The sequence below is a fragment of the Caulobacter sp. GW456-12-1-14-TSB4 genome, assembly GCF_059424195.1.
The window spans coordinates 1-54,609 of record NZ_JBWKZF010000001.1 but is presented as its reverse complement, the minus strand read 5'-3'; the positions used below and the strand labels follow the sequence as shown (position 1 = coordinate 54,609).

The window sequence follows — 54,609 nt, the reverse complement described above, 5'->3', positions numbered from 1 at the left end:
ATGTGGCTGCAAGGCTCGCTGATGGGCAATGTCGCCACCGCCGTGGCCGTGATGGCCGTGGCCGCCGTCGGCTTCATGATGCTGACGGGCCGCCTGAACTGGCGCTACGGCGCGACGGTCATCCTGGGCTGCTTCATCCTGTTCGGCGCCACGACGATCGTCAGCGGCATCCGCGCCGCCTCGGGCGCGGCCTGAGCCATGGCCGCGCCGCTGGATCGCGACGTGGTGTTCGGCGCCCTGACGCGCCCGCAGATGTTCGCGGGCGTGACCTACAGCTACTTCGTGCTGAACGGGGTGGTGACGGCCGAACTCTTCCTGATCACCAAGTCGTTCTGGGCCATCGCGGCCGCGCTGGTGATCCACGCGATCGGCTACGCGGCCTGCCTGCGTGAACCGCGCATCTTCGACCTGTGGCTGACCAAGGTCAGCCGCTGCCCCCGCGTTCCCAATTTCCGGGCCTGGCGATGCAACAGCTACAGCGCATGAACCCGAAGAAGGAAATCACGGCCGGCAAGCGCCTGCCGTACGCCCGTCACCTGGACGACGTCACGCTGGAGACGCGCGACGGCCTCTTGATGCAGGTCATCCACCTGGCCGGCCTGCCGTTCGAGACGGCCGACAGCGAGGAGCTGAACTATCGCAAGGCCGTGCGCGACGTGATGCTGCGGGGCCTCGCCAGCTCGCGGTTCGCCATCTACCACCACGTGGTCCGCCGCCAGGTCGACGCCCGCACGCAGGGCGCTTTCCCGGACGCCTTCAGCGCCGATCTCGATGCGACCTGGAGCGAGCGCCTGGCCGCGCGGAAGCTCTACGTCAACGACCTGTTCCTCACCATCGTTCGCCGCCCGCTGCAGGGCCATGGCGGGGTGATCGACGGTTTCCTGCGCGCCCTGAAGGGGACCGGCAAGGCCGAGGCCGCCGCCGTCCAGGCCGCCGACCGCCGCGAGCTGGACAGCGCCACGGGCAGCCTGATCTCGGCGCTCGCGCCCTATGGCGCCCGCGTGCTCTCGACCTATGACGGTGTGAGCGGCCGCTGCTCCGAGCCGCTGGAATTCCTGTCCTGCCTCTACAATGGCGAGATGCGCCCGGTGCTCGTGCCGCAGGGCGACGCCGGCGAGTACCTGCCGTACCGCCGCGCCAGCTTCGGCCTGGAAACGCTGGAGCTGTCGCGCGCCGGCGCCCTGGCGCGCGGCTTCGGGGCCATGGTCTCGATCAAGGACTATCCGGCCCAGACCACGCCGGGGATGCTGGACGACCTACTGCGCCTGCCGTGCGAGATGGTCGTCACCCAGAGCTTCGGCTTCGTGGACCGCCAGCCGACCCTGGAGCGGATGAACCTGGCTTTGCGCCGCATGAAGGCCGCCGACGATGACGGCCTGTCGCTGCGCGCCGACCTGACCCGCGCCAAGGACGACGCCGTCTCGGGTCGCGCCGCCTTCGGCGAGCATCACCTGACCGTGCTGGTGCGCGGCGAAAGCCTGGAGGGCCTCGACCGCTCGGCCGCCGAGGTGATGTCGGCCTTCACCGAGATGGGCGCCATCGCCGTGCGCGAGGACATCAATCTGGAGCCGGCCTTCTGGGCGCAGTTCCCCGGCAACTTCAAGGACATCGCCCGCAAGGCGCTGATCTCGACCGCCAATTTCGCCGGCTTCGCCAGCGGCCACAACTTCCCGGTCGGCCAGGCCGACGGCAATCACTGGGGTCATGCGGTGACCCTGCTGGAGACCACCTCGGCCGGCCCGTACCACTTCAACTTCCACAAGGGCGATCTCGGCAACTTCACGGTCATCGGCCCGTCGGGCTCGGGCAAGACCGTGGTGCTGAACTTCCTGCTGGCCCAGGCCCGCAAGTACAGCCCGCGCATCGTGTTCTTCGACAAGGACCGCGGCGCGGAGATCTTCCTGCGCGCCATCGGCGGCCGCTACGAGACCCTGCGTCCGGGCCAGCCGACGGGCTTCAACCCGCTGGCCCTGGCCGACACGGCCGCCAACCGAAAGTTCCTGACCGAGTGGGTCGCCAAGCTGGTCTCGGTCCCGGGCGAGACCCTGACGGCCGACGACGCCGCGCGGATCAAGGACGCCGTCGACGCCAGCTTCGACCAGGCTCCGACCTTGCGCCGCCTGCGCTATTTCGCCGAGCTGTTCCGGGGCGCGCGCCGTCCCGACGCCGCCGACCTCGCCGCCCGTCTCGCGCCCTGGCACGGGGCAGGGGAGCACGCCTGGCTGTTCGACAACGAGGCCGATGGCCTGGATCTCGACGCGGCGACCCTGGGCTTCGACATGACCCAGCTGCTGGACGACCCGGCCCTGCGGACACCGGCCATGATGTACCTGTTCCATCGCGTGGAGCAGCGCCTGGACGGTCACCCGACCCTGATCGTCATCGACGAGGGCTGGAAGGCCCTGGACGACGATGTCTTCGTCGCCCGCATCCGCGACTGGGAAAAGACCCTGCGCAAGCGCAACGGCGTGGTCGGCTTCGCCACCCAGAGCGCCCAGGACGCCCTGGAAAGCCGCATCGCCAGCGCCATCATCGAGCAGGCCGCGACCCAGATCTTCATGGCCAATCCCAAGGCCCAGGCGAAGGACTATTGCGAAGGCTTCGGCCTGACCCAGCACGAGTTCGAGCTGGTGAAGACCCTGCCGGACACCTCGCGCTGCTTCCTGATCAAGCACGGGACCGACAGCGTCGTGGCCCGCCTGAACCTGGCCGGCTCGCCGGAACTGCTGACCGTGCTGTCGGGCCGCGAGACGTCCGTGCGCAAGCTGGACGCCCTGCGCGAACAGCTGGGCGACGATCCGCAGGCCTGGATGGCCCAGCTGGTGAAGGCCGCGTGATGGGATCTTGCGCACAGCTTCCCGTCGACGCGCCGATGGTCCCGGGCCTGATCGGCTCGGTCGACTGCCGGGTGCACGACCTGGCGCAGAGCGGCTTCGCCGCCCTGGCCGGACCGGGCTCGCCGGTCGGCCTGCTGCTGACCGGTCTGCTGACGCTCTACATCGTGTTCATCGGCTATCGCCTGATCCTGGGCCGTGGCGGTCTGCGTGTCGGTGACGCCGCCCTGTCTATGCTGAAGATCGGCATCGTCGTGGCGCTCGCCACCAACTGGGGCCTGTTCCAGACCCTGGTCTACGACACCCTGACCAAAGCTCCGACCGAGCTGGGCGGCATCCTGCTGGACGGCCAGGCCCCGTTCGCCCGTTTGCAGGACGCCTTCGACGGCCTGCAGCAGTCGGCGACCCTGATGGCCCGCCGCGCCAGCGTCGGCGCCGCCGCCACGCAAGGCGGTCCGGGTTTCGGGGCCTTCGCGGTCAATACCGGCGGCATGACCTTGGTGCTCTCCACCCTGGGCGTGCTGCTGGCCAGCAAGGTCGTGCTCGCCATCCTGCTGGCGCTCGCGCCCTTGGTCGTCGGCCTGGCGCTGTTCGAGGCCACGCGCGGCCTGGTCGAGGGCTGGCTGAAGGCGATGATCGCCCTGGCCCTGGCCCCGCTGGTGGCGACCCTGACTCTTTCCCTCGAACTGGCCATGCTGGCGCCGTCGCTGCGCGCGCTCGCCGAGGCCCGCTCGGCCCAGCAGTTCGCCGCCTTCGACATCAATCCGGCCGTGACGGTGCTGGTGCTGACCACGGTCTTCGCTCTGGTCATGCTGCTGGCCGTGATCGCCCTGGGCGTCATCGCCGCCGGCCTGCGCCTGCCGCGCGGCCTGGCCGGCGCGGCCTGGTCGGACAGCAACGCCGCCCCCGGCGCGACCCGCTACGCCAGCGCCCAGGTCGAACCGATGAGCCGCGCGGGCGCCATCGCCGCCGCCGCCGTGGCCATGGACCGTCGCGACACCGCCGCCCCGTCGTCCGATCCGATCAGCACGCGGATGCTCACCGTCGTGTCGGACCGCACCGCGACCTCCACCGTCCAGGCCGCCGGCCCCGCCGCGCCGCTGGGCCAGACCTACCGCCGCACACCCGCCCCCCGCCGCGCCGCCTCCAGCGCCCGGAGAGACCAGTGACCCTCGCTTACTCCCGCACCCTTCTGGCCGCGCTGGCCCTGGGCGTCGCCCTGGCTGGCCCGGCCCTGGCGACCGAGACGCCGCGCCCCGGCGCGATCGACTCGCGCATCCGCACCGTCGCCTACGACCCCGACCAGGTCGTGCGCCTGACCGGCTATTTCGGCATCCAGACCATGCTGGAGTTCGCCGCCGACGAGCGGATCGAGAACGTCTCGATCGGCGACGCCATGGGCTGGCAGGTGACGCCGAACAAGAAGGCCAACCTGTTGTTCCTCAAGCCCCTGGACCGCACGGCCGCCACCAACATGACCGTGGTGACCGACCGTCGCCGCTACGTGTTCGAGCTGGTCGTCGCGGGTCCGAAGGCCTCGACCAAGGACCTGGCCTATGTGGTGCGCATGCTCGTCCCGGCCCCCGCGCCGGTCGCGGTGATGGCCCCGCCGCCGCCGGCTCCGCCCACCGCGCCGGTGGCCAAGAACAGCGCCTATGCCGTGAAGGGCGACGCCGCCATTCAGCCGACCCGCATCTTCGACGACGGCGTGGCCACCTATTTCGCCTGGCCCGAGCAGGCCGACCTGCCGGCGGTGTTCGTCGTCAACGCCGACGGCGTCGAGGGTCTGGCCAACGCCGTCGTCCGCGACGGCTACCTGGTCGTCGACCAACTGGCGCCGCGCTTCGTCCTGCGTTCGGGCAAGGCCAGCCTGACCGTAACCAACGCCGGCTTCAGCTCGCTTTCTCCGAAGGGCGGGGTGACCCGATGACCGATCCCCGTCAGTCCGCCCAGGTCCAGGAAGACCTCGCCGCCGCCGACGCTCAAGTCCGCCCGGTCGTGGCCCGCGCGCACGCCGGCTTGCCGACGCCCGTGATCATGGCGGGCTTTGGCCTGCTCGGTGTCGGGGTGTTCATGCTGATGGCCAGCCACCGCGCCGACGCGCAAGGCCGGCCGTCGCGTCCGGCCAAGGCCGAGGTCATCGCCGCCACCGCCCTGACCGCGCCCGCCGCGCCGCCGGCGATCATCCCCGGTCCGCAGTTCACCGAGAACAACAGCCTGCCGCCGACCCCTGCTCAGGTCGCGGCGATGAATGCCGAGCCGCTGCCGCCCACGCCGCCGGCCGACCTCGACCAGCGCCGCCGGGCCCCGACCCTGGTGGTCGACTTCGGCGGGGCTCCGGCTCTGATCAAGGCCAATGTCCAGGTCGACCCGGCCTCGCCGATGGCCGCCAAGGTGACGCCCGACACCGGCCTGAACGCCGACGAGAAGTTCGCCGACCGTGTCGGAACCAGCGACGCCGAGCCGGCCAAGGCCACGGCCATGCGCAATCTCGACGCCATGATCCCGCAGGGCGCGGTGATCCCGGCGGTGATGGAGACGGCGATCAATTCCGACCTGCCGGGCCTCGCGCGCGCCATGGTCACTCGCGACATCAAGAGCTTCGACGGCTCCACCGTGCTGATCCCGCGCGGCAGCCGGGTGATCGGCCAGTACAAGTCGGGCGTGGCCATGGGCGCCTCGCGCGTCTTCGTGGTCTGGACCCGGGTGATCCGCCCCGACGGCGTCTCGATACAAATTGCTTCTCCGGCTGCCGACCCGCTGGGTCGCGGCGGCCTGGAGGGCAAGGTCGATCGGCACTTCTTCAGCCGCTTCGGCGGCTCGATACTGATGTCGGTGCTGAACGCCGGCGTGGCGGCTGTGGGCAATGCCCGCTCGACCTCGCAGATCTATATCGGCTCGGCCTCCGAAGCCGCGAACCTGGCCGGCACGGTGATGAAGAGCGATCAGGTCGCCCCGACCATCCAGACGCCGCAGGGCGCGCCGGTGACGATCTTCGTGGCCCGCGACCTCGACTTCTCGGGCGTGCGCAAATGACCGCGCCCGCCAAGCTCGGAGTGTATCTCGAGGCGTACCTCGCCCCGCTCGCGCCCTGGCTGGCCGAGCCGGCGGTGACGGACCTCTATGTGAACCGTCCCGGCGAACTGTGGGTCGAGCGCCTGGGCGGCGTCGCTGAACGCGTCGAGGTCCCGGCGCTGGACGAGACCAACCTGTGGCGACTGGCCCGCCAGGTCGCCAGCCTGTCCAGCCAGGGCGTCAGCCGCGAGCATCCGCTGCTGTCGGCCGTGCTGCCCGACGGCGCGCGGGTGCAGGTCGTGGCCCCGCCGGCGACGCGCGAGGGCCTTGCCCTGGCGATCCGCAAGCATGTGGTCAGCGACCTGTCCCTCACCGACTACGCCGCGTCCGGCGCCTTCGACCAGGTGCTGGCGCCGAAGACCAATTCGGACGCCGTCCTGCGCGCCTTCCTCGACGCCGGCGACATCCGCAATTTCCTGGCCGGCGCCGTGCGGGCCGGCAAGAACATCGTGGTCAGCGGCGGCACCTCGACCGGCAAGACCACCTTCCTCAACGCCCTCCTCAAGGAGGTCCCGCTCGACCAGCGCCTGGTGCTGATCGAGGACGCGCCCGAGATCCGCCTGGTCCACCCCAACGCCGTCGGCCTGGTGGCCGTGCGCGGCGAGCAGGGCGAGGCGCGGGTTTCGACCGAGGACCTGCTGCAGGCCTCGCTGCGCCTGCGCCCCGACCGGATCATCCTGGGCGAGCTGCGCGGGGCTGAAGCCTTCTCGTTCCTGCGCGCGGTGTCCAGCGGCCACCCGGGCTCCATGACCACGGTCCATGCCGACGATCCGGCCGGCGCGGTCGATCAACTGGCGCTGATGGCGCTGCAGGCCGGGGCCAATCTTCGTCGCGCCGACGTCGTCGATCATGTCCGGCGCGTCGTCGATGTCTTCGTTCAACTGCACCGCCAAGGCGGTGTCCGAGCGGTCCGGGAGGTCGTCTTCCAGGACCGCTAAGCCCAACCGCCCTTTCGATTTTTCCTGGTTTTCCAGCTCAAGGCGCGCCGACCCCTCGCGGCGCGTCAGGGACCTTGTCATGCGTAAACAGTATTTTGGCTCGGCCGCGGCGCTGAGTTTGGCCGTCTTCCTCACCGCCTGTGGCGGTGGTGGCTCCAGCGGTGGCGGCGCCGCCTCGACCGGCGGCGAAAAGGCGGCCGGGATTTCGACCGGCGGCTCGGCCGGCACCTTCCCCACTGCGCCCATCGAGTTCACGCCGGAGGCGGCCGCGCGCCTGGCCAAGCAAGGCAGCTTCGGCCCGACGCCGGAGTTGATCGATCGCATCCTGGCCCTGGGCAGCCCCGAGGCATGGATCAACGAGCAACTCTCGCTCGCGACCAGCAGCTATGCCGACCTGGCCAATCCCGTGCAGAGCACTTTCTGCTCCGCCCTGACCGGCGCGGATCTGACCAGCTGCAATCGCGACAACTTCTCGGCCACGCCGATGCAAATGCGGTTCTACGCCAACGCCATCGGCAAGGACGACCAGTTGCGCCAGCGGGTGGCCTTCGCCCTGTCGCAGATCGTCGTCGCGTCCGAGGTCGAGGTCCACAACACGGCGGGCTTGGCGACCTTCAACCAGATCCTGCTGTCGAACGCCTTCGGCAACTACCGGGACATCCTCAAGGCGGTCACCCTGAACCCGTACATGGGCGACTACCTGGACATGGCCGACAGCAACAAGAGCCAGCCGAACGAGAACTACGCGCGCGAGATGATGCAGCTGTTCTCCGTCGGGACCGTGCTGTTGAACGCCGATGGCACGCCGCAGACCGACAACACCGGCGCGACGATCCCCACCTACAGCAACACCGACGTCAAGGAGGTGGCCCGGGCTCTGAGCGGCTGGACCTATGCCCGTCTCAACAACGCGGCCCTGACCGACAACGTCAATCGCGACTGGACGAAGCCGATGGTGGTCTACGCCGCCCGCTACGACACCGGCGCCAAGACCTTCCTGGGCAAGACCGTCGCGGCCAACGCCACCCAGCAGGCCAGCATCGACGCGGTCGTCGACGCGGTGTTCAACCACCCCAATACCGGACCCTTCATCTGCAAGCGGTTGATCCAGCAGCTGATCCTGGCCAACCCGACACCGGCCTATGTCAGCCGTGTCGCCGCCGTCTTCGCCGACAACGGCGCGGGCGTACGCGGAGACATGAAGGCCGTGATCCGGGCGATCTATCTGGACACCGAGGCGCGCGTCGGTTCGCAGATGCCGGGCAAGGTCAAGGAGCCGGTGCTGCTGGCCACCTCGCTGGCCCGGGCGATCGGCTTCACCACCGACGGCTACGCCTTCACGACCCGCGACGCTGGCATGGGGCAGGCCCCGTTCCGCGCGCCGTCGGTGTTCAACTACTACCCCTACGATTTCCCGCTGCCGCAGGGCGATGGCCTGATCAGCCCGGTCACCAAGCTGATGACCACCTCGACGATCATCGCCCGGCATAACTTCGTCTACGACTGGACGGTGGGTGGCGACGCCACGCGCAGCGAGTTCAAGCCGACCCTGGGCGCCGTCGGCGCCGTGCCCAACTGGGCCAGTTGGGAAGCCAACGGCACGGACGATGGCAAGATCATCGATCGGATCAACCTCGTCCTGCTGAACGGCACGATGACGACGGCTCAACGCCAGGCGATGACGGCCGCCATGGTCGCCATCAAGAACAACGACCCCGCCGCGCAGACACGCAAGCGCGCCCAGGTCGCCCTCTATCTCGCGGCGTCGTCGCCGCTTTTCCAAGTCGATCGGTAAGCGTAGCCATGACCATTTCTCGTCGTGAAATCATGCAGATGGTCGCGGGCGGCTCGGCCGTCGCGGCCCTGGGTCAGCTCGGTCTTTCCAGCGCTCTGGCGGCTGAGGGTGGCGACTACCGCGCCATGGTCGGGGTCTTCCTGTTCGGCGGCAACGATGCCTGGAACATGGTCGCGCCCACCGATGGCCGCTATGCCGACTACGCCAAGCAGCGCGGCTCGGCCCTGGCCCTGGCCCAGACCAGTCTCGTGCCGCTGACCGGCACGGCCTTCGGCCTGCATGGCGCTATGGCGCCGTTGAAAGCGGTCTGGGATGAAGGCGGGTTGGGCGTGGTGCTCAATACCGGCACGCTCTTCGCGCCCTTGACCAAGGCCCTCTATACCAGTCGTCCGGACCTGCGGCCGCTCAACCTGATGTCCCATGAGGATCAGCAGAACCAGTGGCAGGGCATGCGAACCCGCGCCACCAACAAGGACGGCTTCATGGGGCGCCTGAATGACCGCGCGCAGGCGGCCGACCTGCCGCCTCTCATCTCGTTCGCGGGCTCCCAACTCGCCCTGATCGGCGACCGCAGCGCGCCGCTCATACTCCCGGCCAGCGGTACGATTGTTCGCAGCGGCTACGTCGCCAACAGCACCGATGCGGCCGTCAAGGCTCGGCAGGCCGCGCTGGACGTGTTCTCCGATGGCGCCTCCTACGGCGCCATCACCGATCTGACAGGCAAGGGCATGAGCTCGGCCTACGGTCAGGCGGTCGCCGCGAACGCGATAATCTGGTCGACCTCGGCCGTCGACAAGTACTTCGTGAACCCGACCACGGGCGCGGCCCTGACCTCGGATGTGTCCCGTCAGTTGCTACGTTCTGCCCGAATGATCGAGGCTCGGGGAACGCTGGGCCACGCCAAGCAGACGTTCTTCGTCAGCCAGGGCGGCTACGACACCCATACCAACGAGCAGTCGGCGCACAACACGCTGTACGCTGATCTGGCCATGGCCCTCGCCGGCTTCTACAACGCCATGAAGTCTCTGGGTCTGCAGGACAACGTCACCGCCTTCACGATGTCGGACTTTGGCCGCGTGTTCAAAGGCAACGCCAGCGGCGGCACCGACCACGCCTGGGGCTCCAACCACCTGGTGGTCGGTGGGGCCCTGGCCAACGGCAAGGTCCACGGCCGCTATCCGGACATGACCTTCGGCGGCGACGAGGACGCCTCCAACGACGGCCGCTGGATCCCGTCGATCGCCACCGAGGAGTATATTGGCGCCATCGCGCGGTGGTACGGCGTCAGCGCCGCTGACCTGCCCTATGTGTTCCCCAACTGGAGCACCTGGAACGGCGGTGGGCGCGGACCCGTACCGCTGTTCGGCTAACGGCTTGCCAGGCCGGGACGGGCGCCCTTAAGCAGGAAGCGTGTCCCGGCCCGGCTCAGCAGCGAACGGCTTCGATCACCTTCGGCTGATCGCGGCCGCGCTGGTGGTGGTCCACCACGCGCGCGTGTTGAACGGCGCCCCGCCCTGGATGATCGGGTGGGGTCCGGACCCCGGCGCGCTGGGCGTCGGGATCTTCTTCGTGATCAGCGGCTATCTGGTGACGGCCAGCCTGCGCCGGACGCCGGGCGTCGGCGCCTTCATGGCCAAGCGGGTGTTACGTATCGCGCCGGGCCTGCTGGCGGCTCTGTTGCTGACGGCCTGTGTGCTCGGTCCGCTGGTCAGCAACCTGCCGGTTTCCGAGTATTTCAGCAGCCTCACGCCGCTGACCTATGTGCTCAAGAACCTCAGCCTCTACGCGGTCACGTACGACCTGCCGGGCGTCTTCGCCCACGCGCCCTATCCCAATGTCGTCAACGGCTCGCTGTGGAGCCTGCGGCTGGAGTTCACCGCCTATCTGGGCCTGGCGTTGCTGGGCGCTCTGCGGTTGGTCCGCGCGCCGGTGCTGGCCGGGCTGGCGCTGCTGGCGGCCGGCGCGTTCCTGGCGGTGCACTTCACCGGACTGGACGCCCGCGGCGAGCTGGCGCGGCTGGCTTCGCTGGCGACGCTGAACGGCTGGCTGTTCCTGTGCGGCGCGGCGCTGGAGGCGTTCGAGGTCAAGCCACCGGCCTGGACGGCCGCGATCGGCCTGGCGATACTGCCGACCCCGGCCTGGTTCCTGGGACTGCCGCTGGCCGTCATCGCCCTGGGCCGGATGACCGCGCCCAGGCTGCCGGCCGACCTGTCGTACGGCCTGTATATCTACAGCTTCCCGCTGCAGCAGGTGCTGGCCGAGCATGGCCGACTGAACGTACTGACCTCGCTGGCCCTGACCCTGCCGTTCGCGGCGGCGTCGTGGTTCCTGATCGAGAAGCCGGCCCTGCGTCTGAAAGCGCGGTTGCCCGGCGCGGTCAGCCTAGCCCCCGCGCCGATCGACCAGCGGCTTTAGGACTTCTGCTTCTTCGCTCAAGCGGCGCTGGGCCGGGCCAGTCGCAAGATCGCCATGCCGACCAGCGCCGAGGCCAGGGATCCGGCCAGCACCCCGATCTTGGTCTCGTCGATCAGGTGCGGGTCCTTGAAGGCCAGGCCGCCGATGAACAGGCTCATGGTGAAGCCGACGCCGCACAGCACCGCCACGCCGTAGAGCTGGCTGAAATTGGCTCCTCGCGGCAGCCGCGCCCACCCCAGCTTGACCAGGCCGAAGGTGACGCCGAACACGCCGACCTGCTTGCCCAGGAAGAGACCCAGGGCCACGCCCAGCGGCACGGGATCCAGCAGGGCCGCCACGCCGACACCAGCGAACGACAGCCCGGCGTTGGCGAAGCCGAACAGCGGGGTGATGACGAAGGCCACCGGCTTGTGCAGGGCGTGCTCCAGCCGATGCAGTGGCGAGTGGTCGTCGGCTCTGAGCGGAATGGTCAGGGCCAGGGCGACGCCGGCCAGGGTGGCATGGATGCCCGACTTCAGCACCAGCACCCACAGCACCGCGCCCAGCAGCAGATAGGGCCACAGCGTCAACACCTTCAGCCGGTTGAGGGCGATCAGGACCAGCAGCACGATCCCGGCGCCGGCCAGGGCCAGCAGGTGCAGCTGCGCGGTGTAGAACAGGGCGATGATCACGATGGCCGCCAGGTCGTCCATGATGGCGATGGCGGTCAGGAACACCTTCAGCGACGTCGGCACGCGCGGGCCCATCAGGGCCAGGACCCCTAAGGCGAAGGCGATGTCGGTGGCCGACGGGATGGCCCAGCCGGCGATGCTGTCGGGATGCTTGAGATTGAAGGCCAGGTAGATCGCCGCCGGCAGGATCACCCCGCCCAGGGCCGCCGCGCCGGGCAGCAGCACGTCCGCGGGCTTGGACAGCTGGCCGTCCAGCACCTCGCGCTTGATCTCCAGGCCCACCAGCAGGAAGAACAGCGCCATCAGGCCGTCGTTGATCCAGTGCTGAGCGCCCATCGGCCCCAGCTTCTGGTGCAGGGCGTGGAAATAGGCCTCAGACAGCGGCGAGTTGGCGACGATCAGAGCCAGGGCGGCGGCGCCCATCAGTACATAGCCGCCGGCTGCCTCGTCTTTCAGGAACGCGAAGAGCGCGCGGCGCGCGCGCAGGCTGATCTTACGCAGAGCCATGTCAGAGCCTCGACAGAAGACGGTGGGCGAAGAACAGGCCGATGAAGCCCAGGCCGCAGGCGACATAGGCCCCGACCGCCAGGAACTGGCCCCAGGCGATGTCGAAGTGGCCGAAGGACTTCACCAGCAGCAGCGAGATGCTGCCGACATAGCCGAACGAGTCCGCCACATAGATCAGGAAGCCCGCCGTGCCGACCTTGCCGGTGGCGGCGATCATCCGGTCGAACAGCATGGCGTTGAACGGTGTGTAGCCCATGTAGAGGCCCGCGCCGGCCAGGATCATCCACCAGACGGGGCTGAGCACATGCAGTTGAAACGCCAGGGTCGAGGCGCCCAACAGCACAAAACCCAGCGCCACGAAGCCGATGTTGAAGGCCACCGCCCGGCGATTGTCCCTGACGCCCATCAGGGCGGCCAGGCCGATCAGCACGATGGCCGCCACCGGCAGCTCCGACAGGGTGAAGATCGCCGCGGCGTTCTTGAAGCCCAGCTCGGTCCAGATCTCGGCCGAGAAGTTGTCGCGGAAATCGCGCAGGGCGGTCAGCATCACATAGACCGCGATCAGCAGTACCAGGGCCGGGGCGTGGGCGGCGAAGAGCGCGATGCGGTCCTGGCGGCTCATCGGCGCGCGGCGCACCCGCTCGGCCTCGTCGGCGGCGCTGGGCGGCGGGAGTTGGGCCAGGGCGACCACGGCGATCAGCAACAGCGGCGTGAACACCAGGCCCGAGACGGCCGGCATCCACTTCTCGTCGACATGGGCCAGCAGCAGCATCTTGCCGACCGACTTGGCCACGCCCGACGACAGGATGAAGCTGGCGCACAGCATGGCCCCCAGCACCTCGGTCAGGCGGCGGCCCTCCAGGAATCCGAACACCAGGCCCCAGATCATCCCAAGGCACAGGCCGTTCAGGTACATGGCCATCGGCCCGATCACCGTCGGCAGGGTCCCGAACAGCAGCAGCGCCATCTGCGCCCCGAAGATCAGGGTCAGGATGGCCATGGCCCGGTGGTTGGCCCGCATCTCGGAGATCACCTTGACCCCGATGAACTTGGCGGTGGCGTAGCCGGCGACCTGGGCGATGACGAGGGCGATCTTGAAGTCGATCGCGAACGGCCAGCCGTCCGGGTGGTCATAGGCGGCGGCCGTGAATGGCTTGCGATAGCCGAACATGGCGAAATAGACGGCGAACGACGACAGGCCGCCATAGAGGGCGAACACCCAGGGCGGGGCTGAGGCCAGGAAGCGCGTGACCGCGCTTGGCGGGGCGATCGGATCGGCCTTTGCGGTCATGAGAGCCCTTCGCTGCCTGACTCTCAGCTATCCCGCTTCGTTCGGCCGGTGCAATCGATAGCGGACGAGGACTGATCGTTCCGCTGCCTCTACATCATATAAAGATATCTTTATATCCTTCTTGACGCCCGCGCCGTTCCAGCGCCTATTGCCCGCGTCGTGGTCTGCGGGCGTTCGCGCCCGGAGCTAAGAGGGAAGTCGGTGAGGGCGTGAAACCCCGAATCCGGCGCTGCCCCCGCAACTGTGAGCGGCGAGCCGCTGTCCGTTACGTGTCACTGACGCGCCGAAGCTGGTTCGGCGGCGTGTCGGGAAGGCCAGGGCAGGGGTGACGACCCGTGAGCCAGGAGACCTGCCTCGACAGATAACGTCCTCCGGCGGGGTGTCCGGTCTGGTCGCATGCTTTACGGCGTGACCGGACCCTCATCCGTGCGCGCTTGTCCGCGCGCGCCCCGATCAGCCTCGCCACAACACCGGCAGAGGCTTTTCAAGAATGACCGTCACCGTCGCCACACTCGGCTTCCCCCGCATTGGTCCCAAGCGCGAGCTGAAGACCGCCCTCGAACGCTACTGGTCCGGCCACAGCGATCCGGCCGCGCTGCTGGCCGTCGCCGCCGAGCTGCGCGCCAAGACCTGGGGCCGTCAGCTCGCCCTGGGCGCGGATCATGTGCCGTCCAATGACTTCTCGTTCTACGATCAGGTGCTAGACACCAGCGTCCTCGTGGGCGCGATCCCGGCGCTCTACGGTTGGACCGGCGGTGAGGTGTCGCTGGACACCTATTTCGCCATGGCGCGCGGCAGCCAGGGCGTCGAGCTGGCCGCTTGCGGCCATGACCACGGGACGAAGACCGGCGTCCCGGCGCAGGAAATGACCAAGTGGTTCGACACCAACTACCACTACCTGGCGCCAGAGGTGTCACGTGGCCAGGCCTTCGCCCTGTCCTCGACCAAGCCCATCGACGAGTTCCTGGAGGCCAGATCGCAGGGCGTCCACACTCGTCCGGTGCTGCTCGGTCCGGTGACGTTCCTGAAGCTGGCCAAGACCAAGGACGCTGACTTCGCGCGGCTGTCGCTGCTGTCGGCCCTGTTGCCGGTCTATGCGCAGGTGTTGCAGCGCCTGGCCGAGGCCGGCGCCGACTGGGTGCAGATCGACGAGCCGTGCCTTGCTCTGGACCTCACCGACTTCGAACGCGGGGAGCTGCGCCGGGCCTATGGCGCCCTGACCCATGCCGCGCCCGACCTGCGCCTGATGCTGACCAGCTATTTCGGCGGCTATGGCGAAAACCTGTCGACGGCCGTGAACCTGCCGGTCGCCGGCGTCCATCTGGACCTCGTCCGCGCGCCGCAGGAGCTGGAGGCCGCCCTGGCCGCCAGTCGCGAGAGCCTGGTCCTGTCGCTGGGCGTGATCGACGGCCGCAACGTCTGGCGCGCCGATCTGGAAAAGCTGCTGGACCGCCTGGAGCCCGTCGTCGCCCAGCGCGGCGCGGACCGCATCGTCCTGGCCCCGTCGTGTTCCCTGCTGCACACGCCGATCGACCTGGCCCTGGAGACCGCGATCGATCCCGAGGTCCGCCAGTGGCTGGCCTTCGCCGTCCAGAAGATCGAGGAGCTGGCCGTGCTGGCCAAGGCGCTGAACGCTGGCCGCGCCAGCGTCGCCGCTGAACTGGCCGCCAGCTCTGAAGCCGCCCAGGTCCGCCGCGTCTCGCCGAAGATCCACGACCCGGCCGTCGCCGCGCGCGTCTCGGCCACGACCGAGGCCATGGCCCGCCGCAACGCCGCGTTCGACCGCCGCCGCGCCCAGCAACTGGACCTGCCGGCCTTCCCGACCACGACCATCGGCTCGTTCCCGCAGACCGAGGACGTCCGCAAGGCCCGCTCGGCCCACGGCAAGGGCGAGCTGACCGATGCGGCCTACGAGACCTTCCTTCGCGAGGAGACCGAGCGCGCCATCCGCTGGCAGGAAGAGGCCGGCCTCGACGTGCTGGTGCACGGCGAGTTCGAGCGCAACGACATGGTCCAGTATTTCGGCGAGCAGCTGTCGGGCTTCGTCTTCACCAAGTCCGCCTGGGTGCAGTCCTACGGCTCGCGCTGCGTGCGGCCGCCGATCCTGTTCGGCGACGTCTCGCGGCCCAAGGCGATGACGGTGGAATGGTGGCGCTACGCCCAGAGCCTGACCGAGCGGCCGGTGAAGGGCATGCTGACCGGTCCAGTGACGATCCTGAACTGGTCGTTCGTCCGCGACGATGTCCCGCGCGAACTGGCCTGTCGCCAGATCGCTCTCGCCATCCGCGACGAGGTCGTCGACCTGGAGGCGGCCGGCGCCAGGATCATCCAGATCGACGAGGCGGCCCTGCGCGAAGGCCTGCCCCTGCGCCGCGCCGACTGGGACGCCTATCTGGACTGGGCCGTCGAGGCCTTCCGTCTGACCGCCTCGGGCGTGGCCGACGCGACCCAGATCCACACCCACATGTGCTACTCGGAGTTCAACGACATCATCGCCGCCATCGGGGCGATGGACGCCGACGTGATCTCGATCGAGACGGCGCGCTCGAAGATGGAGCTGCTGGACGCCTTCGCCGGCTATGCCTATCCGGCCGAGATCGGCCCGGGCGTCTACGACATCCATTCCCCGCGTGTGCCGTCGGTCGAGGAGATGGCGCAGCTGCTGACGGCTGCCCAGGCGCGGCTCTCGACCGGCCAGCTGTGGGTCAATCCCGACTGCGGCCTGAAGACCCGCAAATGGCCCGAGACCAAGGCCGCCGTGGCCAACATGGTCGAGGCGGCGCGACGAGCGCGGGAAGCCGTCTGACCCCAGCGAAGAAGGCGCTCCTTGCGGAGCGCCTTCGAAAGGCTAGGGAACCGAGAACTTCAGCGGGATGCGGACCACGCCGCCGGCGGTCGGCTTACCGTTCAAGGTGGCGGGTTTCATCTGGAAGTACTCGCTGAGCTGGATCGCCGCCTGGCCAAAGCCAGCCTGCTCGGGGCCTTCCCGGACGACCTTGCACTTGGTCAGCTTGCCTTCGATCGTCACGCGGCAGTCGATCATGGCCATCCCCTCCAGCTTGGTCTTCTGCGCTTCTGGCGGGTAGAAGCGCGCCATGTCCTGGGCGGTGGGCTTCGTCGCCCAGTCGGGCGCGGTCATGTAGGGCTCGGGCGCGGGATTGGCCGCCCAGACCGTCCCGGCGCCGGCCAGGGCGATCGCGCCGACCAGGGCCAGGCCGAGCCGCCGGCGGGCGGTCGTTGTGGAGACAACATTCAGCATCAACAGTCTCTCCTTCAGGGGATGGACGCCGGTCGCCGGCCAGTGGCAGCCGAACGGCGCGGAAAAAGGGGTCATGGCGGCGCCGAGCAGCAGCTCGGCATAGAGCCGCCGGGTGTCGGGGCGGGCCGCGGTGACGGCGGCGTCGCAGGCGATCTCCTGATCGACGCGGAAGCGACGGGCCCCCAGGTGGACCACGGGGTTGAACCAAGCGAGGCAACGGAGGGCCACGACCAGCGCGTTGACCGCCGCATCGCCGCGCGCCTGGTGGACGCGCTCATGGTCGAGGACCAGGCGCCGGGCCAGGCCCGAAAACCGCGTCTCGAAATCGGCCGGCACGACGATGCGTGGCCGCAGCGCGCCCAGCAGCATCGGGCCGCCGCCCAGATGCTCGCCGCGCAGGATGGCGGGATCGCTCTCCAGCGGCGTCAGACGACCCAGGGTGCGGACGAATTGGACCTGACGCAGGGCGAAGAACGACGCCGTGACCAGCGCGCCGACCGCCCAGACCGCCGTCAGCAGCGGCGCCAGGCTCACGGCCTGCCGCGCGACCGGGGCCAGGCCCTTCGCGCCGGCGCCGACCAGCGTGAGGACGGGCGCGGCCACGACCGGCGGCGCATGGACGGGCGCGAGGCTGGCCGCCAGGCAGATCGGCGCGACCAGCCACAGGGCGTAGCCGGCCAGCGGTCCGAAGCGCCGGCGCACGGGGCGGCGCAGGGCCAGGATCGCCAGCACGGCGAGGGCCAGGACCAGGTTGGTCTTGAGGACGGCGGCGGTCAGGATCGCCGCGCTCATTTACCCATCTTCTCGATCAGGGCCTTCAGCTCGGCGATGTCCTCGTCGCTGAGCGTCTCGGTCTCGGAGAAGTGCGTGACCAGCGGCGCCAGGCGGCCGCCGAACAGGCGGTCCAGCAGGCCCTGGCTTTCCGTGCCGACATAGGCCTGACGCGAGACCAGCGGCGAATAGAGATACCGGCGGCCGTCGGCCTGGGCGGCCACGGCCTTCTTCTTGACCAGGCGGCTGATCAGCACCTTCACGGTGCCCTCGGTCCAGCCATTCGGCTCGCCGACCTCGGTGATGATCGCCTCCGAGGTGAGGGGGCTGCGCCGCCACAGCGCCTCCATCACCACGCTCTCCGCCGAGCTGATCTTCATGTCCGCCATGGCCTCGCCTCACGATGACAGTTGTCAACGAATCGACGTTGACACTTGTCATCGATCTGGTCAACCGACGTTCTTCAGAGGCGTTCGCGCAAACAAAAACGCCCTCCGCTGGGCGGAGGGCGTCTTCGTGTTCCGAAGCCGGAGAAGGCTGCCTTAGGCGGCCTTGACCAGCGACTTGGTCAAGATGCCGATGGCGGCTTCGCGGTCGATGCGTTCGATGGCGGCGACTTCGCGGGCCATGCGGTCCAGGGCCGATTCATACAGCTGGCGTTCCGAATAGGACTGTTCCGGCTGGTTCTCGGCGCGGTGCAGGTCGCGGACCACCTCGGCGATCGAGATCAGGTCGCCCGAGTTGATCTTGGCTTCGTATTCCTGGGCGCGGCGCGACCACATGGTGCGCTTCACGCGGGCGCGGCCCTTCAGGGTGGTCAGGGCTTGGCTGACGGTGCCGCCTTCCGCGAGCGGACGCAGGCCGGCCGTCTTGGCCTTCTTGGTCGGGACGCGCAGGGTCATCTTCTCGTGGTCGAAGGTGATGACGTAGACTTCGAGCGACATACCGGCCACTTCCTGGGTCTCGACCGCCTGAATAGTGCCCACGCCGTGCGCGGGGTAAACGACGTGATCGCCGACCGAGAATTCCAGACCAGTCTTGCTCATGTTCGTCCTCATCTATGCGGGCCCTCGGGGCCCGAACGCCGTGACCAATCCCCAAATCAAAAACGACAGGTCCTTGCTCCGCGAAATCATGTGCGCGGGGCTAAGCCTGTCAGGATTGGGAATAGATCTCTAAGACACCTTCGCCTTCGATCGGGCGGGCCGGTCCGAATAGCTTCTCGAACCGACTTCTTCGACAAGACGGACCGTCGCGAAGAGCCGCAACCGTCACGTCGGTAGCGACAATAGCATAAAATTCAGCCCTATGAAAGGGTTGCGTCCGGCAATGCGCGGCGCGCCGCCAAGCTTTCGCGGCCTGGCGGGGGATCAAGCTTGAGAAATCGAGGCTGGGGTTAGGAACCCTTGCCCGGCTTTTCGCTGAAGTACTTCTCGAACTTGTCGGTCTCGCGCTCGAAATCCTCGCGGTCGGCGGGCGGCTCGCCCTTGACCGTGATGTTCGGCCAGACCTTGGCGTAGTCGGCGTTGATCTTCAGCCACTTGCCGTCCGCCTCGTCCTCGGTGTCGGGCTTGATGGCGTCGATCGGGCACTCGGGTTCGCAGACCCCGCAGTCGATGCATTCGTCCGGATTGATGACGAGGAAGTTCTCGCCCTCGTAGAAGCAGTCGACCGGGCACACCTCCACGCAATCCATGAACTTGCAGCGGACGCAGGCGTCGGTGACGATGTAGGTCATCGAAAACTCGGGAAGAGGATCGGACAAGTAAAGCGCGGGGCGTTTTCGGAGCCCCGGCCCGGCTTGTCAATGCGGCTTGGCCGCCCGCGCGCCCAGGAATTCTCAACGCATGGCCAGTGTGGGCCGTCTTTCTGCGCTCGCGCGTTCCTTGAGGAGCGACAATGCGTCCTGACGCTGTGTGGTCGTCGCAAACACTTTCTTATCGAACGAACACCAATATGTGGGATTGGAAACGCTCAATAAAAACAAAGTCGGAAAGCCGACACGCATGAAGACTGAAGCCTTGGCTATCCAACCGATCCTGGAAGCCGATACCGCCACGCGCGCCCTGTCCAAGGCGCGTGCGCGCGCGTTCGGCGAATTCATTCGCGAGATTCCGTTCGCCGCGGCCCTGCTGGACCGCGACCTGACGCTGGTCGCGGTCAGCCGCGAGTGGGCGGCGCAAGGGATCGCGCCCAGCCTGACGATCGGCGACGACGCCGGGGCCGGCGGCTTGGTGGCCTCCGAGGACGTCGGGGTGCTGCTGGCCTGCGCCGAGGAAGGCGTCGCCTTCTCGCGCTACCTGCCGACCCTGGACGCCGAGGGCGTTCAGCACGTGTGGCGCACCGAGTTCAGCGCCTGCCGAGATGGAGACGATAGCTACGCGGTGATGATCACCGCCCGCGACGTGACGGGCTATGCCGATAGCGTGCTGCGCGCCGAGCGCGACAAGCAGCGCCTGACCATGGCCCTGGAGCTGGACGACCTGCTGGTCCGTGAATACGACCTGCGGACCAAGGCGCTCTATTTCTCGGGCAACGCGCCCGAGCTGCAGAAATACTGCGTCTTCAAGGACGATCCGCTGGACATCGTCCATCCCGACGACCGCCAGCGCTGCGCCGACCTGGTGGCCAGCCGCAAGATCGGCGAGGCGCGGGTCTTCGAGTTCAAGCTCAATCGTCCCGACGGGATCGAGACCTGGGTCCGCTCGGTCGGCAAGGTGTTCGTCGGCGCCGACGGCAGACCCGAGAAACTGGTCAACCTGTTCAAGGACATCACCGACCGCCGCCGGCACACCGAGGCGATCGAGACCCTGGCCTTCCGTGACGCGCTCACCGGCCTGCCCAACCGCGCCCTGTTCCAGCACCGTTTCCAGGAGGCCGTGCTGGCGTCCGAGAGCCTGGGCGAGATGTTCGGCCTGATCATGATCGACGTCGATCACTTCAAGGACATCAACGACACCCTGGGCCATGACGCCGGCGACGAATTGCTCAAGCGCCTGGCCGGCATGCTGCAGCACGCCTTCCGCAGCAACGACACCGTCGCGCGCCTGGGCGGCGACGAGTTCGCGGTGATCCTGCGCGGCCTGCACGGCGAGGCCGACATGCTGCGGCCGATTGTCAAGCTGCAGGATCTGCTGCGTCAGCCGATCGAACATGGCGGCCGCAGCTTCACGGCCAGCGCCAGCATCGGGGCGGCCCTGCACGGCGACCCGGACGCCGATCCGGCTCACATGATCAAGAACGCCGACATCGCGCTGTATCGCGCCAAGGAGGCCGGTCGGAACCGCAGCATCGTGTTCGAGCCGTCGATGCGCTCGGAGGTCGAGCAGCGGATCGAGCTGCTGCGCGATGTCCGCATGGCCCTGGCCGACGGCGAGTTCACCCTGTTCTACCAACCGGTCGTCGATATCCGCGAGAACAAGGTCGCCGGTTTCGAGGCCCTGATGCGCTGGATCCACCCCGAGCAGGGCGTGCTGACCCCGGCCCGCTTCATGCCGGCCTTCGAGGACCAGGACCTGTCCTTGAAGCTGGGCGATGTCGCCTTCGAGGCGGCGCTACGCCAGATGCGCGAGTGGCTGGACCAGGGCGTCGAGTTCGGCCGCGTGGCGGTCAATATCAGCTCGGCCCAGTTCCGCTCAGGTCGCCTGGCCCAGGAGATCCAGGAGCGTCTGGCCCGCTGGAACGTGCCGTGCGAGCGCCTGACCATCGAGGTCACCGAGAACGTCTATATGGGCTGGGGCTCGGACCTGGTCAGCAGCACGGTCAAGCAGCTGCACGACGCCGGCGTGATGATCGCGCTGGACGACTTCGGCACCGGCTACGCCAGCTTGGCCAATCTGCGCCAGTTCCCGATCGACCGCCTGAAGATCGACAAGTCCTTCGTCCAGAACACCGAGGACGAGGCCATCGTGAAGGCCGTCATCACGCTCGGCACCTCCATGGGCATGAAGGTCGTGGCCGAGGGCGTCGAGGACGCCGACCAGTTGAAGGCGCTCGAGCACTATGGCTGCGACCAGGTGCAGGGCTATCACTTCGGCCGGCCGATGCCGGCGGACCAGGTGGCGGGCTTCCTGAAGGGCTTCGGGGCCAACCCTTAGTGGCCTAGCGCCGCCGGCTTCGTTAGCCTCGCGGCATGACACTGACGGTGCGCAAGGTTCTGGGCCGCTCTCGCGGCTTCGTGGGGCGATCCATCTGGGTGGTGGTCGCCATCGTGCTGCTGCAGCTGTGCGCCAGCGTGGCCTTCTACAGCGCCATCGATCGCCAGACCCTGCGCGAGGACCACGCCCGGCGGATCGGCGAGCTGCTGGTCGTCGGCGAGCGGGTCGCCAAGCTGGGCCAGGCCGATTTCGACAAGGTCATGACCTCGCACTACATGGAGGCCGAGGTCGTGGCCCTGCCGCCGGAAGGGCCGCCGGTCACGCGCGACCAAGCCGCCGAGGCTGGCGCCATCGCCGACTATGTCCGCCAGTGGGAGCCGATCCTGGCCAACCGGCCGCTGCGCCTGTGGTCCGAGAGCCGCCCCGAGGGCGGCCGCGACCTGGTCGGCGTCATGGGGCTGGAGGACGGCCGCTGGCTGACCTTCCGCTCGCGCAACTTCCCCCGGCCCTGGCCGATCGCCCTGCGCGCTGTGGCCACGACCCTGGTCTTCTCCTTGGTCTGCGTGGCCCTAGGCGCCTACGCCCTGCGCCAGCTGGGCGAGCCTTTGCGCCGTCTGACCCAGGCGTCGCGTCACGTCGGCGAGGCGCCGCCGTCGCCGATCGTGGTCGAGGGGCCCAACGACATCGTCGAGCTGGGGCGGGCCTTCAACGACATGCAGCGCCGCATCGCCGGGCTGATCGAGGACCAGGCCAAGGCGATGGAGGCGCTCAGCCACGACCTGCGCACGCCCTTGGCCCGCATGACCCTGGCGGCGGACTATATCGAGCCCGACGACATCAAGGCGCTGATCTCTGACAATGTCGGCGAGCTGGACGCGATGCTGAAGTCGCTGGCCGACTGGCTGCGCGCCCAGCACTCGGCCAGCACCGCCGAGGTCGTCGATCTGCCCTCGCTGATCCAGGGGATCACGGCCCGCTGGCCGGACGCCGTGCGCTACGAGGGCGGCCAGAGCCTGGAGGTCATCACCCATCGCGGCCCGCTGGAGCAGGCGCTGATCCGCCTCATCGACAACGCCGTGCGCTTCGGCGGGCAAGCCAGGGTGCGGCTGATCGACGGTCCGGACGGCCCGCTGATCGAGGTGCTGGACCAGGGGCCGGGCCTGACCGCCGACGCCATGGCGCGGATCTACGAGCCGTTCTTCCGGGGCGATGCGGCGCGGGCGCGCGATACCGGCGGGTTCGGTCTGGGCATCCCGACGGCTGAGCGGCTGATCAAGCGGTTTGGCGGCAAGCTGGTGATCGGCAACCGCGAGGGCGGCGGGGTCAGCGCGAGGATTTGGCCGCCTCTCCCAACCCCTCTCTCATAGAGAGAGGGTATCAAGGGGCGCTACCCCTCCACCGCCTCATACAGCCCGCGCGCCTCGGTCGCCGGACCTCGTCGTTCGCCGCAGTCCAGCACCCGCACGGCGATCAGGCGGCCGCCTAACCCGAAGACCACCAGGTCGCCAGGCTTCAGCGTTCGCGACGGCTTGTCCACCCGGCTTTCCGCGCCTGAGCGCGTCAGACGGATCCGCCCTTCGTCGACGAACTTCGCCGCCAGGGAGCGGGTCTTGAAGAACCTCGCCCGCCACAGCCAGACATCCGCGCGGACGCTTTCGCCATGGGTGTCTGTCATGACGCGGCCTTCTGGGTGGCGGACTTCTTGCGGCGGGGCTTCTTCCGTCTCGGCGGCGGCTCGGTCAGCTTGGCCAAGGCGGCGAACGGCGAGTCGGGGCGCGCCTTGACCGGCTTCTGCTCCAGCTTGGCGGCGCCGCGACGTTTCCAGACGATCGGCTGGTCGGGCTTGGCGCGGATGGCGGGGGTGTAGTCGAGCGCCCGCAGGACGCTGGAGGCCTGCTTGGCGGTCCAGCCCAGCTTTTCCAGCGCCTTGTCGGTCAGCACCACGCCGCCGTGCTGCTGCTCTGCGCGCAACAGGCCGTCCAGCTCTTCCAGCGTCTCCACCGGGATGCTGAAGCCGGCCACGGCGCGCAGGCCGCTGGCCGACAACTCGCGGGCCGACGGCGCGGGCGAGGGCAGGGGCTCCAGGGTCGTCAGCGCCCCGCGCCAACCGGTCGGGTTCAGGGCGCGGGCGCAGGCGATGGCCTCGGCCTTGATCGCGCCGGGGCAGTAGAGGCTGAACGCGCCGATCCGCACGCCCAGGCCCTTGAGGGTGCGGCGCTCGGCCTGGCTCAACGCCTTCAGCTCCGGATCGACCGGCCGCTTGTCCAGCACGCCGCCGGCTTCCAGCAGGCGGTGGGCGATGCCGCGTGGCAGGCCCTTCAGCTCGCCGCCGCCCAGGGCGCGCTCAAGCTTGCGCAGCGGGGCCAGTTGGGTGTCGACCTGGCTGGCCAGGAAGGCGTCCAGCCGCCGCTCGGCCCGCTCGCGCACGGCGGCGGGACCCAGTTCGCCCAACAGGCGGGCGCGGGGCGACAGCAGGGGCAGGTCGCGACGCACGGCCCCGGCCGCCTCGCCGCGCCACAGGATCGCGCCGTCGGGCGTCAGGGCGAAGGCGTCGTCGGCTTCGCTGGCCAGCAGGCCCAGGCGCTTGGCGATCTCGGGCCCGACCGCGCGCTGGGCGGCGTTGCGCAGGGCCTTCTCCTCCAGGGGCGAGGCGGCCTTGACCGGGGTGAAGGCCACGCCCGCCAGATGGCCGACCACATGGCCCTCGACCGTCACCTCGCCGTCCTGGCCGACGCCGGCATAGAGGGTCTCGCGCTCGCCCAGCTGCTTCATCAGCACGCTGGTGCGGCGGTCGATGAACCGCGCCATCAGCTTTTCGTGCAGGGTGTCGCTGATCCGGTCCTCCAACTGGCGGGTCAGGCCTTGCCAGTGGGCGGGGTTCCCCACCCAGTCGGGGCGGTTGGCGATGTAGCTGAGCGTGCGCACGCCCGACAGGCGGCCGGCCAGGCTGTCGATCTCGCCGTCGACGCGGTCCAGCGCCTTGTACTGGCTGTTGATCCAGTCCTCGGGCAGGCGCTTGCGGCCGGTGGTCAGGTCGTCGAACAGGGTGCGCGCCATGCGCTGGTGGTCGTCGTCGGTGGTCTTGCGGAAGTCCGGCGTCTGGCAGACGTCCCAGAGACGCAGCAGGGCCGAGCGGTCGGTCTTGCAGCGCTTGATGACGTCTTCCTGCTGAGCCAGGGCCCGCAGGGTGCGCTCGTCCAGCGCCTCCTGCGACAGCGACAGGCCATTGCGCTTGGGCGTCTCGTTTAGCGAGCGCAGCAGGCCCGGCAGCGAGCCGAAGTCTAGCCGCGGGTTGCGCCACTCGGCCTGGGTGATCGGCTCGAAGGTGTGGCTCTCGACGGCCTCGACCAGATCTTCGTCGATCTCCTCGCAGTCGCCAGTGACGCCGAAGGTGCCGTCACGAGTGTAGCGGCCCGCCCGGCCGGCGATCTGGCCGACCTCCTGCGGATAGAGCCAGCGGGTGCGCTTGCCGTCGAACTTGCGCAGGCCGGCGAAGGCCACGTGGTCGACGTCCATGTTCAGGCCCATGCCGATGGCGTCGGTGGCCACCAGGAAGTCGACCTCGCCGGACTGGTAGAGCGCGACCTGGGCGTTGCGGGTGCGGGGGCTCAAGCTCCCCATCACGACCGCCGCGCCGCCGCGCTGACGGCGGATCAGCTCGGCGATGGCGTAGACCGCGTCGGTGGAGAAGGCGACGATGGCGCTGCGGCGGGGCAGGCGGGTCAGCTTCTTGGAGCCGGCGTAGGAGAGGTTGCTGAACCGCTCGCGTCCGACGATCTCGGCGTCCGGCAGCAGGCGGCGGACCAGCGGGGCCATGGTGCCCGCGCCCAGGAACATGGTCTCGAACTTGCCGCGCGCATGCAGCAGGCGGTGGGTGAAGATGTGGCCGCGCTCGGGATCGGCGCACAGCTGGATTTCGTCGACGGCCAGGAACTCGACCTCGCGGGCCAGCGGCATGGCCTCGACCGTGCAGACGAAATAGGTCGCGCGCGGCGGGGTGATCTTCTCCTCGCCGGTGATCAGGGCCACCGAGGCCTTGCCGCGCAGCTTGACGATCCGGTCGTAAATCTCGCGCGCCAGCAGTCGCAGCGGCAGGCCGATCATGCCCGAGCCATGGGCCAGCATCCGCTCGACGGCCAGGTGGGTCTTGCCGGTGTTGGTCGGGCCCAGGACCGCGGTCAGCTTCGAAGGGGCCAGGCCGGTCGAACGGTCACTCATGGTCCAAAGGTGGGGCGGGAATCGTGGGGAGGCAAGTTGCTGGAAGGATGAAGCGCCACCTGCAATGTTGGCGAGAATGTCGGGGGGACTCGCATGAGTAAGAGGGCGGTGCCTTGGTGGGCGGGGATATTTGCGGGCGGTGTAGCGGCCGTGGTCGCAATGACTGTCGGCTATTGGTGGGAGATCGTTACGTGGCTAGTAGCCTTCGAAAAGCTAGCCAGTTGGGCGCAAGCATTTGGGGCGGTGGTAGCGATTTGGGCCGGCTTCAGGCTGGCCAGCCTAGAAGCTAGGCGTGCGCGTGAAGAAATTGTGGAGGCCCGCCGACTACAGCGCTTGGATGTTCGTGTAGCAGCTTTTGCTGCCGTTTCCGCAGCTCTAGAACGGGTAAAGCTCAATAGGGAAGCCCTGTATGATGCTGGGGGGCAACACATTGGGCAACTAAAATATTGCCGAAAGGCAATAAATCTTGAGATAGATCATCTAAAAAGTATAGCGATTTCAAATGTTGGAAGTCAGTCATTTATAAATAATTATCAGGCATTTGTAACTATTATGACTGAAATTATCGACTATGTCGATGGGCAGATTGTAGAGATATCATCTGAAGTTGATGGTGCAATTGCTTGGGATTCCTTTTTGGTGGAATATGATATCGTATGCGCAGAGTTAGATGGCCGTCTTATTAAGATGAGTGACGCATAACGGAAACTCTCTGAGGAAATAGAACTACCGCGCGAACACCACCTTGCCGTCCACCACGGTCAGCACCGGCTGGGCGGTCAGGATCTCCTTGGGCTCCACCGTCATGAAGTCCTTGTCGAAGGCGGTCAGGTCGGCCTTCTTGCCGGCTTCCAGCGTGCCCAGCTCCTTGTCGCGGAACACGGCGTAGGCGGGCGCCAGGGTCAGCATCTTCAGGGCCTCGGCGCGGGTGACGGCTTCTTCCAGGTGCCAGTCGGCGTTGGCGAAGCCGTCCAGGCTGTGGCGGTAGACGGCGGCGTAGAACTCGATGCGCGGGTCGCCGACCTCGACCGGGGCGTCCGAGCCGGCGGCCACCACGACGCCGGCCTTCAGGAAGTCCTTCCAGCGATAGCCTTCGTGCAGGCGGGCTTGGCCCAGGCGGGCGGGGGCGAAATAGAGGTCGCCGATGGCGTGGCTGGGCTGCATCGAGGCGATGACCCCCAGCTTGGCGAAGCGCGGCACGTCGGTGTCGGCGACGATCTGCGAGTGCTCGATGCGCCAGCGGGCCTTGGCGTCGCCGCCCAGGCTCTGCTCGAACCAGTCCAGGGTCATGCGGTTGCCGCGGTCGCCGATGGCGTGCATGGCGACCTGGGCGTTCACCGCCTTGGCCTGCTTCATCAGGGCCAGGCCCTTGTCCTGCGGGGTGAGCTGCAGGCCCAGGCCCTCGGCGTCGCTGTAGGGTTCAAGGAGCGCCGCGCCGCGCGAGCCCAGGGCGCCGTCCATATAGAGCTTGATGCCGCGCACCCGGATCAGACCGGTCGAGTCGGTCTGCGGGCCTTTCGCCAGCACCTCGGCCGCGCCGCTGGGGTCCATGTAGTTGTCGACGCGGATGTGGAAATTGCCCTTGGCCGCCTCGTCGCGCAGCAGGGCCAGGTCGGGGCCCATGACGCTCATATTGTCGAGCCCCGTCCAGCCACGCGAGGCGTAGAGCTGGCCGGCCTTGCGCAGGGCCTCGCGGACCAGGGCCTCGCTGGGCGGCGGGATGACCTCCTTCACCAGCTCCTGGGCGTGGTCGATCAGCATGCCGTCGGGCTGGCCGTCGGCGCCCATCAGGATCTTGCCGCCGGCCGGGGCGGTGGTGGTCGCGGTGACGCCGGCCTTGGCCAGGGCGGCGCTGGAGGCGACGCTGGCGTGGCCGTCCGAGCGGCCCAGCACGATGATCCGGCCCGGCGCGGCGGCGTCCAGGTCGGCCTTGGTCGGGAAGCGCTTCTCGGGCCAGTGGGTCTCGATCCAGCCCCGGCCATAGATCGCGCCCTCGGGATGGGCGGCGGCATAGGCCTTCACCGTGGCCACCAGCTCGGCCAGCGACTTGGTCTGGTCGAGATTGAGCGTCAGTTCGCGCAGGCCGATGCCGGTCAGGTGGGCGTGGGCGTCGACGAAGCCCGGATAGGCGGCCGCGCCCTTCAGGTCGATGTCCTTGGCGTCCTTGGCGGCCTTGCTCTTGGCCGTGGCCAGATCGCCGACGAACAGGATCTTGTCGTCGCGCAGCAGCACCGCCTGGGCGGTCGGCTTGGCCTCGACGCCGGTGTGGATCGGGCCGCCGTGGATGAGGATGTCGCCGGCATGAGCGGTCGAAAGCGAGGTCGCGGCCAGGAAGGCGGCGAGGACGAAACGGCGCAAGGTAAGTTCCCCCGGAACAGCAAGTTCCGGAAATCGTAAGGGCGGCCCCTCCCAAGTCGCAACAGGCCTGCTATTTTTTCGTCATGAGCGCCCAGCGTTTCACCTTTTTCGACACGATCATCGGCCGCTGCGGCATCGGCTGGGGCGCGAGCGGGCTGATCGGCCTGCAATTGCCGGAGAGCACGCCGGGCGCGGCCTGGGCGCGTCTGCGCAAGCGGTTCCCCGACGCGGTCGAGGCCGAGCCGTCCGCCGAGATCGAGGCGGTGATCGAGCGCATCCGCGACCTGCTGTCCGGCGGCAAGGACGACCTGGCCGACATTCCGCTCGACCTGGACGGCCAGCCGACCTTCAACCTGCGGGTCTACGAGATCGCCCGGGCCATCACGCCGGGCGAAACCTCGACCTATGGCGAGGTGGCGAAGGCCATGGGCGAGCCGGGCGCGGCGCGGGCCGTCGGCAAGGCCCTGGGTGAAAATCCCTGGCCGATCGTGGTGCCCTGTCACCGTGTGCTGGGCGCGTCGGGCAAGAGCATGGGCGGCTTCTCGGCGCCGGGCGGGGCGGAGACCAAGGCCAAGCTGCTGACGATCGAGAAGGCGCGGACGGATGCGGTTCCGACGCTGTTTGATCTGGAGTTCTCGGTGGCGCCTCGGCGGGGGAGCTGAGGGACCGCAACCTCGTCCTTCGACAAGCTCAGGATGAGGTTTCTACTGAATCGCCCTCAAAATTAGTCCTCACCCCGAGCCTGTCGAAGGGCGAGGGCGGGCCCTGAGCGTCGCACATTCTGGGAAGCCAGGAACACCATCCGTCCACGCCTCTTAACGCGCGGTAACGCTTCCTCGAACAGGCGCGAAACGAATCAGGACCGAATCGGCGACGTTCGCCAATTCGGTGTTTGTTCCCTACAAGCTATTGTAGCTTAAAGCGGATTAACCACAAATCGGTTTCGCGAGGGGCGGCTACTTCGCCGCCGTATCCGCGGCTTTCTCCGCCGGCTTTTCTTCCGGCGCGCACTCGGCCGAGACGCGCTTGGCGTCCATGCTGCCGGCCAGGTTCATGCCGCTGATGGTCTTGAGGTGGATGTTCATCCGGAAGCTCTCGGGCGTGTACGTGCCTTCGGCCGACACCGGCGAGACGCGGTCCTTCTTGTCGGTCCAGGTGCCCTTCAGCTGGATCTTGCCGTCCTTGACCACATTGGTCGTGTAGTCGCAGCGATAGCGCTTGGTGCAGATGCCGCGCGAGAACTGCTCGGCGTCGGCGGGCTTGAGGCACTTGCTCTCGCTGCTAACCGGAATGACGCCGACCTTGTAGTCGTACTCCCACTGGCCGGGGAGAATCGTGGACTTGGCGGAAGAGGCCGCCGCCGCGCGGATCACGGGCTGGGCCAGGACGGCGCCCCCCGCGGCGAGCACCAGAACAGAAGCGGCGAGGGCGGTCGAACGCATGCGGCGGGTCTCCTTCATACCGCTCTTATATAGAGTGGCATATGAACCGTGCTTGAAGGCGGAGGTTGGGCGGCGGGTTCCTCGACGCAAGAGAGACGCGCCCGGGGCGTTTGCGCCAGACCCGCCTTGACTCATGGGCGGCCCTTCGCCTATATCGCCCGCTCTCGCGCGGTCGGCCTGGTCCAACCGTGTGTCCGAATTCATATCTTATCGGAACCAGGCTCTTCATCGAGCCAGACGGTTTCGCCCAAGCCAAGGTAACCACCATGTCGCGCCGTTGCGAACTTACCGGTATCGGTCCGATGGTCGGCCACAATGTGAGCCACTCGAACATCAAGACCAAGCGCCGCTTCCTGCCGGCCCTGTCGCCCGCCACGCTCCAGTCGGAGTCGCTGGGCCAGAGCTTCCGCCTGCGCATCAGCAACGCTGCTCTGCGTACGCTGGACTTCAAGGGCGGCCTGGACGTGTTCCTGCTGGGCGCCAAGGACGAGCAGCTGTCGCCGCGCGCCCTGAAGATCAAGTCGCAGGTCAAGGCCAAGGCCAAGGCCGTCGCGCAAGCCGCCTAAGCGGCTTTCGGCCTTTCCAAGGCTGATCTACGAAAGCCCGCCGGGGTCATTCCCGGCGGGCTTTTCGTCGTTCCCGCTTCAAGGCGTCGAATATGGGTTGAAAATCACTTATGCTCAAAGTTAGCATAAGCTCGTCGCTGGATAGACCGGCGGCGTCAACCAGCGTGAGGGAGCCTCATGCGCTACGACTATCTCGTCCTGATCGGACGCTTCCAGCCGTTTCACAACGGCCACTTGTCGGTGCTGAGCCACGCGCTGCGTCTGGCCGAAAAGGTCGTCGTCCTGGTCGGCAGCGCCGGCCAGCCGCGCACCACCCGCAATCCCTTCAACAGCAGCGAACGCGCCGTGATGATCCGCGCCGCCGCTGGCGACGAGGCCGGGCGGCTGATCGTCAAGCCGCTGCGCGACCGGCTCTATAACGAGACCGTCTGGGTCGCCGACGTCCAGCGCCTGGTCGTCGAGACGCTGGAAGCCGACGGCGCGGGTTCCGACGCCAAGATAGGTCTGATCGGCCGCGACAAGGACGGCGCGACCGGCGCCTATCTGGCCGCCTTCCCGCAATGGCCGCTGGTCGACGTGCAGCACACCGACGTGCTGTCGGCCACTGAGCTGCGCGCCTGGCTGTTCTCCGGCGAGACCGGCGCCCTGAGGCTGGTCGAGGCCAACACCCCGCCGGCGGTGTTCGAGATGCTGGAGGCCTTCCGCGCCGGCTCGCCCGCCTATGCCCAGCTGGCCCGCGAGGACGCCTTCATGCGGACCTATCGCCAGAGCTGGGCCGCCGCGCCCTATGCGCCGACCTTCGTCACCGCCGACTCGGTGGTCGTCCATTCCGGCCACGTGCTGCTGGTCCGTCGCCGGGCCGAGCCGGGCAAGGGGCTGTGGGCCCTGCCGGGCGGCTTCGTCGAGCAGGACGAGACCGTGCAGGCGGCCGCGATCCGCGAGCTGCAGGAAGAGACCCGCGTGAAGATCCCGCCGGCCGTGCTGCGCGGCTCGATCAAGGCTCGGCAGGTGTTCGATTATCCGGGCCGCTCGCTGCGGGGCCGCACGATCACCCACGCCTTCCACTTCGACTTCCCGACCGGCGACCTGCCCAAGGTCCGCGCCGCCGACGACGCCGATCGGGTCCGCTGGGTCCCGCTCAGCGAGGCGATGCTGATGGAGGAGCAGTTTTTCGAGGATCACTTCCACATCCTCGAGCACTTCGTCGGATCCGCTTAAGGGCGGCGCCTGACCTCAACCCCTTGTCACGCCGTCCCGATAGACGGGGCGGCCAGTCCTCCGCGTGAAGGAGCTTCCGCGATGTTCGACAACCTCGTCCTCAACACCGACAGCTACAAGGCCAGCCACTGGCTGCAATATCCGCCCGGGACCACCGGCGCCTTCTCGTATGTCGAGAGCCGGGGCGGGCGCTATGACCGCACGGTCTTCTTCGGCCTGCAGGCGATTTTGAAGAGCCAACTGGCTCAGCCCGTCACCCACGCCATGATCGACGAGGCCGCCGCGCTGCTGGCCCTGCACGGCGAGCCCTTCAACGAGGCTGGCTGGCGGCGGATCGTCGACGTCCATGGCGGCCGCCTGCCGGTGCGGATCCGCGCCGTGGCGGAGGGGACGGTCGTGCCGACCCACCAGGCGCTGATGACGATCGAGAGCACCGATCCGGAATGCTACTGGCTGCCGTCCTATCTGGAGACCCTGCTGCTGCGGGTCTGGTATCCGGTGACGGTCGCCACGATCAGCTGGCACGTGAAGCAGACGATCAAGGCGGCGCTGGAAGCGACGAGCGACAACGCCGCCGCCGAGCTGCCCTTCAAGCTGCACGACTTCGGGGCGCGGGGCGTCTCCAGCCAGGAATCGGCGGCCATCGGCGGCCTGGCGCACCTGGTGAACTTCCAGGGCAGCGACACGCTGAGCGCCGTGCTGGCCGGCCGCGCCTGGTACAACGAGCCGATGGCCGCCTTCTCGATCCCGGCCGCCGAGCACAGCACCATCACCAGCTGGGGCCGGCCGAACGAGGCCCTGGCCTATCGCAACATGCTGACCCGCTTCGGCAAGCCGGGCGCGCTGTTCTCGGTGGTGTCGGACAGCTACGACCTGTTCCATGCGGTGCGGAACCTGTGGGGCGGTGAGCTGAAGCAGGCGGTGATCGACAGCGGCGCGACCCTGGTGGTGCGACCCGACTCGGGCGACCCGGTCACGGTGGTGGCCGAGACGCTGAAGATTCTCGACGAGACCTTCGGTTCGACGGTGAACGGCAAGGGCTACAAGGTGCTGAACCACGTCCGGGTGATCCAGGGCGACGGGGTCAATCCGGTCAGCATCGCCGCCATCCTCGACCGCATCGTCGCCGACGGCTTCAGCGCCGAGAACCTGGCCTTCGGCATGGGTGGCGGCCTGTTGCAGCAGCTGGACCGCGACACCCAGAAGTTCGCCCTCAAGTGTTCGGCGGCCAAGGTCGATGGGCAGTGGATCGACGTCAGCAAGGACCCGGCGACCGATCCCGGCAAGCGCTCGAAGGCCGGGCGGCTGGCCTTGCTGGTCGATGAGGCGGGGGCTTACCGCACCGTGGCCCTGGCCGAGGGGCAGGCTGGCGAACCCGGCTGGCGCGACGCCATGGTCACGGTCTGGGAGGATGGGGCGCTGCTGGTCGACCAGACCCTGGCGGACATCCGCGCCCGCAGCGAGGCCTGAACAAGCAAAACCCGCCGCGACCTGTGCCGCGGCGGGTTTTGAACGCTTGGTACTGGGTAGGCTGCGTCAGCGCTTAGCGCGCGACGACGGCGCTCGAAGCCGGGTTGGCCGCGTTGTAGGCGGTCAGGGCCGGGTTGTTCATCTTGGCGACGGCGTCGTTGACCGAGGCGCGGATGCAGGCCGGGTACAGGTAGCCGGCGAGGGCTTCGCCACGGATGTCCTGCCAGCAGACGGTCGAGGCGGCCTTGACGATGTCGGCGCGAACTTCGGCGGCCGACTTGCCGGCGACCTTGACGCGGACTTCAGCGGCCGAAGCCGGAGCGGCGGCGAACAGGGCGATGGCCGAAGCGGCCAGAACGATGGAGCGGATCATAGTCGATGTTCCGAAAGGGGGTTGTGATCAACCACCTCCAGACGCGTTCCTCTGACGGCCCGTCCCCGGTCTATCGCCTGCTCAGCCCGTCGCGTTGCATATAGCAACGTTCTCGTGGGTTATCAACGATTATGTTGCGGCGCACCTAAGGTGGAGCTGAGCGGTTGTTTCGCGTGCGAACAACCGATTGCAGGCATGAAAAAGCCCGCGAAACCGAGGTTTCGCGGGCTCTGTCAGGATGCGCTGACCGCTGTTTAGCGGGTGGCGACCTTCACGAAATAGACGTCGCGGCCCTGGGCCTTGTCGTAGGCGATCAGGTCGCGGCTGTGGGCGCGGCTGATGGCGTCGCGGGCGACGTCGCGCACGCAGTAGGGGGCGATCTGGACGGCGTAGGGGTTGCCGACGAGGTCTTCCTGGCACAGCTGCTTGGCGGCCTGGACGATTTCGGCGTGCACGGTGGCGGTGTCGCGACCGGCGACCTTGACCTTGATTTCGCCGGCGCTGGCCGAGGTGGCGACGGTGGTGGCCATCAGGGCCGACAGAGCGATAACGAGCAGACGGATCATGTTGATAGTCCCGGAAAGGAGGTTGAGTTCAACCGCCTCCCGACGCGTTCCTCTGACGGTCGCAGGTTCTCGCCCTCGTCGCCCCGTCGAGGTCCTGTGTACGTGACACCGGTGTCTATTTCAATGGTCAAGTCGCAGATTGCGACAAAAAGTCCAATACAATCATATAGTTGGCAATGAAACCGTATCGTCCGTAACGAAACGGTTTTTAGCGCCGCCGAACAGGCTTGCGCGGCGGCTTGGGTGGCATCGGCTCGGGCAACGGCGGGGCCACCCAGTCGAAGGCCAGGAGCAGGGTGCGCTGGTTGTTGCTGACCGCGCCGTCGTCCGAGATCAGGTAGATGCGCGTCGAGCCGGCCGGGGCTCCCGCCGGCGCGCCCGTCAGGGACACGCCCTCGAAGTTGTCGCGCGGCATGGCGCCTTCGATGTGCAGGGCCGCCGACGTGCGTTGCTGGGCCAGCGGCTTGGTCGGGTCAGAGATGAACCGCACCACCGAGCGCCAGCCGCGCACGGGGTCATAGCCGCGATGCAGGGTGGCGACGGCCGCGCCCGCGAAGGGCGCGAAGCCCGTCAGACCCCAGGTGAAGTCCGGACCCGACTGCGGCGGCAGCGACTTGCAGTCGGCCGACAGCTTGCACAGCCACACCTCGCCCTCCTCGCCGCCGACGATGTAGGCGTCGGGACCGGCGGCCGGATAGGCCGAGATCGCCTCCATGCCCTCGTTGTCGGGGAAGATGGTGGCGGGCTTGGGCGCGGGGGCGGGCAGGCTCCAGGTCCCGTCGGGGCCGACGGCGTAGCGCCAGATGCGGTGGTCGCGCTCGAAGCTGACCAGACGGTCGCCGTTGGGCAGCACGGCCAGGCCCTCGGCGTCGGTGTGCTGCTTGTTCTGCAAGGCCTGGCCGTCCGGGCCCTTGAGCGGCCACAGCTTGGTCTCGGTCAGGCCGACCAGCTTGCCGGTAGCATCGAGCGCGACCTTGGCCTCGAAGACGTCGCCTTCGTCGCTGATCGCCGTCAGACGGCCGTCGCCGGTCACCGACAGGTCCGACAGGCCGTGCAGGCGCGAGGTGGTCGTGCTGGTCAGCCACAGGCCGCCGGCATAGGTGAAGCCGCCGCCGACATCGGTCTTGGCCGGGTTGGCGGCGTCCAGCGGCACGGGCGTGGCGGTGACGGTGATCTCCGGCCCGGCCTTCACGGGCGCGGGGGGCGTGGCGACCACGGGCGGCGGCGGTCTGCGCGGCGTGCACTGGGTCGCCATGCCGGACAGGCCGCCGATCATGCCGAAGGCGAGCGCGGCGCGCAGACCGATCACGCGGGGACCTTGCCGGTCTTCGGGGCTTGCGGCGTCACCACCGGCGGCGGAGCCAGCAGGCCGCGCGCGCGGGCGATCTGGCGCGGCTCTTCCTCGAACAGGGCCGCCAGCTGTTCGACCAGCACCCCGCCCAGTTGCTCGACATCGACGATGGTGACGGCGCGGCGATAGTAGCGCGTGACGTCGTGGCCGATGCCGATGGCGATCAGCTCCACGGGGCTCTTGCCCTCGATCTCACCGATGACCTGGCGCAAGTGACGCTCCAGATAGTGGCCCGAATTGACGCTCAGGGTGGAGTCGTCCACCGGCGCGCCATCGGAAATCACCATCAGAATGCGGCGGGCTTCGGGCCGGCCGATGATCCGCTGGTGCGCCCACATCAGGGCCTCGCCGTCGATGTTCTCCTTCAGGAGCCCCTCGCGCATCATCAGGCCCAGGTTCTTGCGAGCCCGGCGCCACGGGGAATCGGCGGCCTTGTAGATGATGTGGCGCAGGTCGTTCAGGCGGCCCGGCGCGGCGGGCTTGCCCTGCTTGATCCACTCGTCGCGGCTGGTGCCGCCCTTCCAGGCGCGGGTGGTGAAGCCCAGCACCTCGGTCTTGACGCCGCAGCGCTCCAGGGTGCGCGCCAGGATGTCGGCGCAGATCGCCGCCACCATGATCGGGCGGCCGCGCATCGAGCCGGAATTGTCGATCAGCAGGGTCACGACCGTGTCGCGGAACTCCTGATCCTCTTCCTGCTTGAAGGAGAGGGGGGCGGTCGGATCGATGATCACCCGCGTCAGGCGGGCGACGTCCAGCATCCCTTCCTCGAGATCGAACGTCCAGGCGCGGTTCTGCTGGGCCAGCAGGCGGCGCTGCAGCTTGTTGGCCAGGCGCGAGACGACGCTGGAGAGCGCCGACAGCTGCTGGTCCAGATAGGCGCGCAGCCGGGTCAGCTCCTCGGCGTCGCACAGGTCCTCGGCATCGACGACCTCGTCGTGGGCCGTGGTGAAGATCTTGTAGAGCGGCTCGCCGCCTTGGCTCGCGCCCGGATCGGGACGAGCGGGCTTGGCGCCGTCGCCCATCTCGGGCTGCTCGTCGCTCTCCTCGGGCTCGCCCTCTTGGTCCGACTGGACCATCTCCTCGTCGCCGGCCTCGGTCTCGCGGTCGGAGCTCTCGCTCTCCTGCGGGGACGAGCCCTCGGGCTGTTCGCCTTCGCCTTCGCCCTGATCCTCGTCGGAATTCTCGGTCGCGCCTTCCTCTTCGCCGTCGTCCTCGTCGGCGCTTTCGGTGGCGTCGGACATCTCTTCGCCGAGGTCCAGGTCGCGCAGGATCTCGCGGGTCACCCGGGCGAAGGCGGCCTGGTCGTCGATGGCGGCGGCCAGGCGGTCCAGGTCCTTGCCGGCCCGCATCTCGATGTCGTTGCGCAGGATGTCGACCAGGGCCTTGGCCCCGTCCGGCGGCGCATCGCCCGTCAGGCGCTCGCGGACCATCAGGCCCAGGATCTCGGCCATGGGCGCGGACTGGCGGTCGGTGGCGACGGCGCGGGTCAGGCCCTGCTTCTCCAGCCGCGCTTCGAGGGCGGCGGTGAGGTTGCCGCGCACGCCGCCCAGGGCGTTGGCGCCGATCGCTTCCAGACGCGCCTGCTCGATCGACTCGAAAGCCGCCTGGCCGTCAGGCGAGGAGGGGCGAGCGCGAGCGTGGGCTACGGGATCGTGGTGGGCCAGGCGCAGGGCCATCTGGTCGGCCAGGCCCCGGATGCGCGCGGCTTCCTTGGAATTAAGGTCGCGCGGCGGGTGCGGCAGGATCGCTCGCTTGCCGAGCAGCTGCGGGCCATCGCCCGAGAACACGACCTCGAGGTCGGGCGTCTCGGCGAGCGAGCGCGCGGCGTGCGCCAGGGCGCGCTTGAAGGGTTCGGTCGGGCTTTCGGGCTTGGAGGCCATGGCTTTCGAGTTAGCGGGGCCGGGCGGCGAAAACAAGGAACGCCGTGCTTGAGAGAGACGTTGATTTCCCAACGGCGCCGCTAAGGCGCTCCTGAAAGGAACGACAAATGCTCAAGTGGGCTCTCATTCTAGCCGTCGTCGCCATCATCGCCGGGGCCTTGGGCTTCACCGGCATCGCCGGCGCGGCGGCGGGCGTCGCCAAGATCCTGTTCTTCCTGTTCCTGATCGGCTTCGTGATCTTCGCCCTGCTGGGCGTGACCGTGTTCAAGGCGGCGGCAGGCTCGAAATAGCCGCCGCGCGCCTTGCGCGGGCCGGAGCGGACGTCGACTTCCGTGGCCGGCATCAGTGTGGCGCTAGGACCTCGTGGGAGAGGTCCTAGCGTCCCGCGTTGTTACTTGGCGGCGTACGCCTTGGCCTGACGGGCCACCAGGGCGTTCAAGTCGCCCATCTCCACATTGACGTCGATCAGGTGCAGGCCCCAGTCCTTCAGGACGTTGCCGGCCACCATGACGTCGCCGGTGATCTCGTCGGTGCGCGGATCGGCCGGATCGGCGTTCACCTTGACCGACAGATAGGTGAAGTCGCCGGCGCTGACGCACTGGGCCGAGATCAGGCCGGGCAGCGAGACGAACGGCGTGGTGACCTTCAGGTCCTTGGCGAATGGCTTGGGCTCGCCGCTCGACAGGAAGCTCTTGCTGCTCAGATAGGCGTGGACCGGCGTTTCGTCGGTCGAGGCCTTGCCGGCCACCAGGGCGGCCGGGTTCACGCAGCCGGCGCGATGGCCCTGCTCGTCGGTCTTGCCGAAGCGGCTGTTGGCCGGCGGCGGGCTGCTGGCGCGGAACGAGACATAGGTCACCAGGCACCCGGCCTGATCGGCCTTGTCGCACAGCGGGATCGAGCCGTACTTGCCGTCGGTCACCAGCGTGTTCATGCCGATCACATAGGCCGAGATCATCTGCTTCTGGGCCGGCTTGCCGTCGATCTCGTTCTTCAAGAGGTCAAGCAGCATCCGCGAGCCCTGGCTGTGGCCCAGCAGGACGACGCCCCTAGCCTTCCCATTGGGGCCCTTGTTCTCGTTGGCCAGGTACCAGCGCCAGGCGTCGCGGACGTCGCCATAGGCCAGGACGCCGTTGCCCGGCGAGGGCTGGCCCATCATCACCGCGCGCAGGGCCGCCAGCGTCACCTGGCGGTACATCGGCGCGAACACCCGGCACTGGCCGCCGAAGCGGGCCAGCTGCTGCTCGACCACGCGGCGCTCGGCCTCGTCGATGACCATGTCGCTGTTGCCGCCCGGATCGGTCGAGACGGTTGGGTAGATGTAGAAGCAGTCATAGGCGGGGGCGGCGGCGAGCTTGAAGGCCTCGGTCGAGGTCTTGCCGTCGGCCTGGACGATGGTGGTGGTCTGGTCGACCGCGCAGGCGTCGGCTCGGCCCGGCAGGCACAGCCAGTTGTCCTTCTTGCCGTAGTCGTTCGGCGCGATATTGGCCGGCGCCTGGGCGCAGGCCGCGCTGGTCAGGGCCAGGCCGGCCGTCAGGATCATAGCGGCTAGGATTTTCGCCATCGTCTTCCCCTCCAAACACTTGTTTGGCGCGGACAATGGCCGAGAGAACGGCGCTCGCCAAGGGGGCTTGGAGCGGCCTTGGCGCCAGGCTTGCGACGGAGGGGCGGACTGTCCCGCTGAGGGACGTTCCGTATTTCGTATCGAGGCCGGCCATGAGCCCCAAGACCCCTGTCCGCATCGCCATTCTGGCCGCTTTCGCCAGCATCAGCCTGGTTTCGCCCGTGTTGGCCGACGGCTATGAGCGCGCGCCGGTCCATGCTGTTCATGCGCCAAAACGGGTCACCACGCGCACCAAGGTCGTCTATGTCGATCGCGTCGTGGAGCGGAAGGTGCCGGTCTATGTCGATCGTCCCACCACCCAGATCGTCGAGAAGGTGGTCGAGAAGCCGGTGATCGTCGAACGCCCGGTCGTGGTCGAGAAGCGCATCGAGGTGCCGGTCGAGAAGCTGGTCCAGGTCCCGGTCGAGAAGATCGTGGAGCGCCCCGTCTACATCGATCGCCCGGTGGAGAAGATCGTCGAGAAGCGCGTGGAAGTGCCGGTCGATCGTCCGGTCTATATCGACCGTCCCGTGCCGGTGGATCGCCCCGTTCCCGTGCCCGTCGAGCGTCCGGTTCCGACCCCGGTTCCCGCGGTCACGCAATGCCAGCAGGGCTGCTCGGGTCCCGGCGGCGAGGTGGTCGACCGGATCATCCAGGTGCCGGTCTATGTCTATGTCGATCGCCCCGTGGACCGTCCGGTCCCCGTGGATCGTCCGGTCTATGTGCCGGTCCCGCAGCAGGGCGGCTGCCAACCGCACGTCTGCGGCGGCGCGGTCTACCAGCAACAATGCAGCCCCTGCGGCGGCCAACGCTATGAAGACAGCTATTACGAGGAGAGCCGCGAGCGCTCGTCCTATGACTATTCGGGTTCGCGCTACAGCGCCGGCGGCGGCTGGAACGCCGGTTCGGCCGGCAGCTCGGCCTGGGGCAACTATGTCGAGCCTCCGCCGCTGCCGATGGGCTATATCGGCGCGCAGTCGGGCGGACGTGGCGGCGGCTACGGCGGTCCGGGCCTCGCCGGCGGTGGCGGCTATGCGGGCGGTTCCGCCGGCGGCTACTCGCGTGGCTATGCGTCGAGCTCGGCGTCGGCTTCAGCCTCGGCGTCGTCCTCGGTCCGCATCGGCGGCGGCTATCATGGCGGTGGCGGCGGCAAGGGCGGCTGCAGCGCTTGCGGTGGCGGCCGCCACTAAAAGCCTTCCCTAAGTTCCAAAGCCACAATCCTTGTCATCCCGGAAAGCCCGCAGGGCTTGTCCGGGACCCAGGGGCCAAGCCCCGCGCGGTTGCCCCTGGGTCCCGGCTCTCCGCTTCGCTACGGCCGGGATGACAAAGAGATGAGAGGTTTTGGATGAACCCAGACCTCAGGCCTCAGCCCTAGAGCGACAGCCAGCGCCTGGGGCTCTTGTCGCCCAGGGCGCGGGCTTCGCCGGGCCGCAGGCCCAGCTCGCGCATCCGATAGGCGACGATCTCGCGCAGGGCCTCGACGGGCTCCTTGCCGGCGACGGGGCTCGAGGCCACCGAGCCGGCGTTCATCGCCATGTCCACGGCGCTCCACTCGGCCTGGGCGCGATCGGCTTTCCCCACGGCGAAGTAGTGGCGGACGGGCATGCGCTCGCCCGGGACCTCGACCATCACGCCGATGACCCAGCCTTGGACGATGAGATCGGCGTCGGGGCGTTGGCGGAACATGGCAGCGCATGTAGCGCTCGCCTGGCCCCACGGATAGGGGCTCTAGCCGATCAGCTGGAACGCCGCCTGGCTGATCAGGCCCAGCACCAGCCAGGCCGAGACAGCCACCACGATGAGATTGGTGCGCGGGGCGCGGCGCCGACGATGGGTGGGATACATACGCACGAACGACATTTCAGCCTCCATGCCCTGAAGTGTGAGCGAGAGGTTAACGCCGAACCTTCGCCTTGGTTCTCGCCCGTCACGGGAGTGTGAGACCGTCGTTATGCGGACAAAGAAAAAGGGCGGAGCCTCGCGGCCCCGCCCTTCTCATTTTCAGCGGTAGGCTGAACTTCTAGATTAGAAGTCCATGTCGCCCATGCCGCCCGGCATGCCGCCGCCCGGAGCGCCACCGGCGTTCTTCTTCGGGGCTTCGACGATGGCGGCTTCCGTGGTGATCAGCAGGCCGGCCACCGAAGCGGCGTCTTGCAGAGCGGTGCGGACAACCTTGGCCGGGTCGATGACGCCGTCGGCGACCAGATCGACATACTGTTCGGTCTGGGCGTTGAAGCCGAAGGTCGCGTCGTCCTTTTCGAGGATCTTGCCGACCACGATCGAGCCTTCGACGCCGGCGTTTTCGGCGATCTGACGGATCGGGGCCTGCAGGGCGCGACGGACGATGGCGATGCCAGCGGTCTGGTCGTCGTTGTCGCCGGTGACGGTCGCCAGGGCCTTGGAGGCCTTCAGCAGAGCCGTGCCGCCGCCCGGGACGATGCCTTCGTCGGCGGCCGCGCGGGTCGCGTTCAGGGCGTCGTCAACGCGGTCCTTCTTTTCCTTCACTTCGACTTCGGTCGAGCCGCCGACGCGGATGACCGCAACGCCGCCGGCCAGCTTGGCCAGACGCTCTTGCAGCTTTTCCTTGTCGTAGTCCGACGTGGTGTCTTCGATCTGGCGCTTGATCTGGGCGATACGGGCTTCGATCGCTTCCTTCTCGCCAATGCCGTCCACGATCGTGGTGTCGTCCTTGGTGATCGAGACCTTCTTGGCCTTGCCGAGCATGTCGAGCGACACGTTCTCGAGCTTGATGCCCAGGTCTTCCGACACGACTTGCGCGCCGGTCAGGATGGCGATGTCTTCCAGCATGGCCTTGCGGCGATCGCCGAAGCCCGGAGCCTTGACGGCGGCGACGCGCAGGCCGCCACGCAGCTTGTTGACGACCAGCGTGGCCAGGGCCTCGCCTTCGACGTCTTCAGCGATGATGACCAGCGGGCGGCCCGACTGGACGACGGCTTCCAGCACCGGCAGCAGCGGCTGCAGCGACGACAGCTTCTTTTCGAACAGGAGGATCAGCGGCTCTTCCAGCTGAACTTCCATCTTGTCGGCGTTGGTGATGAAGTACGGCGACAGGTAGCCGCGGTCGAACTGCATGCCTTCGACGACGTCGAGTTCGGTCTCGGCGGTCTTGGCTTCTTCAACCGTGATGACGCCTTCGTTGCCGACCTTGTCCATGGCGCGAGCGATCATGTCGCCCACTTCCTTGTCGCCGTTGGCCGAGATGGTGCCGACTTGAGCGATTTCGCTGTTGGTCGTGACCTTCTTCGACGACGCCTTGATCTCGGCGACGACGATGGCGACGGCCTTGTCGATGCCGCGCTTCAGGTCCATCGGGTTCATGCCGGCGGCGACCGACTTCAGGCCTTCCTGGACGATGGCTTGAGCCAGGACCGTGGCGGTCGTGGTGCCGTCGCCGGCCTTGTCGTTGGTTTTCGAAGCGACTTCGCGGATCATCTGCGCGCCGAGGTTCTCGAACTTATCCGACAGTTCGATTTCCTTGGCGACCGAGACGCCGTCCTTGGTCGAGCGCGGGGCGCCGAACGACTTCTCGATGACCACGTTGCGGCCCTTGGGGCCCAGGGTCACCTTCACGGCGTTGGCGAGGATGTTGACGCCGCGCAGCATCTTGTCGCGCGCGTCGGAACCGAAATAAACGTCTTTAGCGGCCATGGAGGGCGCCTTTCTGAAATAGGAAATTCGAGGAAGAAAGTGTCTAGGAGGCGGGAGGGATTAGCCCTCGACCACGCCCAGGACGTCGCTTTCCTTCATGATCAGGAGGTCCTGACCGTCGACCTTCACTTCCGTGCCCGACCACTTGCCGAACAGGATGCGGTCGCCAGCCTTGACGTCCAGGGCGACGACGTCGCCCTTGTCGTTACGCGCGCCGGGGCCGACGGCGACGACTTCGCCTTCCTGCGGCTTTTCCTTGGCGGTGTCGGGGATGATGATCCCGCCCTTGGTCTTGGTTTCTTCTTCGACGCGCTTCACGAGGACGCGGTCGCCCAGGGGACGAAATTTCATGGGTGTTCTCCGTCGGAACGGTTGCAGATAAAGCGTTCGCTGGACCGGGGGAGCTGCGCTGTTAGCAGTCGCTCCCATCGAGTGCCAACGTCGGGCGTGAGTTAGGCAGGGGGCTCGGGGGAGTCAAGGACGACGCCCGCGAACTTTTCGCGAAGGGTTAACAGGGAGGGAGCTTCGATGTTCGACCACATGGGTCTCGGGACGAGCGATTACCAGCGCGCGACGGCCTTTTATGACGCCGCACTGGCGCCGCTGGGCATCCGTCAGCTCTATGTCGTGCCCAAGGAATTCACCAACGGCGTCGACGTCGTGGGCTATGGCAAGGAGCGGCCAATGTTCTGGGTGGCGGGCCAGGACCCGACCTCGGGCAAGCTGCACATCGCCTTTACGGCGGAAACCCGCGCCCAGGTCGACGCCTTCTACGAGGCGGCGCTGAAATCCGGCGGAAAAGACAACGGACCGCCCGGACTTCGCCCATATTACGATAAGGACTATTACGGCGCGTTCGTTCTGGACCCGGACGGCTTCAACGTCGAGGCTGTCTGCCGCGCGCCGGAATAGCAGCAGGAGTTCCAAGGCCCATGTCGAGCTACGTCCTGTCGCTGTTCCTGGCGGTCTTGGCCTGTGTCATCGGCGGCAGCCTGGGCGGCATGATCCTGGCGCGGCCGCAGACCATGCTGGGCCTGGCGGGTCTGGCCGACGACGACACCCCCAAGCCGCCGCTGTTCGCCGAGGGCCGCGCCCTGGGTGGGGTGCTGATCGCCTCGCACGGGGTGGCGGCGCTCTATCTGGGCTACCAACCGCGCATCGGGGCGGCGATGGCCTTGGCGCTGGCCGTCGCCTGGCTGGGCGCGGCGGCGGGCCGGGCGATCTCGGCGGCGCTGGATGGCGAGGCCGGGCGCTACAACAGCGGCGCGATGGTGTTCAACGCCTTGATCGGCGTCACGCTGAGCCTGCCGTTCTTCCAGATCGGCCGGGTGGTGCTCGAGGGCGCGCGGCTGGCTTAGAGCGCTTTCTCGTGGGTGAGCAGCCAGCGCTTGCGTTCGATGCCGCCGCCGTAGCCTGTCAGTGAACCATCCATGCCGATCACCCGGTGGCAGGGCGCGACGATGCTGAGCGGGTTGCTGCCGTTGGCGTGGCCGGCGGCGCGGACCGCCAGCGGGCGGCCGGTGCGACGGGCTAACTCCGAATAGGTGATCGTCTGGCCGGCGGGGATCGCGCACAGCGCCGTCCACACCGCGTGCTGGAAGGCCGTGCCGTTGGTGGCCCAGGCTATCGTGTTCAGGGTGTCGAGCTGGCCCGCGAAATAGGCGGCGATGGCGTCGCGGATCGCGGCGGGCGCAGCGCCGGGTTCGGGGCGCAGCGGGCCGTAGTGGGTCTTCAACAGACGGTCGAGGCGGGGCTCGTGGTCGTGGAAGTCCAGCGCGCGCAGGGCGCCGGTCTCGTCGGTGACGATCAGCAGCTCGCCGATGGGCGACGGCGCGCGGTCGAGCAGAAGACGGGCGGGACGACTCATCGGGTGAGTGTCACGCGGCGGGGCGAGAGTGTCCGCCCGGAAGTTGCGAAGTCTCCCTCCCCCTTGATGGGGGAGGGGCAGGGGTGGGGGTGACTACGGCGGTCGATGCAGCGCGACGCCGCCAACTCAGCAGATCACCCCCATCCCCAACCCTTCCCCCATCAAGGGGAAAGGGAGCCAATCAGCGGATGCCCGGCACGTGCAGCGCGGCTTCCTTCTCGGCCTTCTGCTTGAAGACCAGGTCGCCGTACTTGCCGTACTCCATCCGCGCGATCGTGCGCTGGTGGACCTCGTCCGGGCCGTCGGCCAGGCGCAGGGTGCGGATGCCGGCATAGGCCTTGGCCAGGCCGAAGTCGGTGGTCACGCCGCCGCCGCCGTGGGCCTGGATGGCGTCGTCGATGATCTTCAAGGCCAGACGCGGGGCCGCGACCTTGATCATGGCGATCTCCAGACGGGCCGACTTGTTGCCGGCCTTGTCCATCATGTCGGCGGCCTTCAGGCACAGCAGGCGGCACATCTCGATGTCGATGCGGGCGTCGGCGACGCGCTCTTCCCACACCGAGTGGTCCGAGACGTACTTACCGAAGGCTTTGCGGCTCATCAGGCGCTTGCACATCTTCTCCAGCGCGACTTCCGCCGTGCCGATGGTGCGCATGCAGTGGTGGATACGGCCGGGACCCAGGCGCCCTTGCGCGATCTCGAAGCCACGGCCTTCGCCCAGCAGCAGGGCGTCCTCGATCGGCACGCGCACGTCCTTGAGGATGACCTCGGCGTGGCCGTGCGGGGCGTCGTCATAGCCGAACACCGGCAGCATGCGGACGATCTCGATGCCCGGCGCGTCCAGCGGCACCAGGACCTGGCTCTGCTGCTGGTGGCGGCTGGCGTTGTCGGGATCGGTCTTGCCCATGACGATGGCGACCTTGCAGCGCGGATCGCCCACGCCCGAGGACCACCACTTGCGGCCGTTGATGACGTAGTGATCGCCGTCGCGCTCGATGCGGGTCTCGATATTGGTGGCGTCCGAGCTGGCCACGGCCGGTTCGGTCATCAGGAAGGCCGAGCGGATCTCGCCGTTCATCAGCGGGCGCAGCCACTTCTCCTTCTGCGCCAGCGTGCCGTAGCGCATCAGCACTTCCATGTTGCCGGTGTCGGGCGCGGAACAGTTGAAGACTTCCGACGCGAAGCCGACCTTGCCCAGCTGTTCGGCGATCAGGCTGTATTCCAGGTTGGTCAGCTGCACGCCTTCGAACTGGAAGGTGTCGTCGACATGGGTCTGGCCGCTGTGCGGCGGCATGAAGAAGTTCCACAGGCCGGCGGCCTTGGCTTTCGCCTTCAGCTCCTCGACGACCTGCACGACCTTCCAGCGCTCGGCGCCCAGGACGTTCATCTCGGCCTCATAGACCGGGATCGCCGGAACGATGTGCTCGTCCATGAACGCGGTGACGCGGTCCAGGAAGGCGCGCTGCGTGGGGGAGATATCGAAGTCCATGGTCGTTCCCTCTGCCCGGTTCTGTATGTGTCAAACGCTTGTTTGAAGTGTTTGTAGACCGGCTTGACGCGGGCGGCAAGCCTGTCGGACAACGGGACCATGCTGAACCTGACCGCCGACATCCTGCAGGGCCGCTACGTGCGGCTCGAACCGATCACCATCGATCACCGCGACGAACTGAAGGGCGCCATCGACTGCGATCCCGCCAGCTGGGAGATCATGTCGGTCAACGGCTGCGGCGAAGGGTTCGAGGACTTCTGGGGTTCGCTGCAGGGCGAGACCGACCGCGGCGAGCGCATCGGCTACGCCATCCGCCGGCTGTCGGACGGCAAGATCATCGGCACGTCCAGCTATCTGAACATCCGCCGCCTGCATGGCGGGCTGGAGATCGGCTCGACCTTCCTGAACCCCGACGCCCGCTCGGGTCCGGTCAATCCGGAGAGCAAGCGCCTGCTGCTGGCCCACGCCTTCGAGAAGGCCGGCGCCATCCGCGTCGAGTTCAACATCGACGTCCGCAACGCCCGCAGCCAGGCCGCCGTCGAGAAGCTGGGGGCCAGCAAGGAAGGCGTCCTGCGCAATCACAAGGTCACCTGGACCGGCCACATCCGTGATACGGCGGTGTTCTCGATCACCGACTACGACTGGCCGGCGATCCGCGAGCGCCTGGAATTCCGCCTTAGCGAGACGTTCGTCTAAGCTTGGCTGCGGCGCGAAATAAAACACCGTTATCCCGACGGTTGTAACCGTTCAAAAAGTTTCCGTCGCTATGGTCGGGACTCATGACGGCCATCTGTTGCCTGCGTATTCTGTTCACCGTTGGTGAAAGCCAGCCGGGTGAAGTCCCTAAGCACAAGGCTCAGGGCGTCGCGGACGCGTTCCTGAAGGCCCGCTGGCGTAAGCCGCGCAAGTGCGGGGCCGTGGCGCCGATGGCCTTCGTCCTGGCAGACAACCGCGTCGAGACCCTCGATCCCACCGAGATGCAGGCCCTGGCGGCCGAGCTGGAGAAGGTGCTCTTCCCCGGCCGTCCGATCGGCCAGATCGCGCTGATGACCTTCGAGGGCGACGAGCAGGCCGTCCTGAAATTCGCCGCCCTGACCCAAGCCGAACTCGCGGGCCTGATGGCGGGCGAGGGCTATGAAGGCCCGGCCGGCCGCGTCCACGTGGTCACCGCCGACGGCGTCGAGCCGCGCCCCAGCACCCGCGCCGAAGCCAAGACCTTCGCCGAGGACAAGGCCAGCGCCAAGAAGCAGGGCCTGACCGCCACCACGACCGTCGCGCCGGACCGTCCCGCCAAGGCCGCCGCCCCGGTTTCCACCGTCCCCCTCGCCGAGCCGGCCCCGCCGGTCGCCGCCGAGGCCGCCCCGCCTGTCGTCGCGCCCGCCGCGCCGGAACCGGCCAAGGCCGCGCCCGCGCCGGCCGCCAAGCCTGCCGCCGCCGCCGCCAAGGTCTCGGCCCCGCCGCCGCCGGCCGAGACCGGCTGGTGGGGCGTCCACGACCTGATCCAGGGGACCTTCGTCGGCTCCGCCATCGCCATGCGCTCGGACCTCATCGGTCCGCCGCCCGAGGACGACGGCAAGCTGCTGAAGCGCGACCTGGTCTGCCTGACCGACACGCAGGCGGCCCTGAAGACCGCCGCCTTCGGCGAGATCTTCGTGCCGTTCGGCTTCTGGAACCTGACCACCCCGGCTTCGCAGGAGGCCTATAAGAGCCGCCTGTCGCGCTACCCGCTGGACCAGCGGCCGCGCCTGACCGCCACCATCTACGCCACGCCGCGCGAGGCCTCGATCGGCATGCTGCAGCAGATGCGCCTGTTCCTGAACGGCAGCTTCTCGCGGATGGATGTCCAGGTCACCGACCCGACCTTCCCGATCCAGGGGCTGCCGCCCGAACTGGTCGACACCATCACCCTGGTCCTGAACGGCGAGACCGAGCACGACCGGCTGAAGGAAATCCTGAAGTTCGTCGAGCGCAAGTCCGCCTACGTCGCCAAGGAAGTCGGCCAGGCCGTGGCCAATGTCTCCTCGGCGGTCGAGCTGGAAGCCTGCAAGGCGGCCGGCATCGCCCTCGTGCGCGGCCCGGCGGTCACCGAGTTCCTGGACAAGCCGGTCGCCAGCCCTGACGGCGCGGTCCTGGTGGCGGCGAACGCCGCTTAAGGTTTCGGCATCTCGAAGGTGAAGACCACGCTCTCGGCCGAGCGTTGGCTGGGGCCGTGGAACACCGCCTCGATATTGTTGCCGTCCGGATCGTACAGGAACGCGGCGTAGTAGCCTGGATGATAAGGCCGCTCGCCCGGCCCGCCATTGTCGCGGCCACCGGCTTCCAGGCCCGCCTTGTGGAAACGCTCGACCGTCTCGCGATCGCGCGCCTGGAAGGCCAGGTGGATGTGCGTCGCCGGCTCGCCCGCGTCGATCCACAGCTCGTCGGCGTCCAGGTGGGTGTCGTCCTCATTGAACGGCACGCCGATGGCCTCAAGCACCGCCCGGTAGAAGCGTTTGGTGGCCTCCAGGTCCTTGGCGCGCAGGTGGATGTGGTCGATCAGGCGGCCGCGACGGACTTCCATGGGAGAGCCTCCGGTTTCGGGTCCGAACGCCCTGGACGTGGAATTTGTTGCGACCCGCTTGACCCTCACGCCACGTCAGACCTGACTGATCCGTCCATCGAAAGAGGGAACGGTCCGCGTGAGCGTCTACACGGTCAAACAGATGGCGAAGCTGTCCGGCGTCTCGGTGCGGGCCTTGCATCACTACGACGCCATCGGCCTGCTGCGGCCCCGCGCCGTCGGGGCCAACGGCTATCGCTACTATGACCGCCAGGACTTATTGCGCCTGCAGCAGATCCTGTTCCACCGCGCTTTGGAGACTCCGCTGAAGGACATCCAGGCCGCGCTGGACGATCCGGCCTTCGACCTCGCCGCCGCGCTTCGCGACCATCGCGAACGCCTGGCGGCGCAGGCCGAGCGCTACGCCAGGCTGGTGGACGTCGTGGACCGCACCCTCGCCGACCTCAAAGGAGACGAGACGATGGAAGACAAGCAGATGTTCGTGGGCTTCGACCCGGAGAAGCAGGCCCGGCACGAGGCCGAGCTGGTCGAGCGCTATGGCGACGGCATGGCCGAGAAGATCGCCCACTCGAAAGAAGGCATGAAGAGCTGGGGCAAGGGAGACTGGGCCGGGTTCCAGCAGGAAGGCGTGGCGATCGAGCACGACATGGCCAAGGCGCTGAGCCAAGGCCTGCCGGCCGACAGCGACGCGGTGGCGGCGATCATGCGCCGACACTGGGCCTGGATCGCCAAGTCTTGGAACCGCGAGCCGACCCCGGACGCGTTCACGGGTCTGGGGCGGCTGTACGTGGACAGCCCGGAGTTCACGGCGCGTTACGAGGCGATCGCGCCGGGGCTGACGGAGTATCTGGCCGAAGCGATGCGTGTGTTCGCGGCGAAGCGCTAAACGATCCTCCCCCTCTGGGGGAGGTGGCCCAGAGGGCCGGAGGGGGCTAGCTCGGCATAAGCCGGCGACGCCCCCTCAGTCGGCTTTGCCGACAGCTCCCCCAAAGGGGGAGCATCTATCACCGCCGCCCGAACAGCTTCTCGATATCGGCCAGCTTCAGCTCCACATAGGTCGGGCGGCCGTGGTTGCACTGGCCCGAGTGGGGCGTGGCCTCCATCTCGCGGAGCAGGGCGTTCATCTCGGCGCCGTTCAAGCGGCGGCCGGCGCGGACGCTGCCGTGGCAGGCCATGGTCGAGCAGACCTCTTCCAGCCGTTCCTTCAGGGCCAGGGCCTGGCCGTTCTCGGCCAGGTCGTCGGCGATGTCGCGGACCAGGGCGGCGGCGTCGGTCTTGCCCAGCAGGGCCGGCGTTTCGCGCACCAGCACCGCGCCGGGGCCGAAGCTTTCGAGCACCAGACCCAGCGACGCCAGCTCCTCGGACCGCGCGATCACGCGCTCGGCCTCGGCCGGATCGAGGTCCACCACCTCGGGCAGCAGCAGCGTCTGGCGGGCCACGCCGCCGGTCGCCATCTCGCCCTTCATGCGCTCATAGACGAGACGCTCATGGGCGGCGTGCTGGTCGACGATGACCATGCCGTCGCGGGTCTGGGCGACGATATAGGTCTCGTGCACCTGGGCCCGGGCCGCGCCCAGCGGGAAGTCGACCGGGTCGAACGGCGCGGCGTGGGCGTAGTCCTGCGCCGGACGGTCCTCGAAGGCGACGGAGGTATAGGCCTCGCGCACCACCTCGGCGAGCTCGCCGCCGAACGACGGCTCGACGCGCGCCGACACCTCGTTCAGCCCCGGCAGATCCATCGGTCGCTGCGTCGGCGGCGTCCAGCCGCCCTCGCGCCAGGCCGAGAAGCCGGCGGGCGAGGGACCCGGCTGGTATTGCGGCTGATACCCCGGGAACGGGCTCTGCTGGGCGCGGATGCTGTCCAGGGCCTGGGTCGCCACGGTGGTCGAGGCGCGGTGGCCGGCGCCGGCGAGCGCGTGACGCAGGGCCCCGACGATGAGGCCGCGCACTAGAGCCGGATCGCGGAAGCGCACCTCGGCCTTGGCGGGGTGGACGTTGACGTCGACCTCGGACGTGTCGAGCGTCACGTACAGCGCCGCCGTCGGGTGGCGGTCGCGCGCCAGGAAATCGGCATAGGCGGCGCGAAGCGCGCCTTGCAGCAGGCGGTCACGCACCGGCCGGCCGTTGACGAACAGGTACTGGTGGGCGGCGTTGCCACGGTTGTAGGTCGGAAGCCCCGCGAAGCCCGACAGCCGAACGCCATCGCGCACCTGGTCGATCTCGATGGCGTTGTCCTGGAAGTCGCGGCCCAGCACGGCGGCCAGGCGCGCCAGGCGCCCTTGCGGTCCCGGATGCTCGGCCGGCAGGCGCAGGATGCGGCGGCCGTCGATGTCCAGCGAGAAGCCGACGCTCTCATTGGCCATGGCCTGGCGCTTGAGCTCCTCGGTGATCGCCAGCGACTCGGCGCGCTCGGACTTCATGAACTTCAGGCGCGCGGGCGTGGCGTAGAACAGGTCGCGCACCTCGATCCGCGCCCCGTGCGGACCGGGGAAGGCGGCCGGCGCGACGTCGCCGACGCTGCCGCCCTCGACCAGGATCGAATGGGCGTCGGCCGCGCCCTTGGCCCGCGAGCTGATCGTCAGCCGCGCCACCGAGCCGATCGACGGCAGGGCCTCGCCCCGGAAGCCCATGGTGTGGATGCGCAGCAGGTCCCACAGCCCGTCCTCGTCGGGGGCCAGCTTGGAGGTCGCGTGGCGTTCGATGGCCACGGGGAGTTCCTCGGCCGACAGGCCGCAGCCGTCGTCGGCCACCAGGATGCGGGTCAGGCCGCCGCCGTGGGCCTCGACCTCGATCCGCGTGGCGCCGGCGTCGATGGCGTTGTCGACCAGTTCCTTGATGGCGCTCGCGGGCCGCTCGACCACCTCGCCGGCGGCGATGCGGTTGACGGTTTCGGGCGGCAGGCGACGGATAGGCATGACACGGACTTTCACGAGGCAGGCGGAAGCCCCCAAGCACGGGCAAGCTCCAGCATTGCAACTCCTTAAGTTGACCGACCTGACGTCGATCGGCCAACGAACGAAGACGGACGAGTTTAGCTCGATTCCGCCGCCGTTCGAGGAAGACAGATAGTGACCCTTCGCCGTTTCGCCGCCGCCGGCCTTGCCCTTTCGCTGCTGTGCGGGGGCTCCGCCTTGGCTCAGGCCCAAGCGCAGGGAAAGAACGAGGTCTCGATCCACCAGACCAAGCCGGTCGATCTGACGCCGGTCGACAGCCAGGCCAACCTGGTCGAGGAGCTGATCGTCAATGCCCGCCTGCCGGGTCCCGCCTGGTGGAAGGTCAGCGACGGCGACACCACGGTCTATGTGATGGGCATGCCGGCGTTCACGCCGAACAAGCTGGATTTTGACGACTCGGTGCTGCGTCGCCGGTTGGACGGGGCCAATGTGCTGATCATTGGCCAGCAGCCCGAGGTGCGAATCCTGAGCCTGCTGGCCCTGATCCCCGGCAAGGGCAAACAGTTCAAGATGGCCACGCCGATGCGCGACACCCTGCCGCCCGACCTGCGCGCGCGCCTGGAGGCGCAGCTGAAGGCCCGGGGCAAGCCGCTCGCCGAGTATGACGATCTCAAGCCGGCCCTGGCGGGCTTCGTTGTCGCCAACAGCCGGGGTGGCGATGGCGTCTCGATTTCCCTGGGCAAGTTCACCGACCGCATCCGCGACCTGGCCAAAAGCAAGCAGGTCGCCGTCCAGCCGCACGTCAAGAAGCTGGACGACTACGATCTGATCGGCATGGTCAAGTCGCTGGCCGAGGCGCCCCAGCCGCTGCAGGCGCTGTGCCTGGATGCGGGCCTGAGGGAGGCCGAGAATGGCCTGGCCGGCGTTCGCGAGATCGCTGAGCAGTGGGCCGAGGGCCAGGTGCGCCAGGTGGTCTCGGCCGAGCGTGGCTATCAGCGCTGCCTGGCCTCAACGCCCTGGATCGCCCACCAGTTCAAGGAGGGCCAAGACGACGCCGTCGGCGCCATCACCACGGCTCTGAAGAAGCCCGGCAAGGCCGTGGCGGTGATCGAGCTGCGTTCGCTGCTGGCCCAGGACGGGGTGCTGGATCAGCTGCGCGCCAAGGGCTTCACCGTGGTCACCCCGGGGGATTGACGCGCGCCGCACAACCGCCGAGCTTGACTAGAGGTTGAGTGGAGGGGCGGATGAAAGCGGCTTTGATGGCGGCGATGGCGATCCTGGCGGCGCCGCTGGCGGCCGCCGCCCAGAGCGGACCGACCATGGTCGAGGCGTTGGTCGTCAATGCCCGCACCCCCGGACCGGCCTGGTGGAGCGTCTCGAAGGGCGACGCCAAGGTCTGGGTCCTGGGCTTGATGCGCGTAGGCTTCAAAGGCGACGATCGCTGGGACAGCGGCGTCTTCGAGCGTCGCTTGGGGCGCGGCGGCCGGCTGATCTACGCGGATGCGAACCCGACCGTCCGCATTTCCCCGGACGACACGACGACGAGCCGGCCCTGGGTCGATCGCCTGGCGCCGGACGACTACAACTATTTCGCGGAGGCTGTGCGCATCGCGCGCGCCGACCCCGCCAGTATCGGTTCGATGAAGCCGGATGCGGCGGCGTTCTCGATGAATTATACGGCCAACCCGCCGAGATTTGACCCTACGCTGCGCCTGCTGACCCACGCCCGGAAGCTGGACGCCAAGGTTTCGCTCGTCGGCGAAAGCCTGATCCCGGCCTTCCGTCTGTCCATGCGGGATGCGAGGTCGGACGACTTCACCTGCCTGAACTCGATCTCCCGGAAGATCGTGGAGCGCGATAAGGACCGCGCCAAGGCCGAGGCCTGGATGCGGGGGGATGTGCGCCAGCTTGTCCTCGGCCGCATGGCCTACAATCCGTGCCAGACCGGCCAGCCCAAGATGGACGCGGCCCGGCGACGTCAGGACGACGCTCTGGCCGAAGCCATCGCCAAGACCCTGGACGAGGGGCAGAACGCGGTCGCCCTGGTCGATCTCATGCCCCTGCTGCGCCAGGAAGGGGTGCTGGATCGGCTCCGGACCCGCGGCTACGTCATCCGCACGCCGGCCCAGCTGGACGAGGACTGAAACGCAAACGGCCCGGAACCGCGAGGTCCCGGGCCGTTCGATCGTCTTAAGGTCTCAACGCGCCTTAGAGGCCCGGCAGCTTGATGCCGGTCTTCTTGTCGCGGCTGATGACCACGCCACCCGTGCCCACCAGCTTCTTCAGGCGGGCTTCCTCGGCGGCGGCGTCGACCTCGGCCGGGGCGTTGGCGCCGGTCTGGGCGGCGGTGGCCACGTCGGTGGTCTTCTGACCCTTCTTCCAGAACATCACCTTGCTGGCGAAGCTCTCGTCCTTGTGGGCCAGGTCGCCGTTCTCGTCGTCGACCACGAAGCGGATCAGCGGATCGGCCTTGTCGTTGCCGGCGCGCGCGACCAGCAGCTTTTCACCTTCCGAACGGCCGGCGGCGTTGCTCTGGCCGATCAGGGCGGCGCGGGCGGCGCTTTCCGGCTGCAGTTCCTGCGGACGCGGCTCGCCGGGCGCCGGCGGGCGCAGGGCGTAGTCCGGCGGCACGGCCAGCGGGGCCTTGCTGACGACGCGGAATTCGTCGGGAACCACCTTGTTCATGCCCAGGGCTTTCTGGGTCGAGGTGCAGCCGGCCATGCCAATCGCGGCAATGGCGGTCAGGGCGCTCACGGTCGCGACCCGATTGAAACTCATCAAACCATGCTCCAGCAGGCCGACCCCCGGCCCAAATTTTGGACGCTCTCGATACGACATCCTCGCCCGGGCGCCAATCTCCCACGCGAATGCGGCGTCAATCGGCCCTAAATCACTCGGCGGGTTCCGCCAGTTTCTTCTCGCCGTACAGGAAACTGTCGATCAGCAGCAGGGCCACGCCGATGTTGATCCCGGAGTCGGCGACGTTGAAAACCCACGGGAAGTTCAGGCGCGAGACGTCGATGAAGTCGACGACATAGCCGTACAGCACCCGGTCGATCAGGTTGTTGCCGATCGCCGCGCCGATGATCATGCCCACGCCGATGGCCGGCAGCAGCTTGGCCGACTTGCGGGCCCACCACGACAGGCCGACCACCACGAGAATCGAAAAGCCGATCAGCAGCCACCGGCCCCAGTCATGGTCCTTCAGCAGGCCAAAGCTCATGCCGTAGTTATGGACCATGGTCAGGTAGAGAGGGCCGACGGCGTGCACCGACGCGCCTTGCTCGCGGCCGAGGAGGCCCAGGACCCAGAGCTTGGAGATCTGGTCCAGGATCAAGGTGGCGGCGGCGACGGCGTAGGCGGTCCAGCCGAGGCGGGTGATTTTCAAGGCCTTCTCCGTTCTTCCCTCCCCCTTGATGGGGGAGGGTAGGGTGG

General features: G+C 68.1%; 51 protein-coding genes, 2 pseudogenes and 1 riboswitch (1 of these 54 only partly in view). Of the genes and pseudogenes, 27 read left to right on the top strand and 26 right to left on the bottom strand.

The genetic code is table 11. The features are described from left to right. From AC07YH_RS00265 to AC07YH_RS00220, 10 genes are all read left to right on the top strand, one after another. A protein-coding gene (locus AC07YH_RS00265) for a TrbC/VirB2 family protein (protein WP_494745011.1) crosses the window boundary here: on the top strand, positions 1 to 195 show its 3' portion. Its footprint begins 114 nt before the window's first position; only the last 195 of its 309 coding nucleotides appear in the window; its start codon lies off the left edge, out of view; it ends in the stop codon at positions 193 to 195. 3 nt (positions 196 to 198) lie between these two features. After that, positions 199 to 486, top strand: coding sequence for a VirB3 family type IV secretion system protein (locus AC07YH_RS00260; protein ID WP_494622619.1), 288 nt, complete (start codon positions 199 to 201; stop codon positions 484 to 486). Then, a complete protein-coding gene (locus tag AC07YH_RS00255; RefSeq protein ID WP_494745010.1) occupies positions 483 to 2,837 on the top strand; it encodes a VirB4 family type IV secretion/conjugal transfer ATPase in 2,355 nt (784 codons plus the stop codon). Before AC07YH_RS00260 ends, AC07YH_RS00255 begins: the two co-directional genes overlap by 4 nt. Next, positions 2,837 to 4,003: a TrbL/VirB6 family protein gene (locus tag AC07YH_RS00250; RefSeq protein WP_494745009.1), complete on the top strand. Its 1,167-nt coding sequence runs from the start codon at positions 2,837 to 2,839 to the stop codon at positions 4,001 to 4,003. The genes AC07YH_RS00255 and AC07YH_RS00250 overlap by 1 nt, the downstream gene beginning before the upstream one ends. Continuing rightward, positions 4,000 to 4,764: a TrbG/VirB9 family P-type conjugative transfer protein gene (locus tag AC07YH_RS00245; RefSeq protein WP_494745008.1), complete on the top strand. Its 765-nt coding sequence runs from the start codon at positions 4,000 to 4,002 to the stop codon at positions 4,762 to 4,764. The genes AC07YH_RS00250 and AC07YH_RS00245 overlap by 4 nt, the downstream gene beginning before the upstream one ends. Further along, positions 4,761 to 5,870: a TrbI/VirB10 family protein gene (locus AC07YH_RS00240; protein WP_494745007.1), complete on the top strand. Its 1,110-nt coding sequence runs from the start codon at positions 4,761 to 4,763 to the stop codon at positions 5,868 to 5,870. The genes AC07YH_RS00245 and AC07YH_RS00240 overlap by 4 nt, the downstream gene beginning before the upstream one ends. Beyond that, the gene (gene virB11 / locus AC07YH_RS00235; RefSeq protein ID WP_494745006.1) at positions 5,867 to 6,847 is read left to right on the top strand and encodes a P-type DNA transfer ATPase VirB11; all 981 of its coding nucleotides are present in this window, start codon (positions 5,867 to 5,869) and stop codon (positions 6,845 to 6,847) included. The genes AC07YH_RS00240 and virB11 overlap by 4 nt, the downstream gene beginning before the upstream one ends. Before the next feature lie 79 nt (positions 6,848 to 6,926). Beyond that, complete coding sequence (locus AC07YH_RS00230) at positions 6,927 to 8,642, top strand: DUF1800 domain-containing protein (protein ID WP_494745005.1); 1,716 nt, start codon at positions 6,927 to 6,929, stop codon at positions 8,640 to 8,642. An 8-nt stretch (positions 8,643 to 8,650) separates the two neighbouring features. Then, a complete protein-coding gene (locus AC07YH_RS00225; RefSeq protein WP_494745004.1) occupies positions 8,651 to 10,012 on the top strand; it encodes a DUF1501 domain-containing protein in 1,362 nt (453 codons plus the stop codon). Between the two features lie 40 nt (positions 10,013 to 10,052). Continuing rightward, complete coding sequence (locus tag AC07YH_RS00220; protein WP_494745003.1) at positions 10,053 to 11,057, top strand: acyltransferase family protein; 1,005 nt, start codon at positions 10,053 to 10,055, stop codon at positions 11,055 to 11,057. A 17-nt stretch (positions 11,058 to 11,074) separates the two neighbouring features. Here the strand turns inward: AC07YH_RS00220 and nhaA are convergent, their stop codons facing one another. Beyond that, the gene (nhaA, locus tag AC07YH_RS00215; protein WP_494745002.1) at positions 11,075 to 12,235 is read right to left on the bottom strand and encodes a Na+/H+ antiporter NhaA; all 1,161 of its coding nucleotides are present in this window, start codon (positions 12,233 to 12,235) and stop codon (positions 11,075 to 11,077) included. 1 nt (position 12,236) lies between these two features. Continuing rightward, positions 12,237 to 13,526, bottom strand: coding sequence for a DUF5690 family protein (locus AC07YH_RS00210; RefSeq protein WP_494745001.1), 1,290 nt, complete (start codon positions 13,524 to 13,526; stop codon positions 12,237 to 12,239). A gap of 143 nt (positions 13,527 to 13,669) precedes the next feature. Further along, positions 13,670 to 13,897, top strand: a riboswitch (cobalamin riboswitch). A gap of 119 nt (positions 13,898 to 14,016) precedes the next feature. Between AC07YH_RS00210 and metE the strand changes: the two genes are divergently transcribed. Beyond that, on the top strand, positions 14,017 to 16,332 hold the full coding sequence (metE, locus tag AC07YH_RS00205) for a 5-methyltetrahydropteroyltriglutamate--homocysteine S-methyltransferase (RefSeq protein WP_494745000.1): 2,316 nt from the start codon (positions 14,017 to 14,019) through the stop codon (positions 16,330 to 16,332). A 42-nt stretch (positions 16,333 to 16,374) separates the two neighbouring features. Here the strand turns inward: metE and AC07YH_RS00200 are convergent, their stop codons facing one another. From AC07YH_RS00200 to fdxA, 4 genes are all read right to left on the bottom strand, one after another. Continuing rightward, positions 16,375 to 17,577 (bottom strand): TonB family protein, encoded by a 1,203-nt coding sequence (locus AC07YH_RS00200; protein WP_494744999.1) that lies wholly within the window; start codon positions 17,575 to 17,577, stop codon positions 16,375 to 16,377. Beyond that, positions 17,574 to 17,936, bottom strand: coding sequence for a BlaI/MecI/CopY family transcriptional regulator (locus AC07YH_RS00195; RefSeq protein ID WP_494745326.1), 363 nt, complete (start codon positions 17,934 to 17,936; stop codon positions 17,574 to 17,576). Before AC07YH_RS00195 ends, AC07YH_RS00200 begins: the two co-directional genes overlap by 4 nt. A 162-nt stretch (positions 17,937 to 18,098) precedes the next feature. Next, positions 18,099 to 18,602 carry a CarD family transcriptional regulator gene (locus tag AC07YH_RS00190; RefSeq protein ID WP_492814195.1) on the bottom strand — a complete coding sequence of 168 codons (504 nt, stop codon included), beginning with the start codon at positions 18,600 to 18,602 and terminating at the stop codon, positions 18,099 to 18,101. 350 nt (positions 18,603 to 18,952) lie between these two features. Then, complete coding sequence (fdxA, locus tag AC07YH_RS00185) at positions 18,953 to 19,294, bottom strand: ferredoxin FdxA (protein ID WP_494744998.1); 342 nt, start codon at positions 19,292 to 19,294, stop codon at positions 18,953 to 18,955. Between the two features lie 268 nt (positions 19,295 to 19,562). On the opposite strand from fdxA, the gene AC07YH_RS00180 reads away from it, so the two are divergent. Together AC07YH_RS00180 and AC07YH_RS00175 are read left to right on the top strand one after the other, a co-directional pair. After that, positions 19,563 to 21,653, top strand: coding sequence for a putative bifunctional diguanylate cyclase/phosphodiesterase (locus tag AC07YH_RS00180; protein ID WP_494744997.1), 2,091 nt, complete (start codon positions 19,563 to 19,565; stop codon positions 21,651 to 21,653). Between the two features lie 35 nt (positions 21,654 to 21,688). Next, on the top strand, positions 21,689 to 23,020 hold the full coding sequence (locus tag AC07YH_RS00175; RefSeq protein WP_494744996.1) for an ATP-binding protein: 1,332 nt from the start codon (positions 21,689 to 21,691) through the stop codon (positions 23,018 to 23,020). A 20-nt stretch (positions 23,021 to 23,040) separates the two neighbouring features. Here the strand turns inward: AC07YH_RS00175 and AC07YH_RS00170 are convergent, their stop codons facing one another. Together AC07YH_RS00170 and AC07YH_RS00165 are read right to left on the bottom strand one after the other, a co-directional pair. Next, positions 23,041 to 23,328, bottom strand: coding sequence for an RNA-binding S4 domain-containing protein (locus AC07YH_RS00170; protein WP_494744995.1), 288 nt, complete (start codon positions 23,326 to 23,328; stop codon positions 23,041 to 23,043). After that, positions 23,325 to 25,871, bottom strand: coding sequence for a helicase-related protein (locus AC07YH_RS00165; RefSeq protein WP_494744994.1), 2,547 nt, complete (start codon positions 25,869 to 25,871; stop codon positions 23,325 to 23,327). The genes AC07YH_RS00170 and AC07YH_RS00165 overlap by 4 nt, the downstream gene beginning before the upstream one ends. A 93-nt stretch (positions 25,872 to 25,964) precedes the next feature. Here AC07YH_RS00165 and AC07YH_RS00160 point away from each other — a divergent pair, with 93 nt between their 5' ends. Then, complete coding sequence (locus AC07YH_RS00160; protein ID WP_494744993.1) at positions 25,965 to 26,573, top strand: hypothetical protein; 609 nt, start codon at positions 25,965 to 25,967, stop codon at positions 26,571 to 26,573. A 24-nt stretch (positions 26,574 to 26,597) separates the two neighbouring features. Here AC07YH_RS00160 and AC07YH_RS00155 read toward each other — a convergent pair whose 3' ends face one another. After that, positions 26,598 to 28,229 (bottom strand): amidohydrolase, encoded by a 1,632-nt coding sequence (locus AC07YH_RS00155; RefSeq protein ID WP_494744992.1) that lies wholly within the window; start codon positions 28,227 to 28,229, stop codon positions 26,598 to 26,600. 83 nt (positions 28,230 to 28,312) lie between these two features. Here AC07YH_RS00155 and AC07YH_RS00150 point away from each other — a divergent pair, with 83 nt between their 5' ends. Continuing rightward, a complete protein-coding gene (locus AC07YH_RS00150; protein WP_494744991.1) occupies positions 28,313 to 28,891 on the top strand; it encodes a methylated-DNA--[protein]-cysteine S-methyltransferase in 579 nt (192 codons plus the stop codon). Between the two features lie 294 nt (positions 28,892 to 29,185). Here the strand turns inward: AC07YH_RS00150 and AC07YH_RS00145 are convergent, their stop codons facing one another. Continuing rightward, positions 29,186 to 29,671, bottom strand: a complete 486-nt coding sequence (locus AC07YH_RS00145; RefSeq protein WP_494744990.1) for a DUF3617 domain-containing protein — start codon at positions 29,669 to 29,671, stop codon at positions 29,186 to 29,188. A 266-nt stretch (positions 29,672 to 29,937) separates the two neighbouring features. On the opposite strand from AC07YH_RS00145, the gene rpmB reads away from it, so the two are divergent. From rpmB to AC07YH_RS00130, 3 genes are all read left to right on the top strand, one after another. Next, positions 29,938 to 30,237 (top strand): 50S ribosomal protein L28, encoded by a 300-nt coding sequence (gene rpmB / locus AC07YH_RS00140; protein WP_494744989.1) that lies wholly within the window; start codon positions 29,938 to 29,940, stop codon positions 30,235 to 30,237. A 177-nt stretch (positions 30,238 to 30,414) separates the two neighbouring features. Then, positions 30,415 to 31,455 (top strand): bifunctional nicotinamide-nucleotide adenylyltransferase/Nudix hydroxylase, encoded by a 1,041-nt coding sequence (locus tag AC07YH_RS00135; protein WP_494744988.1) that lies wholly within the window; start codon positions 30,415 to 30,417, stop codon positions 31,453 to 31,455. A gap of 81 nt (positions 31,456 to 31,536) precedes the next feature. Further along, positions 31,537 to 32,925: a nicotinate phosphoribosyltransferase gene (locus AC07YH_RS00130; RefSeq protein ID WP_494744987.1), complete on the top strand. Its 1,389-nt coding sequence runs from the start codon at positions 31,537 to 31,539 to the stop codon at positions 32,923 to 32,925. Between the two features lie 73 nt (positions 32,926 to 32,998). Here the strand turns inward: AC07YH_RS00130 and AC07YH_RS00125 are convergent, their stop codons facing one another. The 4 genes from AC07YH_RS00125 to cobT form a co-directional block, all read right to left on the bottom strand. Then, positions 32,999 to 33,298 carry a hypothetical protein gene (locus AC07YH_RS00125; RefSeq protein ID WP_494744986.1) on the bottom strand — a complete coding sequence of 100 codons (300 nt, stop codon included), beginning with the start codon at positions 33,296 to 33,298 and terminating at the stop codon, positions 32,999 to 33,001. A gap of 254 nt (positions 33,299 to 33,552) precedes the next feature. Then, a complete protein-coding gene (locus AC07YH_RS00120) occupies positions 33,553 to 33,864 on the bottom strand; it encodes a hypothetical protein (protein ID WP_494744985.1) in 312 nt (103 codons plus the stop codon). Positions 33,865 to 34,072: 208 nt separating this feature from the next. Then, entirely contained in the window at positions 34,073 to 35,173 is a 1,101-nt protein-coding gene (locus AC07YH_RS00115) for an esterase-like activity of phytase family protein (RefSeq protein ID WP_494744984.1), read from the bottom strand. Next, positions 35,170 to 37,095: a cobaltochelatase subunit CobT gene (cobT, locus tag AC07YH_RS00110; protein WP_494744983.1), complete on the bottom strand. Its 1,926-nt coding sequence runs from the start codon at positions 37,093 to 37,095 to the stop codon at positions 35,170 to 35,172. The genes AC07YH_RS00115 and cobT overlap by 4 nt, the downstream gene beginning before the upstream one ends. A gap of 107 nt (positions 37,096 to 37,202) precedes the next feature. Here cobT and AC07YH_RS00105 point away from each other — a divergent pair, with 107 nt between their 5' ends. After that, the gene (locus AC07YH_RS00105; protein ID WP_494744982.1) at positions 37,203 to 37,385 is read left to right on the top strand and encodes a DUF1328 domain-containing protein; all 183 of its coding nucleotides are present in this window, start codon (positions 37,203 to 37,205) and stop codon (positions 37,383 to 37,385) included. 101 nt (positions 37,386 to 37,486) lie between these two features. Here AC07YH_RS00105 and AC07YH_RS00100 read toward each other — a convergent pair whose 3' ends face one another. Beyond that, positions 37,487 to 38,656, bottom strand: a complete 1,170-nt coding sequence (locus tag AC07YH_RS00100; protein ID WP_494744981.1) for a DUF3089 domain-containing protein — start codon at positions 38,654 to 38,656, stop codon at positions 37,487 to 37,489. A 152-nt stretch (positions 38,657 to 38,808) separates the two neighbouring features. On the opposite strand from AC07YH_RS00100, the gene AC07YH_RS00095 reads away from it, so the two are divergent. After that, positions 38,809 to 39,885, top strand: a complete 1,077-nt coding sequence (locus AC07YH_RS00095) for an IMCp domain-containing protein (RefSeq protein WP_494744980.1) — start codon at positions 38,809 to 38,811, stop codon at positions 39,883 to 39,885. A 9-nt stretch (positions 39,886 to 39,894) separates the two neighbouring features. Here AC07YH_RS00095 and AC07YH_RS00090 read toward each other — a convergent pair. From AC07YH_RS00090 to groES, 5 genes and pseudogenes are all read right to left on the bottom strand, one after another. Next, positions 39,895 to 40,057: pseudogene (locus AC07YH_RS00090) on the bottom strand (hypothetical protein). A gap of 9 nt (positions 40,058 to 40,066) precedes the next feature. Then, complete coding sequence (locus AC07YH_RS00085) at positions 40,067 to 40,381, bottom strand: hypothetical protein (RefSeq protein WP_494744979.1); 315 nt, start codon at positions 40,379 to 40,381, stop codon at positions 40,067 to 40,069. A gap of 42 nt (positions 40,382 to 40,423) precedes the next feature. After that, positions 40,424 to 40,555, bottom strand: a complete 132-nt coding sequence (locus tag AC07YH_RS00080; RefSeq protein ID WP_494744978.1) for a hypothetical protein — start codon at positions 40,553 to 40,555, stop codon at positions 40,424 to 40,426. Positions 40,556 to 40,720: 165 nt separating this feature from the next. Next, positions 40,721 to 42,364, bottom strand: a complete 1,644-nt coding sequence (gene groL, locus AC07YH_RS00075; protein ID WP_494744977.1) for a chaperonin GroEL — start codon at positions 42,362 to 42,364, stop codon at positions 40,721 to 40,723. A gap of 60 nt (positions 42,365 to 42,424) precedes the next feature. After that, entirely contained in the window at positions 42,425 to 42,715 is a 291-nt protein-coding gene (gene groES, locus AC07YH_RS00070) for a co-chaperone GroES (protein WP_172270611.1), read from the bottom strand. Positions 42,716 to 42,892: 177 nt separating this feature from the next. Between groES and AC07YH_RS00065 the strand changes: the two genes are divergently transcribed. Then, complete coding sequence (locus tag AC07YH_RS00065) at positions 42,893 to 43,276, top strand: VOC family protein (protein ID WP_494744976.1); 384 nt, start codon at positions 42,893 to 42,895, stop codon at positions 43,274 to 43,276. 20 nt (positions 43,277 to 43,296) lie between these two features. Continuing rightward, complete coding sequence (locus AC07YH_RS00060) at positions 43,297 to 43,722, top strand: DUF4345 family protein (RefSeq protein WP_494744975.1); 426 nt, start codon at positions 43,297 to 43,299, stop codon at positions 43,720 to 43,722. On the opposite strand, the gene AC07YH_RS00055 is transcribed toward AC07YH_RS00060, so the two are convergent. Together AC07YH_RS00055 and AC07YH_RS00050 are read right to left on the bottom strand one after the other, a co-directional pair. Beyond that, positions 43,719 to 44,231 (bottom strand): methylated-DNA--[protein]-cysteine S-methyltransferase, encoded by a 513-nt coding sequence (locus tag AC07YH_RS00055; protein ID WP_494744974.1) that lies wholly within the window; start codon positions 44,229 to 44,231, stop codon positions 43,719 to 43,721. The two genes, AC07YH_RS00060 and AC07YH_RS00055, sit on opposite strands and share 4 nt — an antisense overlap. Positions 44,232 to 44,412: 181 nt before the next feature. After that, positions 44,413 to 45,720, bottom strand: a complete 1,308-nt coding sequence (locus AC07YH_RS00050) for an acyl-CoA dehydrogenase family protein (RefSeq protein WP_494744973.1) — start codon at positions 45,718 to 45,720, stop codon at positions 44,413 to 44,415. Positions 45,721 to 45,819: 99 nt separating this feature from the next. Between AC07YH_RS00050 and AC07YH_RS00045 the strand changes: the two genes are divergently transcribed. Both AC07YH_RS00045 and AC07YH_RS00040 read left to right on the top strand, forming a co-directional pair. Beyond that, positions 45,820 to 46,416 carry a GNAT family N-acetyltransferase gene (locus tag AC07YH_RS00045; protein ID WP_494623329.1) on the top strand — a complete coding sequence of 199 codons (597 nt, stop codon included), beginning with the start codon at positions 45,820 to 45,822 and terminating at the stop codon, positions 46,414 to 46,416. Positions 46,417 to 46,499: 83 nt separating this feature from the next. After that, entirely contained in the window at positions 46,500 to 47,873 is a 1,374-nt protein-coding gene (locus AC07YH_RS00040) for a hypothetical protein (RefSeq protein WP_494744972.1), read from the top strand. Here AC07YH_RS00040 and AC07YH_RS00035 read toward each other — a convergent pair. Beyond that, positions 47,870 to 48,280 carry a VOC family protein gene (locus AC07YH_RS00035; protein ID WP_494744971.1) on the bottom strand — a complete coding sequence of 137 codons (411 nt, stop codon included), beginning with the start codon at positions 48,278 to 48,280 and terminating at the stop codon, positions 47,870 to 47,872. The genes AC07YH_RS00040 and AC07YH_RS00035 overlap by 4 nt on opposite strands. 118 nt (positions 48,281 to 48,398) lie before the next feature. Here AC07YH_RS00035 and AC07YH_RS00030 point away from each other — a divergent pair, with 118 nt between their 5' ends. Further along, the gene (locus AC07YH_RS00030; protein ID WP_494744970.1) at positions 48,399 to 49,166 is read left to right on the top strand and encodes a MerR family transcriptional regulator; all 768 of its coding nucleotides are present in this window, start codon (positions 48,399 to 48,401) and stop codon (positions 49,164 to 49,166) included. A 118-nt stretch (positions 49,167 to 49,284) separates the two neighbouring features. Here the strand turns inward: AC07YH_RS00030 and mutL are convergent, their stop codons facing one another. Next, on the bottom strand, positions 49,285 to 51,195 hold the full coding sequence (gene mutL / locus AC07YH_RS00025; protein WP_494744969.1) for a DNA mismatch repair endonuclease MutL: 1,911 nt from the start codon (positions 51,193 to 51,195) through the stop codon (positions 49,285 to 49,287). A 110-nt stretch (positions 51,196 to 51,305) separates the two neighbouring features. Here mutL and AC07YH_RS00020 point away from each other — a divergent pair. Beyond that, a pseudogene (locus tag AC07YH_RS00020) lies at positions 51,306 to 52,368 on the top strand (TraB/GumN family protein); the annotation flags it as partial. Between the two features lie 50 nt (positions 52,369 to 52,418). After that, positions 52,419 to 53,318: a TraB/GumN family protein gene (locus tag AC07YH_RS00015; RefSeq protein WP_494744968.1), complete on the top strand. Its 900-nt coding sequence runs from the start codon at positions 52,419 to 52,421 to the stop codon at positions 53,316 to 53,318. A 64-nt stretch (positions 53,319 to 53,382) separates the two neighbouring features. On the opposite strand, the gene AC07YH_RS00010 is transcribed toward AC07YH_RS00015, so the two are convergent. Next, the gene (locus AC07YH_RS00010) at positions 53,383 to 53,952 is read right to left on the bottom strand and encodes a DUF3035 domain-containing protein (protein ID WP_494744967.1); all 570 of its coding nucleotides are present in this window, start codon (positions 53,950 to 53,952) and stop codon (positions 53,383 to 53,385) included. A 112-nt stretch (positions 53,953 to 54,064) separates the two neighbouring features. Beyond that, positions 54,065 to 54,562 carry a signal peptidase II gene (gene lspA / locus AC07YH_RS00005; protein WP_494744966.1) on the bottom strand — a complete coding sequence of 166 codons (498 nt, stop codon included), beginning with the start codon at positions 54,560 to 54,562 and terminating at the stop codon, positions 54,065 to 54,067. Positions 54,563 to 54,609 lie beyond the last annotated feature (47 nt).

What these genes read in the sequence shown, in the direction of transcription:
- cobT (WP_494744983.1), bottom strand. Translation starts at nt 37,095, where the DNA reads ATGGCCTCCAAGCCCGAAAGCCCGACCGAACCCTTCAAGCGCGCCCTG.
- AC07YH_RS00175 (WP_494744996.1), top strand. Translation starts at nt 21,689, where the DNA reads ATGACACTGACGGTGCGCAAGGTTCTGGGCCGCTCTCGCGGCTTCGTG.
- AC07YH_RS00125 (WP_494744986.1), bottom strand. Translation starts at nt 33,298, where the DNA reads ATGATCCGCTCCATCGTTCTGGCCGCTTCGGCCATCGCCCTGTTCGCC.
- AC07YH_RS00035 (WP_494744971.1), bottom strand. Translation starts at nt 48,280, where the DNA reads ATGGAAGTCCGTCGCGGCCGCCTGATCGACCACATCCACCTGCGCGCC.
- AC07YH_RS00160 (WP_494744993.1), top strand. Translation starts at nt 25,965, where the DNA reads ATGAGTAAGAGGGCGGTGCCTTGGTGGGCGGGGATATTTGCGGGCGGT.
- AC07YH_RS00080 (WP_494744978.1), bottom strand. Translation starts at nt 40,555, where the DNA reads ATGTCGTTCGTGCGTATGTATCCCACCCATCGTCGGCGCCGCGCCCCG.
- AC07YH_RS00255 (WP_494745010.1), top strand. Translation starts at nt 483, where the DNA reads ATGAACCCGAAGAAGGAAATCACGGCCGGCAAGCGCCTGCCGTACGCC.
- AC07YH_RS00170 (WP_494744995.1), bottom strand. Translation starts at nt 23,328, where the DNA reads ATGACAGACACCCATGGCGAAAGCGTCCGCGCGGATGTCTGGCTGTGG.
- AC07YH_RS00195 (WP_494745326.1), bottom strand. Translation starts at nt 17,936, where the DNA reads ATGAAGATCAGCTCGGCGGAGAGCGTGGTGATGGAGGCGCTGTGGCGG.
- nhaA (WP_494745002.1), bottom strand. Translation starts at nt 12,235, where the DNA reads ATGGCTCTGCGTAAGATCAGCCTGCGCGCGCGCCGCGCGCTCTTCGCG.
- AC07YH_RS00050 (WP_494744973.1), bottom strand. Translation starts at nt 45,720, where the DNA reads ATGGACTTCGATATCTCCCCCACGCAGCGCGCCTTCCTGGACCGCGTC.
- AC07YH_RS00120 (WP_494744985.1), bottom strand. Translation starts at nt 33,864, where the DNA reads ATGATCCGTCTGCTCGTTATCGCTCTGTCGGCCCTGATGGCCACCACC.
- AC07YH_RS00105 (WP_494744982.1), top strand. Translation starts at nt 37,203, where the DNA reads ATGCTCAAGTGGGCTCTCATTCTAGCCGTCGTCGCCATCATCGCCGGG.
- AC07YH_RS00085 (WP_494744979.1), bottom strand. Translation starts at nt 40,381, where the DNA reads ATGTTCCGCCAACGCCCCGACGCCGATCTCATCGTCCAAGGCTGGGTC.
- AC07YH_RS00135 (WP_494744988.1), top strand. Translation starts at nt 30,415, where the DNA reads ATGCGCTACGACTATCTCGTCCTGATCGGACGCTTCCAGCCGTTTCAC.
- groL (WP_494744977.1), bottom strand. Translation starts at nt 42,364, where the DNA reads ATGGCCGCTAAAGACGTTTATTTCGGTTCCGACGCGCGCGACAAGATG.
- mutL (WP_494744969.1), bottom strand. Translation starts at nt 51,195, where the DNA reads ATGCCTATCCGTCGCCTGCCGCCCGAAACCGTCAACCGCATCGCCGCC.
- AC07YH_RS00165 (WP_494744994.1), bottom strand. Translation starts at nt 25,871, where the DNA reads ATGAGTGACCGTTCGACCGGCCTGGCCCCTTCGAAGCTGACCGCGGTC.
- AC07YH_RS00210 (WP_494745001.1), bottom strand. Translation starts at nt 13,526, where the DNA reads ATGACCGCAAAGGCCGATCCGATCGCCCCGCCAAGCGCGGTCACGCGC.
- AC07YH_RS00250 (WP_494745009.1), top strand. Translation starts at nt 2,837, where the DNA reads ATGGGATCTTGCGCACAGCTTCCCGTCGACGCGCCGATGGTCCCGGGC.
- AC07YH_RS00230 (WP_494745005.1), top strand. Translation starts at nt 6,927, where the DNA reads ATGCGTAAACAGTATTTTGGCTCGGCCGCGGCGCTGAGTTTGGCCGTC.
- AC07YH_RS00225 (WP_494745004.1), top strand. Translation starts at nt 8,651, where the DNA reads ATGACCATTTCTCGTCGTGAAATCATGCAGATGGTCGCGGGCGGCTCG.
- AC07YH_RS00200 (WP_494744999.1), bottom strand. Translation starts at nt 17,577, where the DNA reads ATGAGCGCGGCGATCCTGACCGCCGCCGTCCTCAAGACCAACCTGGTC.
- virB11 (WP_494745006.1), top strand. Translation starts at nt 5,867, where the DNA reads ATGACCGCGCCCGCCAAGCTCGGAGTGTATCTCGAGGCGTACCTCGCC.
- AC07YH_RS00055 (WP_494744974.1), bottom strand. Translation starts at nt 44,231, where the DNA reads ATGAGTCGTCCCGCCCGTCTTCTGCTCGACCGCGCGCCGTCGCCCATC.
- AC07YH_RS00190 (WP_492814195.1), bottom strand. Translation starts at nt 18,602, where the DNA reads ATGAGCAAGACTGGTCTGGAATTCTCGGTCGGCGATCACGTCGTTTAC.
- AC07YH_RS00130 (WP_494744987.1), top strand. Translation starts at nt 31,537, where the DNA reads ATGTTCGACAACCTCGTCCTCAACACCGACAGCTACAAGGCCAGCCAC.
- AC07YH_RS00045 (WP_494623329.1), top strand. Translation starts at nt 45,820, where the DNA reads ATGCTGAACCTGACCGCCGACATCCTGCAGGGCCGCTACGTGCGGCTC.
- AC07YH_RS00180 (WP_494744997.1), top strand. Translation starts at nt 19,563, where the DNA reads ATGAAGACTGAAGCCTTGGCTATCCAACCGATCCTGGAAGCCGATACC.
- groES (WP_172270611.1), bottom strand. Translation starts at nt 42,715, where the DNA reads ATGAAATTTCGTCCCCTGGGCGACCGCGTCCTCGTGAAGCGCGTCGAA.
- AC07YH_RS00150 (WP_494744991.1), top strand. Translation starts at nt 28,313, where the DNA reads ATGAGCGCCCAGCGTTTCACCTTTTTCGACACGATCATCGGCCGCTGC.
- AC07YH_RS00065 (WP_494744976.1), top strand. Translation starts at nt 42,893, where the DNA reads ATGTTCGACCACATGGGTCTCGGGACGAGCGATTACCAGCGCGCGACG.
- metE (WP_494745000.1), top strand. Translation starts at nt 14,017, where the DNA reads ATGACCGTCACCGTCGCCACACTCGGCTTCCCCCGCATTGGTCCCAAG.
- AC07YH_RS00260 (WP_494622619.1), top strand. Translation starts at nt 199, where the DNA reads ATGGCCGCGCCGCTGGATCGCGACGTGGTGTTCGGCGCCCTGACGCGC.
- fdxA (WP_494744998.1), bottom strand. Translation starts at nt 19,294, where the DNA reads ATGACCTACATCGTCACCGACGCCTGCGTCCGCTGCAAGTTCATGGAT.
- AC07YH_RS00240 (WP_494745007.1), top strand. Translation starts at nt 4,761, where the DNA reads ATGACCGATCCCCGTCAGTCCGCCCAGGTCCAGGAAGACCTCGCCGCC.
- AC07YH_RS00010 (WP_494744967.1), bottom strand. Translation starts at nt 53,952, where the DNA reads ATGAGTTTCAATCGGGTCGCGACCGTGAGCGCCCTGACCGCCATTGCC.
- AC07YH_RS00095 (WP_494744980.1), top strand. Translation starts at nt 38,809, where the DNA reads ATGAGCCCCAAGACCCCTGTCCGCATCGCCATTCTGGCCGCTTTCGCC.
- AC07YH_RS00040 (WP_494744972.1), top strand. Translation starts at nt 46,500, where the DNA reads ATGACGGCCATCTGTTGCCTGCGTATTCTGTTCACCGTTGGTGAAAGC.
- AC07YH_RS00060 (WP_494744975.1), top strand. Translation starts at nt 43,297, where the DNA reads ATGTCGAGCTACGTCCTGTCGCTGTTCCTGGCGGTCTTGGCCTGTGTC.
- rpmB (WP_494744989.1), top strand. Translation starts at nt 29,938, where the DNA reads ATGTCGCGCCGTTGCGAACTTACCGGTATCGGTCCGATGGTCGGCCAC.
- AC07YH_RS00015 (WP_494744968.1), top strand. Translation starts at nt 52,419, where the DNA reads ATGAAAGCGGCTTTGATGGCGGCGATGGCGATCCTGGCGGCGCCGCTG.
- AC07YH_RS00100 (WP_494744981.1), bottom strand. Translation starts at nt 38,656, where the DNA reads ATGGCGAAAATCCTAGCCGCTATGATCCTGACGGCCGGCCTGGCCCTG.
- AC07YH_RS00145 (WP_494744990.1), bottom strand. Translation starts at nt 29,671, where the DNA reads ATGCGTTCGACCGCCCTCGCCGCTTCTGTTCTGGTGCTCGCCGCGGGG.